Annotated in this window: 36 protein-coding genes; 26 read left to right on the top strand and 10 right to left on the bottom strand. The window is 63.4% G+C overall.

The window, feature by feature from the left end; all coding sequences use genetic code 11:
• Positions 1 to 438: 438 nt before the first annotated feature.
• The 3 genes from BRAS3843_RS22675 (at position 439) to BRAS3843_RS22665 (ending at position 4,855) form a co-directional block, all read left to right on the top strand.
• Entirely contained in the window at positions 439 to 1,980 is a 1,542-nt protein-coding gene (locus BRAS3843_RS22675) for a porin (RefSeq protein WP_008971396.1), read from the top strand.
• A gap of 530 nt (positions 1,981 to 2,510) precedes the next feature.
• Complete coding sequence (locus BRAS3843_RS41645) at positions 2,511 to 3,074, top strand: Crp/Fnr family transcriptional regulator (protein ID WP_175361149.1); 564 nt, start codon at positions 2,511 to 2,513, stop codon at positions 3,072 to 3,074.
• A 677-nt stretch (positions 3,075 to 3,751) separates the two neighbouring features.
• Positions 3,752 to 4,855, top strand: a complete 1,104-nt coding sequence (locus BRAS3843_RS22665; protein WP_008971394.1) for a hypothetical protein — start codon at positions 3,752 to 3,754, stop codon at positions 4,853 to 4,855.
• Positions 4,856 to 4,941: 86 nt separating this feature from the next.
• On the opposite strand, the gene BRAS3843_RS22660 is transcribed toward BRAS3843_RS22665, so the two are convergent.
• The gene (locus BRAS3843_RS22660) at positions 4,942 to 5,481 is read right to left on the bottom strand and encodes a MarR family transcriptional regulator (protein ID WP_008971393.1); all 540 of its coding nucleotides are present in this window, start codon (positions 5,479 to 5,481) and stop codon (positions 4,942 to 4,944) included.
• Between the two features lie 390 nt (positions 5,482 to 5,871).
• Here BRAS3843_RS22660 and BRAS3843_RS22655 point away from each other — a divergent pair, with 390 nt between their 5' ends.
• From BRAS3843_RS22655 to BRAS3843_RS22640, 3 genes are all read left to right on the top strand, one after another.
• Complete coding sequence (locus BRAS3843_RS22655) at positions 5,872 to 7,440, top strand: porin (protein WP_008971392.1); 1,569 nt, start codon at positions 5,872 to 5,874, stop codon at positions 7,438 to 7,440.
• Positions 7,441 to 8,489: 1,049 nt separating this feature from the next.
• Positions 8,490 to 10,058 carry a porin gene (locus tag BRAS3843_RS22645; RefSeq protein ID WP_008971389.1) on the top strand — a complete coding sequence of 523 codons (1,569 nt, stop codon included), beginning with the start codon at positions 8,490 to 8,492 and terminating at the stop codon, positions 10,056 to 10,058.
• 614 nt (positions 10,059 to 10,672) lie between these two features.
• Positions 10,673 to 12,217 carry a porin gene (locus tag BRAS3843_RS22640; RefSeq protein WP_035982488.1) on the top strand — a complete coding sequence of 515 codons (1,545 nt, stop codon included), beginning with the start codon at positions 10,673 to 10,675 and terminating at the stop codon, positions 12,215 to 12,217.
• A gap of 124 nt (positions 12,218 to 12,341) precedes the next feature.
• Here the strand turns inward: BRAS3843_RS22640 and BRAS3843_RS22635 are convergent, their stop codons facing one another.
• Positions 12,342 to 14,657 (bottom strand): lytic transglycosylase domain-containing protein, encoded by a 2,316-nt coding sequence (locus BRAS3843_RS22635; protein WP_008971386.1) that lies wholly within the window; start codon positions 14,655 to 14,657, stop codon positions 12,342 to 12,344.
• Positions 14,658 to 15,007: 350 nt separating this feature from the next.
• Between BRAS3843_RS22635 and dapA the strand changes: the two genes are divergently transcribed.
• Genes dapA through BRAS3843_RS22615 form a run of 4 tightly spaced genes read left to right on the top strand, consistent with a single transcriptional unit; the run spans position 15,008 to position 17,450 of the window.
• The gene (dapA, locus tag BRAS3843_RS22630; protein WP_008971385.1) at positions 15,008 to 15,898 is read left to right on the top strand and encodes a 4-hydroxy-tetrahydrodipicolinate synthase; all 891 of its coding nucleotides are present in this window, start codon (positions 15,008 to 15,010) and stop codon (positions 15,896 to 15,898) included.
• 48 nt (positions 15,899 to 15,946) lie between these two features.
• Positions 15,947 to 16,363: a large conductance mechanosensitive channel protein MscL gene (gene mscL / locus BRAS3843_RS22625; protein ID WP_008971384.1), complete on the top strand. Its 417-nt coding sequence runs from the start codon at positions 15,947 to 15,949 to the stop codon at positions 16,361 to 16,363.
• 1 nt (position 16,364) lies between these two features.
• A complete protein-coding gene (smpB, locus tag BRAS3843_RS22620; RefSeq protein ID WP_008971383.1) occupies positions 16,365 to 16,838 on the top strand; it encodes an SsrA-binding protein SmpB in 474 nt (157 codons plus the stop codon).
• Between the two features lie 21 nt (positions 16,839 to 16,859).
• Entirely contained in the window at positions 16,860 to 17,450 is a 591-nt protein-coding gene (locus BRAS3843_RS22615; RefSeq protein WP_008971382.1) for a peroxiredoxin, read from the top strand.
• Positions 17,451 to 17,583: 133 nt separating this feature from the next.
• Here BRAS3843_RS22615 and BRAS3843_RS22610 read toward each other — a convergent pair whose 3' ends face one another.
• Positions 17,584 to 18,279, bottom strand: a complete 696-nt coding sequence (locus BRAS3843_RS22610) for a uracil-DNA glycosylase (RefSeq protein ID WP_008971381.1) — start codon at positions 18,277 to 18,279, stop codon at positions 17,584 to 17,586.
• Positions 18,257 to 18,886 carry an NYN domain-containing protein gene (locus tag BRAS3843_RS22605; RefSeq protein ID WP_008971380.1) on the bottom strand — a complete coding sequence of 210 codons (630 nt, stop codon included), beginning with the start codon at positions 18,884 to 18,886 and terminating at the stop codon, positions 18,257 to 18,259. Before BRAS3843_RS22605 ends, BRAS3843_RS22610 begins: the two co-directional genes overlap by 23 nt.
• Positions 18,887 to 19,253: 367 nt before the next feature.
• Here BRAS3843_RS22605 and rpoZ point away from each other — a divergent pair, with 367 nt between their 5' ends.
• The 10 genes from rpoZ (at position 19,254) to BRAS3843_RS22555 (ending at position 28,732) form a co-directional block, all read left to right on the top strand.
• On the top strand, positions 19,254 to 19,646 hold the full coding sequence (gene rpoZ / locus BRAS3843_RS22600) for a DNA-directed RNA polymerase subunit omega (RefSeq protein ID WP_008971379.1): 393 nt from the start codon (positions 19,254 to 19,256) through the stop codon (positions 19,644 to 19,646).
• Positions 19,647 to 19,830: 184 nt separating this feature from the next.
• A complete protein-coding gene (locus BRAS3843_RS22595; protein WP_008971378.1) occupies positions 19,831 to 22,116 on the top strand; it encodes a bifunctional (p)ppGpp synthetase/guanosine-3',5'-bis(diphosphate) 3'-pyrophosphohydrolase in 2,286 nt (761 codons plus the stop codon).
• A 70-nt stretch (positions 22,117 to 22,186) separates the two neighbouring features.
• A complete protein-coding gene (locus BRAS3843_RS22590; protein WP_008971377.1) occupies positions 22,187 to 22,939 on the top strand; it encodes a pyridoxine 5'-phosphate synthase in 753 nt (250 codons plus the stop codon).
• 12 nt (positions 22,940 to 22,951) lie between these two features.
• Positions 22,952 to 23,371, top strand: coding sequence for a holo-ACP synthase (gene acpS, locus BRAS3843_RS22585; RefSeq protein ID WP_008971376.1), 420 nt, complete (start codon positions 22,952 to 22,954; stop codon positions 23,369 to 23,371).
• A 294-nt stretch (positions 23,372 to 23,665) separates the two neighbouring features.
• Complete coding sequence (lepB, locus tag BRAS3843_RS22580; RefSeq protein ID WP_008971375.1) at positions 23,666 to 24,424, top strand: signal peptidase I; 759 nt, start codon at positions 23,666 to 23,668, stop codon at positions 24,422 to 24,424.
• On the top strand, positions 24,421 to 25,275 hold the full coding sequence (gene rnc / locus BRAS3843_RS22575; RefSeq protein ID WP_008971374.1) for a ribonuclease III: 855 nt from the start codon (positions 24,421 to 24,423) through the stop codon (positions 25,273 to 25,275). Before lepB ends, rnc begins: the two co-directional genes overlap by 4 nt.
• Positions 25,265 to 26,197, top strand: a complete 933-nt coding sequence (era, locus tag BRAS3843_RS22570) for a GTPase Era (RefSeq protein WP_008971373.1) — start codon at positions 25,265 to 25,267, stop codon at positions 26,195 to 26,197. Before rnc ends, era begins: the two co-directional genes overlap by 11 nt.
• Positions 26,198 to 26,199: 2 nt before the next feature.
• Positions 26,200 to 26,580, top strand: a complete 381-nt coding sequence (locus BRAS3843_RS22565) for a hypothetical protein (RefSeq protein WP_008971372.1) — start codon at positions 26,200 to 26,202, stop codon at positions 26,578 to 26,580.
• Between the two features lie 210 nt (positions 26,581 to 26,790).
• Positions 26,791 to 27,558, top strand: a complete 768-nt coding sequence (gene recO, locus BRAS3843_RS22560; protein ID WP_008971371.1) for a DNA repair protein RecO — start codon at positions 26,791 to 26,793, stop codon at positions 27,556 to 27,558.
• A gap of 127 nt (positions 27,559 to 27,685) precedes the next feature.
• The gene (locus BRAS3843_RS22555; RefSeq protein ID WP_008971370.1) at positions 27,686 to 28,732 is read left to right on the top strand and encodes a DUF2278 family protein; all 1,047 of its coding nucleotides are present in this window, start codon (positions 27,686 to 27,688) and stop codon (positions 28,730 to 28,732) included.
• Positions 28,733 to 28,780: 48 nt separating this feature from the next.
• Here the strand turns inward: BRAS3843_RS22555 and BRAS3843_RS22550 are convergent, their stop codons facing one another.
• Positions 28,781 to 30,667, bottom strand: a complete 1,887-nt coding sequence (locus BRAS3843_RS22550) for a tetratricopeptide repeat-containing glycosyltransferase family protein (RefSeq protein WP_008971369.1) — start codon at positions 30,665 to 30,667, stop codon at positions 28,781 to 28,783.
• Positions 30,668 to 30,952: 285 nt separating this feature from the next.
• Here BRAS3843_RS22550 and BRAS3843_RS22545 point away from each other — a divergent pair, with 285 nt between their 5' ends.
• Both BRAS3843_RS22545 and BRAS3843_RS22540 read left to right on the top strand, forming a co-directional pair.
• Complete coding sequence (locus BRAS3843_RS22545) at positions 30,953 to 31,945, top strand: glutathione S-transferase family protein (RefSeq protein WP_008971368.1); 993 nt, start codon at positions 30,953 to 30,955, stop codon at positions 31,943 to 31,945.
• Positions 31,946 to 32,044: 99 nt separating this feature from the next.
• Complete coding sequence (locus tag BRAS3843_RS22540; RefSeq protein WP_008971367.1) at positions 32,045 to 32,668, top strand: glutathione S-transferase family protein; 624 nt, start codon at positions 32,045 to 32,047, stop codon at positions 32,666 to 32,668.
• Between the two features lie 48 nt (positions 32,669 to 32,716).
• Here the strand turns inward: BRAS3843_RS22540 and BRAS3843_RS22535 are convergent, their stop codons facing one another.
• From BRAS3843_RS22535 to BRAS3843_RS22520, 4 genes are all read right to left on the bottom strand, one after another.
• Positions 32,717 to 32,935 (bottom strand): hypothetical protein, encoded by a 219-nt coding sequence (locus BRAS3843_RS22535; protein ID WP_008971366.1) that lies wholly within the window; start codon positions 32,933 to 32,935, stop codon positions 32,717 to 32,719.
• 217 nt (positions 32,936 to 33,152) lie between these two features.
• Positions 33,153 to 34,229, bottom strand: coding sequence for a HAMP domain-containing sensor histidine kinase (locus BRAS3843_RS22530; protein ID WP_008971365.1), 1,077 nt, complete (start codon positions 34,227 to 34,229; stop codon positions 33,153 to 33,155).
• Positions 34,216 to 34,908 (bottom strand): response regulator transcription factor, encoded by a 693-nt coding sequence (locus BRAS3843_RS22525; protein WP_008971364.1) that lies wholly within the window; start codon positions 34,906 to 34,908, stop codon positions 34,216 to 34,218. The genes BRAS3843_RS22530 and BRAS3843_RS22525 overlap by 14 nt, the downstream gene beginning before the upstream one ends.
• A 241-nt stretch (positions 34,909 to 35,149) precedes the next feature.
• Positions 35,150 to 35,662 (bottom strand): hypothetical protein, encoded by a 513-nt coding sequence (locus BRAS3843_RS22520; RefSeq protein ID WP_008971363.1) that lies wholly within the window; start codon positions 35,660 to 35,662, stop codon positions 35,150 to 35,152.
• Between the two features lie 778 nt (positions 35,663 to 36,440).
• On the opposite strand from BRAS3843_RS22520, the gene BRAS3843_RS22515 reads away from it, so the two are divergent.
• Positions 36,441 to 38,582 carry an autotransporter outer membrane beta-barrel domain-containing protein gene (locus BRAS3843_RS22515; protein ID WP_008971361.1) on the top strand — a complete coding sequence of 714 codons (2,142 nt, stop codon included), beginning with the start codon at positions 36,441 to 36,443 and terminating at the stop codon, positions 38,580 to 38,582.
• A gap of 839 nt (positions 38,583 to 39,421) precedes the next feature.
• On the opposite strand, the gene BRAS3843_RS22510 is transcribed toward BRAS3843_RS22515, so the two are convergent.
• Positions 39,422 to 40,252, bottom strand: coding sequence for an alpha/beta hydrolase (locus BRAS3843_RS22510; protein WP_008971360.1), 831 nt, complete (start codon positions 40,250 to 40,252; stop codon positions 39,422 to 39,424).
• Between the two features lie 609 nt (positions 40,253 to 40,861).
• On the opposite strand from BRAS3843_RS22510, the gene parC reads away from it, so the two are divergent.
• The 3 genes from parC to BRAS3843_RS22495 all read left to right on the top strand — a co-directional run.
• Positions 40,862 to 43,114, top strand: a complete 2,253-nt coding sequence (gene parC, locus BRAS3843_RS22505; RefSeq protein ID WP_008971358.1) for a DNA topoisomerase IV subunit A — start codon at positions 40,862 to 40,864, stop codon at positions 43,112 to 43,114.
• A 173-nt stretch (positions 43,115 to 43,287) separates the two neighbouring features.
• Positions 43,288 to 44,082 carry an N-acyl homoserine lactonase family protein gene (locus BRAS3843_RS22500; protein WP_244425449.1) on the top strand — a complete coding sequence of 265 codons (795 nt, stop codon included), beginning with the start codon at positions 43,288 to 43,290 and terminating at the stop codon, positions 44,080 to 44,082.
• A 118-nt stretch (positions 44,083 to 44,200) separates the two neighbouring features.
• A partial coding sequence (locus BRAS3843_RS22495) for a cation diffusion facilitator family transporter (protein ID WP_035982486.1) occupies positions 44,201 to 45,078 on the top strand: 878 nt, incomplete at its 3' end.

Here is a 45,078-nt window from a genome sequence, read left to right as displayed (position 1 = left end):
GGGAGCGGCCGGAATAATCTCGATTGAGGGCTGAGGCGAACGGTGCCTTTGGTGCGTTCGGCGCGAGCGCGTTCCGGATGGATCGGCGCTGCAGGGTAAAATCAAGCGAAAACAATAGCTTGTGAAACGTTCCGACTGTGATGGGCGAGTGCTATTTATGCAACACCCCTCCAGAAACCGGCCGCTTTGCCTTCACTGTGGCGGTTCCTTTGTTGCGTGTGCAATGTGCTTCGGTAATTCTGACCTTGCGACGGAGGGGGGCATCCCTGCGTCGTCCCGTTTTAGTCGTTCGCTCAAGTGCTCGCGGTCACGCGGGTTTCCGAGTGCGCGATGCGGCTGAGCGACGGGTCGAAGGGGACCAGGGTACGAGATTCCAAGGGTGTTCACACCCAGCGGAGGCGGAACCTTCCCTGACTGAGCAACTTGGAGGTTTAACATATGAACGTGATGAAGAGCCTTGTCCTGGGCTCGGCAGCTGCTTTGCTTGCCGCAGCCACCGGGGCGCAGGCGGCCGACCTTCCGATCAAGGCCAAGGCGGTCGAGTATGTGAAGGTCTGCTCGCTCTACGGCGCTGGTTTCTACTACATTCCCGGCACCGACACCTGCATCAAGCTGGGCGGCTATCTGCGTGTGGACGCTCTCGCCCACACCAACGGCGACTACAACGCTGCCTATGCCGGTTCGCCCGGCGCCAACAACCGCCTGACCAACTACTATCAGGCCCGTTCGCGTGAAGACTTCAACGTCGACACGCGCACCGCGACCGAATACGGCGTGGTCCGTACCTACGCCGACGTGGTCTTCACCTGGACCTCGGGCACCTATGGTGGCTCGGGCAACGGTTCGACCTTCTACTCGACCGGTGCGGCCAACACGGCCAACCTGACCTCGGTCAACGGTCTGAGCAATGACGGCATCGCCGGCGGCTCGCTCGGTGTCTACTACGCCTTCATCCAGTTCGCCGGCTTCACGATGGGTAAGGCCGTGTCGCAGTTCGACGCGCCCTGGACCAACTATCCCGGCAACAACTTCGACCAGCTGGTCGGCGGCGGCGGCACTGTCACCGGCGTGAACCAGTTCACCTACACCGCTGATTTCGGCCAGGGCATCACGGCGGCGATCTCGGTGCAGGACCAGGCGCTGTACCAGACCACCAACCTCTGGAACACCTCGCTCTCGACGGCCGGCGGCGTGCTGACCGGCTCCTACGGCGGCAACGCCTTCGGTGGCACGGTGGCCCCGGACATCATCGGCATGGTCCGCGTCGACCAGGCCTGGGGTCTGTTCCAGGCGTCGTTCGCGGCGCATGACAACCACACCGCCTACTACGGTGTGAGCGAGACCTCCGGTCATCCGGGCGACAAGTGGGGTTGGGCTGGTCAGCTGGCTCTGTCGATCAAGAACATCCCGACCGGACCTGGCGACACCATTAACGTCCAGGGCGTCTACACCAACGGTGCTAGCCGCTACAACTTCCAGAGCTTGGCTCAGACCTCGTACGCGATGTACGGCAGCAGCGGCAATGCCTATCAGAGCCTCGGCATTGCGGGCGTGTCGGACGGCGTGTTCGGTGTCGGCACGGGCGTGGAGCTGACCACCACCTACGGTTTCCGCGGTGCGTTCACGCACAACTGGGATCCGTACTGGAACACGGCGCTGTACGGTGCCTGGGCGGCTGTTCGTTATGACAATACTGCCAAGGGTCTGATCTGCACGAGCCCGGGCTTTGTTGCTCTCGGCATCACCGGTGCGGGCTGCAACCCCGACTTCAACATCGGGCAGGTCGGTTTGATCACGCGCTGGACCCCGGTCAAGAACCTGACCTTCTCGGCGGACGTGACCTACAGCCATCTCGATCAGAAGTACTCGGGCGTGATCGCAGCTCCGGCGGTCAATGCGGTTGCCAAGCCGGCCGCTGCCTACGAGCTGAAGGACCAGGACACGGTGAGCTTGCTGCTGCGCGCTCAGCGTAACTTCTGATCCCGACCTTTCGATCCTCGCAATTCGGGAGCCCCCGGCAGGTGACTGCCGGGGGCTTTTTTGGTGCGGAATCGGGCGGGTTGGTGCGGAATCGGGCGGGACCGGGTCGGCATAAGGGCGTGCCAAGGGCATCAATGGCCCATTCGGTGCCGCAAGCTTGAGCATCGTCGCAGCCGACGCAAACGAGCGCCAAAGATCTTGAGCTGCGCCGAGCAATGTGTTGGCATGAAACGAGTTTTGGTCTTTATTTCATCCGCAATGCGCTGCAGGATGGAGAGCACGACAAAGCGTTGATGGGGGCGCTTGCAAGCAACGGATGTGGGAGGACGATGTTCGAGTTAGTTCCGGCGACGCCATCCCTTTCGGGATCGCAATCAGCGTACATCGTTCGGAATTTGATTCTCGCCACGCTTCCAGAGGCAGATTTCGCGCTGCTCCGTCCTCATCTGCGCCGCGTCTCCTTGCGGCGAAACGACATTCTGCATGATGCATTTCGCTGCCCGGACGCGGTTTATTTTGTCGAGAGTGGCTTGATCTCGCGCGTCGTCCGCAGCCCGAAGGACGGCGCGGTCGAAGTCGCGAATGTCGGCCGTTGCGGGTTCATCGGGGTCTCGGTCGTGCTCGGCACGATGATCGCAATTCAGCGCACGGTGGTGCTCGTTCCCGGGCAGGCGCTCGGGATCGAGGCGGAGACGCTGCGCGGGCTGATGGTGGAGCGTCCCTCCATCAAGGAGCATCTGCTCAAATACGTCCAGGTGCTGATGGCCCTCAAGGCGCAGATTGCGATGTGCAACGCCAAGCACGAGCTGTCGGAGCGGCTCGCGCGTTGGCTTCTGCTCGCCCATGACATGATTGAGAGCGATGTGCTGCCGGTCACGCATGGTCTGCTCGCCGACGCTTTGGGCGTCCGCCGGCCCGGTGTGTCCGTGGCGTTGGCTCAGCTCGAAGCGCAGGGCATTGTGGCGCGGACGCGCGGCGCGCTTCGCATCCTGGATCTGGATGGATTACGGCGCTCCGGCTGCGAGTGTCATCAGGTGGTCAGGGACCGTTTCCGGCCATTCAGCGGCATGCCGGATCACCAGCACTCTCTCTGACGGCGATCGCGATCGCGCAAAGCCTGATCGAAGAGCCCGGGCCGCGTCAATTGCCGGCCAGTGGGGCGGATCCACTTCATCATCCTGCCTGCCGGAATTGCGGAATCCGAACGGGAATCCGCAGCTTTGCGCGATGTGGTGTGGCCAAATTGTCTCAAAGAGCTTTCGGCTGTCGACAGGCCGCTCATTTCTCAAAATAGATATTGAAAATAGATGAGCTACTAAGCTAATTAATAAGCGTGTCGCCGCTCATCGAAGAGTGGCCTGCAAAGGAGACACACCCTTTTTAGTGTTAAACCTCCGAAACCTCCAGCGATGCCCCGCTGGAGGTTTCTCGGCTTTTGGAGCCGGAACACTTGTCGAGGGAAGCAGAGAGTCTTCCGAATCGGCCCGTTGGGCGAATCCCTGGAGATTGGGGACAGAAAAAGCGTGACGTCGCCGCGCGCTTGGTTGGATCGGCGACCCGTATCTTATGTTGTGTATCGTGTATTGCGGTCTCGCGCGCAGATTGTGTGAGGTATTCTGTTACGCGTGTAGGGCAGTCGGTCTGATAGCGTACCAAAAAAGCCCGGCCGGTCGTATCCGGTTCTCTTGACGACGATTTACCCGCTCAGCCACTCTATGGACAAATATAAGTTCATTGTGGGGAACCGCCTAACGTGAAAGTGATCTTGCCAATGCGGTCGGAAAACTTTCTGAACCAGACGTCAAGCCCTTGGCCGGGAAGGGAAGATCTTTCCGACGAGCTCAATCGGCTGTTGGGCAGCTTGCCGGACGGGGGTTCGGATATCGCCGAATGTCTGGCGACGGCGCGCCGGATCGACGTCGACGACGAGGATTCCTGGTGTCGGGAATGGACCAGGCTCGGCGATCATGCCCGCTTCGTGGCGGAAACATCGGCCAGCTGCGGCTTGGACTCCGCCCAGAATTACTGGCTGCGTGCGATCAATTACTATGAGGCCGCGCTCTTTCCGTTCACGAGCTCGGACAGCCGGCAACAGACGGTGCTCGCGCGCATGCGCGCCTGCAGCAGTGCCTTTCTGCGCTGCGCCGATCCGAAGGGCGCCGTGGTGACCATCCCCTGGCGCGCCGACTATCCGCTGCAGGGCTATTTCCTGCCGGCGCGCGGTGAGGCCGGCAAAGCAGCGACGGTGATCTGTTTTGTCGAACCGGGGCGGCGCAAGGAAGCCGCCTTGTTGAAGCTCGCCGGACACGCCATCGCGCGCGGTCTGTCGCTGCTGGTGGTCGATCTGCTCGGGGTTGAAACGGCAAGTCGGTTCGACGACATCGTCGGCAGCCGCGATCTCGAATCGGCGGTCGCGAGCGTGATGGACTACGTCTCTGAGCGCGAGGACGTCGACGAGACCCGAATCGCTATTCTCGCCGAGGACTGGGGATCCTCATTCGTGGCCCGCGGCATCGCCTTGGATCAGCGCTATGCGGCGGCGGTCTGCGATGCAGGCCTGTGGGATGTGCATGAGCGCGCCTTCCTGGCCCGCCGATCGGCGTCTGGTCATGGCGGCCTGGTGTCGACCATTGGGACGAGCAGGGTGGCCCGCCACATCATGTGCCCGGTCCTGATCGCGATGCACGAGCAAGGCTGGCTGTGTCCAAAGCAAGCCACCAAGCTGGTAGCGCAGATGAAGCGCGAGCACCCGGACATCACGTTGAAGATCTTGTCCGGTGAGCAAAGCTCGGCCGACGCGTCCGCGGCTGCCAACGAGTTCATCTTCGACTGGATCGCGATGCGCCTCGGCAGCAGCACCGGGCTGCGCAGCTGATCACCCGTCTGGCAACGCCGAGACACCGCAGAGGCCAACCTTGCGATGCAAGTGTTGGCTTCTGCCACTAGATCGGCCTCTGACCGCTAGATGCCGAGCGCGACCTTCATGCAGGCTTTCTCGATTCGGCCCTTCAGGGCCGCGAGCTTGTCGGTGAAGGCGACGAGCTCCTGCTCCTCGAATTCCTCGAAGATGAAGTCGTGGATGTCGTCCTGCTGCGCGGCAAGGGTGGCGAGCTGCTTGTAGGTCTTGTCGGTGAGCGACATCCGCACCACGCGCGCATCTTCCGGCGCCGGCTTGCGGCGCATGAAGCCCTTCTTCTCGAGAAGCTTCGATTGCGTCGTGACGAAAGAGGAGTCGACGTGCAGCATCTTGGCGACCGCATTGACGGGAATACCGTCGCCCTTGTCCAGGTCGGAGATCGCCATCAGGATCATCCATTGCGGTCCGCTGATACCGAGGGCCTTGGCCCAGAAGTACCTTAGCTCTTCCAGATGGACGCTGATGGATGCGATTTCCCAGGTGAGTCTGCGAACCGCATCCTGATTCTTGCGGGAAAATACCGGCCGTTGGGACGGCTCAGCCTGTTCTGACGGGTCGTCTTTGGATTTGCTGATGAGCGCCATAGCTCGCGATGTTCCGATTTCACCCGCTAGCCTAATTAAAAAAAATCCATAACGAAATCACTTATCTAGGAGCACGCCGTTGGTCAGCCATGCACCGCAGCATCGCACCGCCAATGTGGCTGTCGAGACACACTGTCGCCTCATTCAATTATCTGACCTAGTAAATGATTTTAATTCTGCGTCTGCGAAGGCATAGTCGTGGCGACGGTGGGGAGACTACTCGATCATCCCGTGACGGAGGCTTCGCTGAAGCCTCGTCGTGTGGCTGCGGCGGGTAGGGCGAAATGGCGCCAGCGGCTGAGCGCCGGGTTGATGGGGGATCAGGGTACGATTCCGAGGGACTCAACTCTCTGCGGAATCCCTGGCCGAAAATTGGTTGGAGATTGGACTATGGACGTGATGAAGAGCCTCGTGATGGGCTCGGCAGCCGCTTTGCTTGCCGCGACCGCCGGGGCGCAGGCCGCTGACCTTCCGATCAAGGCCAAGGCGGTCGAATATGTGAAAGTGTGCTCGCTCTACGGCGCCGGTTTCTACTACATCCCCGGCACCGATACCTGCATCAAGCTCGGCGGCTATCTGCGCGTTGAGACCTCGTTCAACAGCGGTGGCGAGTACAACAGCGCCGTGACCAGCGTCTCCGCCGCCAAGAATCGCCTCAGCAACTACTACTTCACCCGTTCCCGCGAAAAATTGAACGTCGATACGCGGACGGCGACCGAGTACGGCGTGGTCCGCACCTATTTCGAGGGGGTCTTCACCTGGACCACCGATAACTACACGGGCAATGCGAACGGCAACGGCTCGACGGTCTATTCCCAAATCGGTGGCGGCACCGGTGTGGCCGGCGCTTCCGCGCCGAACAATGCCAATGCGGGCGCAATCGCAGGCGGTACGCTCGGCGTGTACTATGCCTTCATCCAGTTCGCTGGCTTCACCATGGGCAAGGCCACCTCGCAGTTCGACGCGCCTTGGAGCAACTATCCGGGCAACAACTTCGATGGCCTGTGGGGCGGCAGCGGTTCGGACACCGGTGTGAACCAGTTCAGCTATACCGCCGATTTCGGCCAGGGCATCACGGCGTCATTCTCGGCGCAGGATCCGACCGCTTATTTCCAGACCAATATCTGGAACACGGCTTTGTCGTCCACCAGCGGTGTGCTCGGCGGCGCCTACGGCGGCGGTGCTTTCGGCGGCACCCGCTCGCCCGATCTCGTCGCAATGGTCCGTGTCGATCAGGCCTGGGGCCTGTTCCAGGCGTCGTTCGCGGCGCATGACAACCACGCTGCCTATTACGGTGCGAACGAGACCACCGGTCATCCCGGCGACAAATGGGGCTGGGCTGGTCAACTGGCTCTGTCGATCAAGAACATCCCGACCGGAGCTGGCGACACCATCAACGTTCAGGGCGTCTACACCAACGGTGCGACGCGCTACAACGATCAGAGCCTGGCTCCGACCTCGATGTTCCTCTACGGCGGCACCAGCAATCCGCTGGCCTATCAGAGCATCGCGTTCGCTGGTCCGTCTGATGCGGTCTACAGCAGTGCAGGGGGTGGCACCGGCCTTGAGCTGACCACCAGCTATGGCATGCGTGGCGCCTACACCCACAACTGGAATCCGTATTGGAACACGGCGATCTACGGTTCGTGGGCGGCGGTCCGCTACAGCAACACGGCCAAGGGCCTGATCTGCGCCAGCCCCGGCGTCACCGGGCTTGGCATTGCACTGGCCAACTGCAATCCGGACTTCAACATCTCGAGCTTGGGCCTGATCACGCGTTGGACCCCGGTCAAGAACCTGACCTTCTCGGGTGAAGTGACCTGGACCAATATCGACCAGAAGTTCTCTGGTCTGGCTGCGGCGCCAGCCATAGCGTCGACCCTCAAGCCGGCTGCCTTCTACGAGCTCAAGGACCAGAACACGGTCTCTCTGCTGCTGCGCGCTCAGCGCAACTTCTGATCCTGATTCTTGGATCCGATCCACCAACCCCCGGCAGGCGACTGCCGGGGGTTTTTTGATGCGCTTGCACTTGTGCCGAGGCGCTACCGCCCCGTGCAAAGAGCACCTGCAAATCCGGATTCTGGCGCGGCTTCGAATTTTCGACGTTGCGCTGAGGCGTGCACGGGCAGACGGCTCTCAACTTCAAGTTCGAGCCCGCACTCGGCTTGCCTTGGGGGCTGGGACCGCCAGGAGCGAAGCGATTCGGGGGACGCATCTTCTCGCGCCTTTTTGGCGGGCTGCCTCGCGCCGACATCCTACGCGAATGCAAATCAGGCATCGGCCGTCCGTGCGCGGCGAAAGAGCTGTCTCGGAGGATAATGTTACGTCGGATTCGGTCGGGGAGGGCCGCCGTCCCCTGGTCGAGGGCGGCGATCGCCATCAGAATCATCCATTTCGGTCCCATCCGCGGATATCGAAAGCCCGACGCCGAGAGCCTGATACCGGCAGCCTTGGCCCAGACCTTGGCCCAGACGCAGCGTAGCTCTGCCGGGTGCACGCTCATCGGCGCGATCTCCTACGTGAGTCTGCGAACTGCGCCCTGATTCTTCCGGGAAGATACTGGCCGGGAGGGCGGCTGAGACCGCTCGGACGGTGCGCCTCCGGACGTTGATGCGTGTGCGCTGGCGCGCGAGGTGTCGATTTCACGCGCTGACGTGGTCCGAGAAAAATCCCTCGCGAAATCAGCTATCTAGCGGAGCGTCATTGATCGGTCATGCGCCGCAGCATCACCCATTTCGGTGTTGCTGGCAGGACACATCGTTCGTTCATTCAATTGCCTGACCCAATAAACTATTTTGATTACCGAATGAGCGAAGGCATAGTTCCCCGTGACGGTGGGGGGTTACTCGATCGTCCCGTGACAGAGGTTTCGCTGAAGTCCCTCGCGTTGATGCGGGTGTGTCCGATGGCGCGAAGCGGCTGAAGCGGTTTTTCGGGATGGGAAAGACCGGGTCGTCCTGGGGGATCTTGGTCCAGGTCTTTCTCTAGAGAGCAACTTGGAGGTTAACATGAAGACGGTTAAGAGCCTTATCCTCGGCTCAGCGGCGGCCCTGGTCGCCATGGGTGGGGCTCAGGCAGCCGACCTTCCAATCAAGGCCAAAGCGGTCGAGTATGTGAAGGTTTGCTCCCTGTATGGTGCGGGCTTCTACTACATCCCCGGCACCGACACCTGCATCAAGCTCGGCGGCTATCTGCGCGTTGAAACGTCGCTGAACGCCACCGGTCTGTACAACAGCAACTTCGCCGGCACTCAGGGCGCGAACAACCGCCTGAGCAACTACTACTACACCCGCTCCCGCGAAGACCTCAACATCGACACGCGCACCGCGACCGAATACGGCGTGGTCCGCACGTTCTTCGATGCGACCTTCAGCTGGACCACCGACACCTACTCGGGCAACGCGAACGGCAACGGTTCGACGGTCTACTCGCAGATCGGCGGCGGCACGGGTGTTGGCGGTGCGTCTGCGCCGAACAACGCCAACGCGGGCGCGATCGCCGGCGGTACGCTCGGCGTGTACTACGCCTTCATCCAGTTCGCCGGCTTCACGATGGGTAAGGCCGTGTCGCAGTTCGACACGCCCTGGCAGAACTATCCGGGCAACAACTACGACGGTCTCGTCGGCGGCGGCGGCACGGTCACTGGTGTGAACCAGTTCACCTACACCGCTGACTTCGGCCAGGGCATCTCGGCCTCGATCTCGGCTGTTGACCCGACCGCTTACTACCAGAGCAACCTGTATAACGTGAGCGGCATTTCGGCCGCTGGCCTCGAAGGCGCTGGCTACGGCCTCAACTCCTTCGGCGGCACGCGCTCGCCGGACATCCAGGCGATGGTTCGTGTTGACCAGGCTTGGGGTCTGTTCCAGGCGTCGTTCGCGGCGCATGACAACCATGCCGCGTACTACACGGTGCCCGCGCCGAACGAGACGGCTGGCCATCCGGCTGACAAGTGGGGCTGGGCTGCTCAGTTGGCCTTGTCGATCAAGAACATCCCGACTGGCCCCGGCGACACCATCAACATCCAGGGTGTCTACACCGACGGTGCAACCCGGTATAACTTCCAGAGCCTGGCGGTGCAGAACTACGCCATGTTCGGCGGTACCGGTCTGCCCGGCGCTTACCAGAGCCTCGGCATCGGCGTTGCTTCCGACGGCGTGTTCGCCAACGGAACCAACATCTCCACGGTTCAGACCTGGGGCTTCCGCGGCGCCTACACCCACAACTGGGATGCCTACTGGAACACCGCGATTTACGGTGCTTACGGTCAGGTCAAGTACGGCAATGGCGGTGCGACTCTGGTCTGCGGCGCGATCGCTGCCCTGGGTGCGGCGACTGCCGGCATCACCAACTGCAACCCGGACTTCAACCTCGCCCAGGTTGGCATCATCACCCGCTGGACTCCGGTCAAGAACCTGACGTTCTCGGCGGATCTCACCTACGCCAACCTCGACCAGAAGTACTCGGGCACGGTGACGCTGCCTGCGTCCGCGACCCTGCTGAAGCCGGGCACGGTTTACGAGCTGAAGGACCAGAACACGGTCAGCTTGCTCCTCCGCGCTCAGCGCAACTTCTGATCCCGATCATCTGATCACGGATCGACAGACCCCCGGCGGGAAACCGCCGGGGGTTTTTGTTGCGCCGCACTCGCCTGAGTTTTTCCAGCCACACCGCAAGACAAAGCCGCGATCTCAACGCGCTTTCGCCACGTCGGTTTTTGCCGAACTTGGGGCGAGAAAAAGTCGCCCAGTCTGAAGGGAACTCCTTATCCGCTCAAAGCTGTTTCGAGGGACACGGTATCGAGCGCGCCGGAGGCGAGCAGCTCGTGTGTCGACAAAACCTGCCTCGCCATCGGGCCGTCGACGATTCGGGAACCTGATAGTCCCGCTCTGTTTTGAGCCCGTGAGACTGCGCGCCTGTGTTGGCCGCGCTTTGGTGCGGCAAGGACACCACGAATGTTCCGGCCATATCGGCGTCCATGCTCGGGCGAGATCTTGACCTTGCACGACACGATCGCTCCCGGCGCCATTTCGCGGTGTCACGATAATGGTCGGAGAAAACACCAAAATGGCCGCGCGATCGTTCCAACTGAAACCATAACTGCCTTCACTGTACGGCTCTGGACGACCGGTCGGGCATGGCCGGGCGGAGATACTCCGCATTCTGACTAAGAGCGACTTGGAGGTTAACAATGAAAAGGGTGAAGGGCCTAATCTTAGGCTCAGGGGCAGCTATGCTCGCAGTTAGCTTGGCTCAGGCAGCCGATCTGCCGATCAAGGCCAAGCCGGTCGAGTATGTGAAAGTCTGCTCGTTGTACGGTGCGGGGTTCTTCTACATTCCGGGAACCGACACTTGCATCAAGCTTGGTGGCTATTTGCGCGTCGAAACCGCATTCGCCACCAATGCGATGTTTCAGAACGCGACCAACGGCGTTGCCGGCGCGAATAATCGTCTCAGCAACTACTACACGAGCCGCGCCCGCACGGACCTGAATATCGACACCCGTACCGCGACCGAATATGGCGTGGTCCGTACCTACTTCGAAGGTGTCTTTCAATGGACCACCGGCACCTATGCCGGGGCGGGCAACGGCTCGACGTTCTACAACACCGGTGCGGCCAACACTGCCGGCCTGACCACAGTGAACGGTCTTTCCACCGACGGCATCGCCGGCGGCACGCTCGGCGTCTTCTACGCCTTCATCCAGTTCGCCGGCTTCACGATGGGTAAGGCCGTGTCGCAGTTCGACGCGCCCTGGACCAACTATCCCGGCAACAACTTCGACGGTCTGACCGGCGGCGGTGGCACGGTCACCGGTGTCAATCAGCTGACCTATACTGCGGACTTCGGCCAGGGCATCACGGCTTCGATCTCGGCGCAGGATCCGTCGCTCTACACTCAGTCGAACCTCTGGAACACGTCGCTGCAGACGCCCGCCGGCGTGATCACCGGCGCCTATGGCGGCAACGCCTTCGGCGGCACCACCGCTCCCGACATCGTCGGCATGGTTCGTTTGGACCAGGCCTGGGGCTTGGTGCAGGCCTCCGTGGCCGCGCATGACAACCACGCCGCCTATTACGGTGTGAACCAGACCACGGGCCATCCCGGCGACAAATGGGGCTTCGCCGGGCAACTCGCGCTGTCGATCAAGAACATTCCGACCGGCCCCGGCGATACCCTGAACGTCCAGGGCGTCTATACCAACGGTGCCAGCCGCTACAACTTCCAGAGCCTCGCGCCGATCAACTACGCGATGTACGGCAACAGCAATGTGGCTGGCACTTTCCAGAGCCTCGGCTTTGCCGGCGTGTCTGACGCCGTGTTCGCCAACGGAACCCAGCAGCAGCTGACGACGACCTACGGCTTCCGGGGCGCCTTCACCCACAATTGGGATCCGTTCTGGAACACCGCGGTCTACGGCTCCTGGAGTGCCGTGAGATACAACGCCACGGCCAAGGGGTTGATCTGCGCCGGTGCCGGGTTCGTCGAGCTTGGCATCACCCCGGCGAACTGCAATCCGGACTTCAACATCTCGACCCTTGGTTTGATCACGCGCTGGACGCCGGTCAAGAACCTGACCTTCTCGGCCGACGTGGCCTGGACCCGCTTGGATCAGAAATTCACGGGGAACGCGACCGCTCCGGCCGCTGCCGCCATCGCCAAGCCGGCGACGGTCTACCAGCTCAAGGACCAGGACTCGGTCTCGCTTCTGGTCCGGGCCCAGCGCAACTTCTAGCAGGCGATTAAGAGTAGCGAATAGCGAGCAGCGAGTGGCGAATAGGTTGACAGAAGACCGAGATCTTCTGTCTTCCTGTTCGCTGTTCGCTGTTCGCTGTTCGCTGTTCGCTGTTCGCTGTTCGCTATTCCACAACAGCGCCGCGATGCAGGTCGGCTTCGATCTGCAGCCGTGAGCCGCCGCCGAAGCGGGCGCGATAGACCTGCAGGTTCTCCATCACCCGCTGCACGTAGTTGCGGGTCTCCGAGAAGGGGATCAGTTCGACCCAGTCGACTGCGTCGACCTTGGGATCGCGTGGATCGCCGTACCGATCGACCCACTTCTTCAGGCTGCCGCGACCGGCATTGTAGGCCGCAAACGTCATGATGTAGGAGCCGCGATAATCCTCCAGCAGGCCGCCGAGCTCGGCCGCGCCCAGCTGAGCATTGTAGACCGAATCGGTCTTCATCCGGTTGAGGTCGAAGCCGACGCCGGCGCGTTTGCAGACGTAGCGCGCGGCGTCGGGGGTCACCTGCATCAAACCGTAGGCCTGTGCCGGGGACACCACGGCCGGATTGAACGCGCTCTCCTGGCGCGCGATCGAAAAGATCACGCTCTGCTCGACCTCGGGGCCGATCGCGCGGAACGCCGGGATGCCGTTGACGGGATAGGCATAGTGGTCGAACGGCAGGCCGCGGTTGAGCGCGGCCTTGCCGACCAGCAGCATGGCGCGGGCATCGCCTTGGCGCGCTGCGGTCTCGGCTAGGCCCACGAGCGCCTCGGGATCGCCATTGTCGCCCATGTCGGCAAAGATCGGCACCGCAAGCTCGCCTTCATCGACCTCATAGAGCAGCTGAACCGCGCGCACGATCTCGAGCCGCTCGACACCACGGCCGCGGCCGCTTGGGGCCGGATTGAGGGCAAGCTGCGGCAGTCCGAGCTTGGCCCGTGCCAGCTGTCCGTAATAGCTGGTCGATTGCTCGGCGGCAGCGGTGTAGGCGGTGCGGGCGTCCTGCATGTGGCCCATCGCTTCGGCCGCGCGGCCCTGCCAGTAACCGGCGCGGGCGAGTGTGGTCGGGTTGACGCTGCCGGCGCCGATGCGCGCGAAATGCTGGGCGGCAGTTGCGGGGTCGTTGAGGAAGCGCAGCGCGATCCAGCCGGCCGTGAACTCCTGCTCGGTCTTGTAGATGTCGCGGGTCGGCAGCGCCGCGTCGCGCGCGATCAGGTAGGCCTCGCGATATTGCCCGGCATCGATCATCTTGCGCGACAACAGCCGGCGCTCGATCCACCACTCGTCGAGATTGTAGAGCCGGCCGGGGTCCTTGGGGGCGCTCAGCATCAGCTGAGCGGCCTCGTCGAACTTCTCTTCGCGGCGCAGGAGCTGGATCTTGCTGAAGAGATAGCCGGTATCGCCGTGCAACTCGCGCGGCACTTCCTCGAGCAACGCGCGGCTGTTCGGCGCCTTGCGGTAGGACGCGATTCGCGCTTTCGCCAAGGCCACATAGCCCGGACCGAGCCGCTTGGCGGCGCGCAACGCCGCTTCGTGCTCGCTGCCGTAGAGCAGCGTGTCCATCCGCGCCTTGTGATCGCCGCCGGACAACAGCGCGCCGAACTGGTCGAGCACGTTGTTTTCGGTCTCCTCCGACATCGCGTCGTTGCGCCAGGCTTCGCGCACCAGCCGCTCGGCATTGGCGCGGTCGCCGCGGTTGAGCAGCACGCGCGCCAGCGCAAAACGCCCCTTCGCCGAGATCGGCGATTCGGTCTCGAACCAGGACCAGACCGCCGCGTCCTCGCGCTTGTCGTCCCAGAGCGCGGCCTCCAGCCGGCGCCGCAGGAACGTCTGCGACGGCCAGCTCGGATTGGCCGCAAGAAAGGCGCGGTAACGTTCGACGGTCGCGTTGTTGTTGTCGCTGCGCAGGATGACCCATTCGGCAAGCTTGCGCGCCACCGGATCGGAAATCGCGGCTTCGACCTGGGTGGCGTCATCAGGCTTGTGCTTGCGGACCAGCTCGATCACGTTCTCGAGCGCGTCCTTGTCGGACGGTGAGGTCGACGACGTTGCCGCGACGGCAGCCGGCGTCACCGGCTTGCGCGGTGGGGGCAGGGCGGCGTGCTGGCGCGTCGCCGGCGGGAGGCTTGCGGTCGCTGCAGGCGGCGCATCCTTTGCGGTTTTATGGCTGTTGGCCGCCGCCGCAGCTTTGGGCTCGGACTTGGCCAGCGCCTTGGCCTTGGTTCCTTCGGTTGCGGTTGTCTTGGCGCTTGTCTTGGCGGTGATGTTGGCAGTGGTGTTAGGACCTGCGCCGCGCGCGATCGGCCGTACCTTTGGCATCGGGACGTTGGACGGGGGAACCTTGTCGTTCGCCCCGGCGGCGCCGTCGAAAGCGGCCAGGCCGAACAGAAGGCTCAGGCTTGCCGCCAGGGCGGTCGATCGCAATGCGGCTGCGCGGGCAAAATAGGGCACGGCGTTCCTTTGCGGTGGATGACTTCGACCCCACTCCTGCCGTCTCGACCTGACGTTCTCAGGGCACCCCTCCGGGCGGCAGTGCCCGGGCCTTCTCCGCGGCTCGCGCACGGCCGCGACGTCAGATCGGCGGTACTGTCTTTGGTCTATCGAAAAGGTGAACAAACACTAAATGTACCGCTTACAATTGCACTCTGCGCCCGGAGCGCGGCGAAATCACGACCGTTAGGGGGCGGGATGCCCGTTCTCAGGGCAGGTGTCCGGTCAGTGGGACTTTCGTCGGGTGTTTGGACCCGGTATGAAGGGCGTTTTCGTGGGAAGGCCACAACTGGGATCGGGGAGGGAGTTTCATGGCAGCCAAGACGAATTTCCGGGGCTCTTTCACCGCGCTGGTGACGCCCTTCAAGAACGGCTCTGTGGATGAGGCCGCCTTCCGCAGCCTGGTGAGCTGGCAGATCGAGGAGGGCACCCACGGCCTGGTGCCGGTTGGAACCACCGGCGAGAGCCCCACGCTGAGCCATGACGAGCACAAGCAGGTGGTCGAATGGTGCATCGACGAGGCGAAGGGGCGGGTGCCGGTGATCGCCGGCGCGGGCTCCAACTCGACCAAGGAGGCGGTCGAACTCGCCCAGCATGCGGAACAGGCCGGTGCCGACGCGGTGCTGGTGGTGACGCCCTATTACAACAAGCCGACCCAGGAAGGCCTGTATCAGCACTTCAAGGCCATCAATGATGCGATCGGCATTCCGATCATCATCTACAACATCCCGCCGCGCTCGGTGATCGACATGTCGGTCGACACCATGAAGCGGCTCTACGAGCTGAAGAACATCGCCGGCGTCAAGGATGCCACCGCCAGCATGGTGCGGGTCTCGCAGCAGCGCGCGGCGATCGGCGAGGAGTTCAACCAGCTCTCGGGTGAGGACGCGACCATCATCGGCTACATGGCGCATGGCGGCCATGGCTGCATTTCCGTGACCTCTAATGTCGCGCCGCGGCTGTGCTCGGAATTCCATACCGCCTGGCAGAAGGGCGACGTCACCACGGCGCTGAAGATCCACGACAAGCTGATGCCGCTGCACACCAACCTCTTCATCGAATCCAATCCCGCGCCGATCAAATATGCGCTGTCGCTGCTCGGCAAGCTCGAGGAGAAGCTGCGACTGCCGATGGTGCCGGTGTCGGAGCCGACGCGGCGTGCGGTGCGCGAAGCGATGGTGCATGCCGGCCTGATCAACTGAGTGCAGTCCGGGCTGCGGGGCCCGGCGCGAGAGCGAGGGGGGATGAGCATGTTGAAGGAGTTTCGTGAGTTTGCGATGAAGGGCAATGTCGTCGACCTCGCGGTCGGCGTCATCATCGGCGCGGCCTTCGGCGCCATCGTCAATTCGCTGGTTGGCGACGTCATCATGCCGCTCATCGGCGCCGCCACCGGCGGGCTCGATTTCTCGAACTACTTCATTCCGCTGTCCGCAAAGGTCACCGCGACCAACCTGGCCGATGCGAAGAAGCAAGGCGCGGTGCTGGCCTATGGGCAATTCCTCACGCTCACCCTGAACTTCCTGATCATCGCCTTCGTGCTGTTCATTGTCATTCGCATCATGAACCAGTTGAAGCGGCTGCAGGAGACCGAGCCGGCGGCGGCCCCGAAGCCGTCGCGCGAGGTCGAGCTGCTGACCGAAATTCGCGACCTCCTGAAGAAGGCCTGACGTGGCTGAAAAGAAAGAACGCGACATCAAGGTCGTCGCCGAGAACCGCAAGGCGCGGTTCAACTACGCGATCGAGGATACGATCGAGGCGGGCCTTGCGCTGACCGGCACCGAGGTGAAGTCGATCCGCAGCGGCAAGTCGACGATCGCCGAATCCTATGCCGATAGCCGCGACGGCGAGATCTGGCTCATCAATGCCAACATCCCGGAGTATCTGCAGGCGAATCGCTTCAATCACGAGCCGAAGCGGCCGCGCAAGCTGTTGTTGCATCGCAAGCAGATCAACAAGCTGCTGGGCGCGGTCGACCGCGAGGGCATGACGCTGATCCCGCTGAAACTGTATTTCAACGAGCGCGGCCGCGCCAAGCTGCTGCTCGCTGTGGCCAAGGGCAAGAAGCTGCATGACAAGCGCGAGAGCGAGAAGAAGCGCGATTGGGGCCGTGAGAAGGGGCGCCTGTTGCGCGCCCGTGGATAAGTGGATGGCCGGAAGGATCCGATGAATCAGAAAAACCTGCTCGATGTCGACTGGAGCAAGATTCCGGCGCCGACGGATGACGGCGCCGCGGATCATCTGGTCGGCATGATCATCCCTCCGGTCAGGCTGCGCGCAACCGACGATACGTTGGTGACGATCTCGGAGCTCTCGGGGCGGACGGTGATTTTCGCCTATCCGCGCACCGGCGAACCCGGCAAGGTGGCGCTGGTCGAGGATTGGGACATGATTCCGGGGGCCCGCGGCTGCACGCCGCACACCTGCGCGTTCCGCGATCTGTTCGGCGAACTCAAAGCGGCCGGTGCCGCTTACGTGTTCGGGCTATCGACCCAGAGCAATGCCTATCAGACCGAGATGGCGTCCCGCCTGCATTTGCCGTTTCCGGTGTTGTCGGACGAGAAGCTCGAACTGACCGAGGCGCTGCACTTGCCGACCATGGAAATCGCGGGGCTGACCATGATCAAGCGGCTGGCGCTGATCGTCGACGATGCCCGGATCACCCACGTGTTCTATCCGGTGTTTCCGCCCGACCGAAATGCCGCCGAGGTCCTGGCGTGGCTGATTGAGAACCGCGCCGAAGGCGGATCAGCCTGATCGGCTGATCCTTGATCGCGCGACGTCGCCGACGCGTTCATGAGAGCGCGAGCTTCTCGCATCGTACGGAGTGGCCTGATTGTAGACCTCCATGCTGAGGTCCGGCCGGCCACCGCAAAGCAACCTTGGCTTGCTAGCCCAGATCAGCCTTCACCCGCGCGAACACGGCGTGAAACATCTCGGTCGTGAGCACGCCGGTGTTCGTGTTGTAACGCGAGCAGTGATAGCTGTCGTAGAGCTTGAGATGTCCTGCCTGGTGTACGGCACCGTGGGCAAAGGGGGCTGCCGCGCTGCGCAGGCCGAGTGTCTTCAAAAGCGTATCATGTGCAATACGACCGAGCGCCACGATGCCCCGCAGGTGCGGCATCGCGGCAATCGTCGCGTTAAGAAACGTTCGGCATTGATTGATCTCGGCCGGCAGCGGCTTGTTCTGCGGCGGCACGCAGCGCACCGCATTGCTTATCCGGCAGTCGACCAGCGTCAATCCGTCATCGGGCCGCGCCTCGTAGCGGCCCTTGGCGAAGCCGTATTTCAACAGCGTGCCGTACAATAGATCGCCGGCATAGTCGCCGGTGAACGGACGGCCAGTGCGGTTGGCTCCCTGCAGTCCCGGCGCGAGGCCCACGATCAGAAGCCGCGCGTCGGCCTCGCCGAACGACGGCACCGGCGCGTTGAACCAGGACGGCTCGCGCGCCCGCTGCGCATTGCGGAAATCCGCAAGGCGCGGGCAGAGCGGGCAGTCGCGGTCGGGAATGCTCGGAGGCAGGGTGGCTGGCGCGGCGTTGGCGCCGCCTGTAAGTGCGCTCTTAGTCGTCAAAATCGTCGTCATTGTTGCGCGGGGCCACGGTGGTCGTCCGCTGCAGGAATTGCGGGGAATGGTGGCGAGGTTCGCGCGGGGCCGGGCGCTCGGACGGATCGCGGCCGAGCTTGGACTGCAACTCGACGAGATCGGTGAAGACGTCAGCCTGGCGGCGCAGTTCGTCGGCAATCATCGGCGGCTGGCTGGAAATCGTGGAGATCACGGTGACGCGGACGCCACGGCGCTGCATGGCTTCAACCAGCGAGCGGAAATCGCCGTCGCCCGAGAACAGCACCATCTGGTCGATATGCTCGGCAAGCTCCATGGCGTCGACGGCAAGCTCGATGTCCATGTTGCCCTTGACCTTGCGCCGGCCGCTCGCGTCGATGAACTCCTTGGTCGCCTTGGTCACGACCGTGTACCCGTTGTAGTCGAGCCAATCGATCAGCGGACGGATCGACGAGTACTCCTGATCTTCAATGATCGCGGTGTAGTAGAAGGCGCGCAGCAACGTGCCGCGGCTTTGGAATTCCTTGAGCAGGCGCTTGTAGTCGATGTCGAAACCGAGCGTCTTGGCAGTTGCATATAGGTTGGCGCCGTCAATGAAGAGCGCAATCTTGTTGGTAGAAGATGACATTCAGTTTCTCGCGTTGAGTTAGACTTCTGTTTTTGGCGCAGCTCGCGCTGGCCGCGCATTTCCATTTTTTTCTGGCACTGCCAAGGTACCGCCAATGCTCGAGCGGACCCGTCTGGTATGACGCTCGCGCAAACAGGAGTAGTCAGGGCAACAAAGCTCGCACTTCTGACGAGGCAATGAAGCGTTTTCTTGGCCGAAGCCACATTCTGCGGATCCGGACACCTGGCTGGGAGGGTGCCGGAATCCGGTACTTCTAGCCCGTTACCGGGACTGGACGCCAGAACGGCCTTGCACGGAGCGGTCAGTCTCTATAACTAGCCATAGATAATCAGCCAATTAAGCACACAAAAGACCGGAGCGACAATCGATGGCGCGCGTCACCGTGGAAGATTGTATTGATAAAGTGGACAATCGATTCGACCTTGTCCTGCTGGCGGCGCATCGCGCCCGTATGATCTCGTCAGGATCACAACTCACGATTGATCGGGATAACGACAAGAATCCCGTCGTGGCACTCCGGGAGATTGCGGATTCGTCGATTTCTCCCGAGGATTTGAAGGAAGAGCTGGTGCACTCGCTGCAGAAGTTCGTCGAGGTCGACGAGCCGGAGCCGGACACCGTGCCGCTGATCGGCTCGGCCGGTGCCAGCGTCGATGCCGACGACACCGAGGTGGCGGTCGAGCGGATGACCGAAGAGGAGCTCCTGAAGGGCCTCGAAGGTCTGGCTCCGCCGGAGCAGCAGCCCGAAGAGGACGAGTGACGCCTGCTGCGGCGCCGTTCGGGCAAAGCCCTCCCAGTAACTTATGTGAATTGTGAAGGCCCGGACCCCGTCCGGGCCTTTGCATTTGATTGTGCTTTCGTGGTTACCATATGCCCTGCAAGGGCGCCGAAATGGTTCGCACGCCCCCAGCTCCCAACAGACGGCGTGGTTTAAGGCTTCTCCCATGGCGGTTTCGCGCCCGAGTCCTCCTCCGACGCAGGCTGCGGCCGATTCGGCCGCGCTGGCGACGCCGGTGGCCGTCCCGGCCAAGCCGCCGAAGCCTCGGTCCCGGATGATGCGACAATACGACCTGGTCGAGCGCGTCCGGTCGTATAACCCTGACACCAACGAGGATCTGCTCAACCGCGCCTATGTCTACGCGATGAAGGCGCACGGGTCGCAGACCCGCGCCTCGGGCGATCCCTATTTCACCCATCCGCTCGAAGTGGCGGCGATCCTGACCGACCTCAAGCTCGACGATGCGACGATCGTCGCGGCGCTGCTGCACGACACGATCGAGGACACCGAGGCGACGCGCGCCGAGATCGATCATTTGTTCGGCCCCGAAATCGGCGCCCTGGTGGAAGGGTTAACCAAGCTGAAGCGGCTGGAACTGGTCTCGCGCGAGGCCAAGCAGGCCGAGAACCTGCGCAAGCTGCTGCTGGCGATCGCCGACGATGTGCGTGTGCTTCTGGTCAAGCTCGCGGACAGATTGCATAACATGCGAACCCTCGAGTTCGTACCGGAGGCGTCGCGGCGGCGTATCGCCGAGGAAACGCTCGACATCTACGCGCCGCTCGCGGGACGGATGGGCATGCAGGAGATGCGCGAGGAACTGGAGGACCTGTCCTTCCGCACGCTCGATCCAGACGCCTACAGGGTCGTGATGCAGCGGCTCGACGCGCTGACCGATCGCAATCTCGACCTGATCGGGGAGATCGAGAGCCAGCTCGCCAAGAAATTCCGCGACAACGGATTGACGGCGCGCGTCAGCGGCCGGCGCAAGAAACCATTCTCCATCTGGACCAAGATGGAACGCAAATCGATCGGCTTCGAGCAGCTCTCCGACATCTTCGGCTTCCGCGTCATCATGCCCGACGTCGAATCCTGCTACCGCGCGCTCGGCATCGTCCATACGACCTGGCCGGTCGTGCCCGGCCGCTTCAAGGATTATATCTCGACGCCGAAGCAGAACGACTATCGCTCGATCCACACCACCGTGATCGGACCGGGCAAGCAGCGTGTCGAGCTGCAGATCCGAACCCAGGAGATGGATCAGATCGCCGAGCTCGGCATCGCCGCCCATGCCTTCTACAAGGACGACGTCGGCTCGCCCACGGAACTCCTGAAGCGCGAATCAAACGCGTTTGCGTGGTTGCGCCACACCATCGGCATCCTCTCGGAGAGCGCCAATCCGGAGGAGTTTCTCGAACACACCAAGCTCGAGCTGTTTCACGATCAGGTGTTCTGCTTCACGCCGAAGGGCAAGCTGATCGCGCTGCCGCGCCACGCCAATGTGATCGATTTCGCCTACGCCGTGCATACCGATGTCGGCAACAGCGCGGTCGGCTGCAAGATCAACGGCAAGTTCGCGCCCTTGTCGTCGGAGCTGCAGAACGGCGACGAGGTCGAGGTGCTGACGTCGGAGGCGCAGTCGGCGCCGCCCTCGGCCTGGGAATCGCTTGCAGCGACGGGCAAGGCGCGTGCGGCGATCCGCCGCGCGACCCGCACGGCGGTCCGCGATCAGTATGCCGGGCTTGGCCGGCGCATTGTCGAGCGCCTGTTCGAGCGCACCAAGCTCGACTATGCCGACGACAAGCTGAAGGGGGCGCTGCCGCGGCTTGCGCGCGCCTCGATCGAGGACGTGATGGCGGCGGTCGGACGCGGCGAGATCAAGGCCTCCGACGTCGCCCGTGCGATGTACCCCGACTACAAGGAAGAGCGCGTGGTGCGCTACGGCGCCAAGAAAGGGCAGGCCGCGGTCGCGAAGCCGGCCACCGAACCGCCGCGCCCCCCGTCGGCGATCCCGATCCGCGGCATCAATTCCGGCCTGCCGGTGAAGTTCGCGCCGAACGGCGGCGCAGTGCCGGGTGACCGCATCGTCGGCATCGTCACGCCCGGCGAGGGCATCACGATCTACCCGATCCAGTCGCCGGCGCTGAAGGATTTCGAGGAGGAGCCGGAGCGCTGGCTCGACGTGCGCTGGGATGTTGACGAGAGCACGCCGCAGCGCTTTCCGGCGCGAATCCGGGTCGAGAATGTCAACGAGCCCGGCAGCCTCGCCCAGGTCGCCACCGTCATCGCCGAGCATGACGGCAACATCGACAATATCAGCATGAGCCGCCGTTCGCCTGATTTCACCGAGCTGACGATCGATCTCGAGGTCTACGACCTCAAGCATCTGTCCGCCATCATCAACCAGCTGCGCGCCAAGACCATCGTGGCCAGGGTCGACCGGGTCAATGGCTGAGCTGTCGTCGTGCCGCGTGATCGGTTAGAGCTGTTCCGGCCGTTTCTCAGGAATGTCAGCGAGCCCCGCCATGTCCCAAGCCCAGAAGCTGCGCCTCGGCGTCAATGTCGATCATATCGCCACCCTGCGCAACGCCAGGGGCGGCCGTAATCCGGACCCGGTGCGCGCGGCGAAGCTTGCGATCGAGGCGGGCGCCGATGGCATCACGGCCCACCTGCGCGAGGACCGTCGGCACATCCGTGACGAGGACATGGCGCGGCTGAAGGCCGAGATCGACAAGCCGCTCAATTTCGAGATGGCGGCCACCGACGAGATGCTGCGGATCGCGCTTGCCACCAAGCCGCACGCCTGCTGCCTGGTGCCGGAGCGGCGCGAGGAACTCACCACCGAGGGCGGGCTGGACGTGGTCGGCCAGCACAATGCGCTGGCCCCGCGCATCGCCCGCTTGAACGATGCCGGCATCCGGGTCTCGCTGTTCATCGCGGCCGATCCGCAGCAGATCGAGATGGCGGCGAAGCTGCGCGCCCCGGTGATCGAGATTCATACCGGCGCCTGGTGCGATGCGGTCATGGACGGCCACAAGGAGAAGGCGGAAGCCGAGTGGCAGCGCATCATCAAGGGTGCCGCGCTGGCCTATTCGGCTGGTCTCGAGGTCCACGCCGGTCACGGCCTGGATTACGACACGGCGGAGCGGATCGCCGCGTTGCCGGAGATCGTCGAGCTGAACATCGGCTACTTCATGATCGGCGAGGCACTGTTCGTGGGCCTGGGCGACACCGTGCGGGCGATGCGGGCGGCGATGGATCGCGGCCGCGGCGCTTGAGGACATCCGCCCATGATCATCGGCATCGGTTCCGACCTGATCGATATCCGCCGCGTCGCCAAGGTGATCGAGCGCCATGGCGAGCGGTTCCTGGATCGCGTCTTCACGGCAGCTGAGCGCGGCAAGGCCGAGCGGCGCGCCAAGAATGAGAAGATGGTGGTCGCCACCTATGCCAAGCGGTTCGCGGCCAAGGAGGCCTGTTCCAAGGCGCTCGGCACCGGGATCCGGAACGGGGTCTGGTGGCGCGACATGGGCGTCGTCAACCTGCCCGGGGGCCGGCCGACCATGCTGCTCACCGGAGGGGCACTGGCGCGGCTGAAGGCACTGACCCCGCAGGGACATGAGGCGAGGATCGACCTGTCGATCACCGACGATTGGCCGCTTGCCCAGGCGTTCGTCATAATTTCGGCCGACCGCACCGACACATCCTGAGGTTTTCGGTCGCGATCCCCCGTAAAACAAAAAACACCATATCTGTCAGTGCCTTATAAGGTTTTGATGCGGCGATTGATTGCGCCCGGGATCACAAACGTCTAAAACCAGCACGGATCGATTTGAGGCTTAGCCAAGGGCGAATTCAGGTTCACGCCGGAGTTGGCCTAAATCATCAGAATCAGGACAGAATTCCCTCAAGCTGCGAGCCGATCAAGCTGTTCGCGGGAGGGCGTTCTGCCGCGGCGCGGGCGAATCACGAAATGGATTCGTCAAAGGGACAGTGAAAGAGCGATGAGCGTGACATCCGGCACCAAGACTGAGAGCGGCCTCGGCGAAACTGTTCGCGTCGTTGTTCATGCGCTCCTGATTGCGCTCGTGATCCGTACCTTCCTGTTTCAGCCGTTCAACATCCCGTCGGGATCGATGAAGGCGACGCTCCTCGTGGGCGACTACCTGTTCGTCTCGAAATATTCCTATGGCTACAGCCACTACTCGATTCCGATGTCGCCGCCCTTGTTCACCGGACGCATCTTCGGCTCCGAGCCGAATCGCGGCGACGTTGTCGTGTTTCGCCTGCCCAAGGACGACACCACCGACTACATCAAGCGCGTGATCGGCCTGCCCGGCGACCACATCCAGATGCGGGACGGGCTGCTCTACATCAACGACAAGCCCGTCCAGCGCGAACGGCTTAGCGACTTCATCGGCGAGGATCCTTGCGGCTCCGACGCGACCGCACGGGTGAAGCGCTGGAAGGAGACACTGCCGAACGGCGTCAGCTATGAGACGCTGGATTGCGTCGACAATGGTTTTTACGACAATACCGCGGTCTATACCGTGCCGCCCGGACATTTCTTCATGATGGGCGACAACCGCGACAATTCGACTGACAGCCGTGTGCTCTCGGCGGTGGGCTACGTGCCCTTCGAGAATATCGTCGGCCGCGCCCAGATGATCTTTTTCTCCATTGCTGAAGGCGACCATGCCTGGGCGTTCTGGCGCTGGCCGGTGGCGGTGCGCTGGAATCGCCTGTTCAAAATCGTGCGATGATCGACGACAAACCCGACATCCAGACCACGCAGGCGGCCGCAGCCCCCAGCCCCGAGCCTGATCCCGGCAGTTCCGGCTTGACGCCTGTTGCGGCGCCGAAGGCAAAGCGCAGCCGCACCGGCACCAAGGGGGCAGCCAAGGCGGCTGAGAAGGCGACCACCGCGGCGATCGAGGCGCGCATCGGTCATCAGTTCAAGGATTCCTCGCTGCTGACCACGGCCTTTACCCACGTTTCCGCGCTGAAATCCTCCAAGAAGCGCGGCGACAGCTATCAGCGGCTGGAATTCCTCGGCGATCACGTGCTCGGGTTGATCGTGTCCGACATGCTCTATCGCTCCTTTCCGAATGCGGACGAGGGCGAACTGTCGAAACGGCTCGCCGATCTCGTGCGCAAGGAGAGCTGCGCTGACGTGGCCAAGTCGCTCGGCCTGCTCGACGACATCAAGCTTGGCGCGGTTGGCGCTGGCGCCGGTGCGCGGTTGCGCAAATCCGTGCTCGGCGACGTCTGCGAGGCTGTGATCGGCGCCATCTTTCTCGATGGCGGCTACGCGGCGGCGGCCGGCTTCGTCGAGCGCAACTGGACCGAGCGCATGAACAAGCCCCGGCGGCCGTTGCGCGATCCCAAGACCGTTTTGCAGGAATGGGCGCAGGGCAAGGGGCTGCCGACGCCGGTCTATCGCGAGGTCGAGCGTACCGGCCCGCATCATGATCCGCAGTTCCGCGTCGCGGTCGACCTGCCAGGCCTGGAGTCGGCGGAAGGGGTGGGGGGCTCGAAGCGGGCGGCGGAGAAGGTTGCGGCCTCCGTGATGATCGCGCGCGAAGGTGTCAGCGGCGGCAGCAATGACGGATGATCCGAAGGCGGACAGCGCGCCGCCGGCCGAGACCCGCTGCGGCTTCGTCGCGCTGATCGGCGCGCCCAATGTCGGCAAATCGACCCTGGTGAACGCCTTGGTCGGCTCCAAGGTCACGATCGTCTCGCGCAAGGTGCAGACCACGCGCGCGCTGATCCGCGGCATCGTGATCGAGGGCCATTCGCAGATCATCCTGGTCGATACCCCCGGCATCTTTGCGCCGAAGCGGCGGCTCGACCGGGCCATGGTGACGACGGCCTGGAGCGGCGCCCATGACGCCGACCTCGTCTGCGTGCTGTTGGATGCCAAGAAGGGCCTCGACGACGAGGCCGAGGCAATCCTGACCAGGGCGGCCTCCGTCGCGCATGAGAAGATCCTGGTCGTCAACAAGGTCGACTTGGTGCCGCGCGAGAAGCTGTTGGCGCTGGTCGCCGCCGCCAATGAGCGCCTGCCGTTTGCGCGCACTTATCTGATCTCGGCGCTGTCGGGCGACGGCGTCGACGATCTGCGCCGGGCTTTGGCCGCGATGGTCCCGCCCGGACCGTTCCATTATCCCGAAGACCAGATGTCGGATGCGCCGATGCGCCAGCTCGCGTCCGAGATCACCCGGGAGAAGATCTATCAACAGCTGCACCAGGAGCTGCCCTATCAGTCCACCGTCGAGACCGACAGCTGGACCGAGCGCAAGGACGGCTCGATCCGGATCGAGCAGACGATCTTTGTCGAGCGGGAAAGCCAGCGCAAGATCGTGCTGGGCAAGGGCGGCGCCACCATCAAGTCGATCGGGGCGGAGGCGCGCAAGGAGCTCGCCGACATCACCGGCGCGCCGGTGCATCTGTTCCTGTTCGTCAAGGTGCGTGAGAACTGGGGCGACGATCCCGACCGCTACCGCGAGATGGGGCTCGAATTCCCCAAGGAATAATGATGAACCTGCCTCGCAACGTGCTCTGGTTTGAAGTTCTGCTCTACATCTCGCTGATGCTGGATGCGTTGTCGGTCGCGGTGCAGGATCGGACACCGACGGCCGAGATCACCGATGCGATGATCATGGTGCAGACCATTCTCAACGCCGCGCTCATCCTGCTCATGGTCTACTTCGTTTATCTTGCAGCGCAGCGGCGCAAGAACTGGCCGCGCTGGGTGCTGCTCGCCGCGCTCCTGTTGTCGGCCTACTCGCTGGTCCTCGTGATCGGGGACAAGGGGATGACGCTGGACGCCGGCATCGAGGTCATTTCCTGTGCGCTGACCACGATTGGGCTGTATTATTCGTTCACCGGCGATGCGAAGGGCTGGTTTATCGCGTGAGGCGCGGTGTCCGGTGTCGCAGTTTGGCTGCGCTGATGACGACGATCTCGGGTGAGGGGGGACAGGTCTCACGACCGGCAGCGAGCAAGCGTCTGCCCCTTACCCCAGCCCTCTCAGCGCGAGCGAAGCTCGTCGCGGTCCCGTAAGAACGGGGGAGAGGGAGCGTGCCGTGTTCTGCGCGGCAGCGCGTCCTGGATAGGTTGGACGGCGATGGAATGGACCGATGATGGCATCGTGCTGGGCGTGCGACGGCACGGCGAATCCGCCGCCGTCGTCGAGCTCCTGACGCGCGAGCACGGTCGCCATCTCGGTCTGGTGCGTGGGGCGAGCGGCGCACGCATGCGTCCCGTACTGCAGCCCGGCAACACCGTACGGGCGGTGTGGCGGGCGCGGCTCGACGAGCATCTCGGCATGTATGCGATCGAGGGGTTGTGCCTGCGCGCTGCGGCGCTGATCGCGGCGTCACACGGCGTCTACGGCATCACCCATCTGGCGGCGCTGGCGCGGCTGTTGCCGGAGCGCGATCCGCATGAAGACATCTACGAGCGGCTCGTGCTTGCGCTGGACGATTTCACCGACGCCAGAGGTGCGGCGGCACACATCGTTCGGTTCGAGCTTGCCATCCTGGCCGAGCTCGGCTTCGGGCTCGATCTCGACTCCTGCGCCGCGACCGGCGAAACCACTGACCTGATCTATGTGTCGCCGAAATCGGGCGGTGCGGTGTCGCGTGCGGCCGGCGAGCCCTGGCGCGATCGCTTGCTGCCGTTGCCTGCTTTCCTGCGCGATGAGGAGGCGATGTCGCACGGCTGGACCGACCAGGACCTCCTGGACGGCTTTCGGCTGACCGGGCTGTTCCTGCTGCGCCACGTGCTGGAGCCGCGTGGCCAGGTCCATTCCGACGCGCGCGCCGGCTTCATCAACGCGCTGACGCGAATGAGCCGCCCGCTGGCTCCGGCGGCCGCGAACAAGCCGGATTGAGCCCCGCGTCTCAGCGCGCATGCTGCTGGTGATCTGGATCACAGGCCCTTCATCGATCGCGGTGTAACCTTCGGCGCGGCGCATCGGCCTTCGGTGCGGCTGCGATGCGTGAGGGGAGGGACCGACGATGCCGCTGAAGAATTATGCGCTGCTGAAGGGACGCCCGATCAACAACCGTCTCGCAACAGGCGCCAGTCCGCACTACCAGGTCCTGGTCTCGGCCGACGGCACCCAGTACCGGATCGCCATCAATGTTCGCTCGCAGGACGGCAGCGAGGTCGAATTTTTGGTTCGCTCGCACTTCGAACATCCGATCGTCGACGGTTTGAAGCAGTTTAGCGAAGGCCTGCATGAGCTCCAGAGCAAGCCGGGCGGCGTCGCGCTCGACTTCATCCGCGCCAATTTGATGCAGCCCTGGGAGCTGAAGCCGCTGCCGATGTCGGCCGCGGGTCCCGACAACGATCTCAACGAAAAGATCGACTCCTATGTCCAGCGCGCGATGTCGGACGAAGAGGCCTTGATCTATGCCTTCGGCGACACCTGGGGGCCGGAGGAGAAGGCCGACCGGTTCTTCGGCTTCAGGCCTGGCCGCGGCATTCACGACATCCATTTCAACCAGGGCAATCCGCCCGGCTCGCATGACCAGGATAACGGTCCTTGGCAGGACGGCGGACTGATCTTCGAGTTTCCCGCCCAGCAGCAATGGGTCGCGATCTTCCTCAAATTCCAGAGCCAGGCCTGGCACTCGGATGATGACAGCGGCGGAGTGATCCTGCCGCGGGACAGCGATCATCCGAACGCTCCGCATACGCCGCCGTCGCGCGACCAGATTCCGCCGTTCGACGTGCCGGACGGGCTGGTGCGGATCATCGCGGCCTATGTCAACGATGTCCGGACGCCCGAGCGCGAGACCGTGACCCTGCTCAACACCGCCGATGTCGACGTCGATCTCGATGGTTGGCAGATCAAGGACAAGCACAAGAACGCCATGACGCTCTCGGGCAAGATCGCCGCCGGCGCGACCATGGTGGTGCCGATCGCGGCACCCGTCGCGCTGTCGAACAAGGGCGGGATCATCACCCTGTTGAACGCCTCAGGGGTGAAGGTCCACGGCGTGTTCTACACGCGCGAGCAGGCGGCGCAGCCGGGCCGGACCATTCCGTTCCAGTTCTGAGCTGGTCGGGCGCCAAGGCTCAGGCTGAAAGGAAGCCGCCGAGCAGGATCAATGCGCCGGTTGATCCTGCGCCCGGCCGTCGCCATCGGTGGTTAGCGATCGTCGAGCTCGGAATGCGGCCGCCTCGATTGTCAGCGCATTGCGGATTTGATCGATCACCCAGCCATAGTCGCGTCGGTCGTCCTGTCTGAACAGACGCGCTGTTGGGTACCAGGGTGAATCTGCGCGGCCGAGCAGCCAGCGATAGTCCGGGCGATACGGCAAGAGAATCCACACCGGGCGTCCAAGGCCGCCGGCGAGGTGGGCCACGCTCGTGTCCACGGTCACCACAATGTCCAGACATGACATCAGCGCAGCGGTGTCGTCGAAGTCTGACAGGCGCTCCGTCATGTCGACGATATCCAGCCCGGCAAGGACCTCCTTGTCGGCCGCGCGCGGATCTTTCTGCAGGCTGACGAACTGCACATCGATGTCCAGGAGCTTTGCCAGCAATCGCAGCGGCACGGACCTGTTGCGATCGTTGCCGTGCCCCGGATTGCCGGACCAGACCAGCCCGACACGAAGCCTGCCGTGAGCACCCAGCCGGCTCTCCCACTGCGCTTTAAGGGCGTCGAGTGGAGCCGGTAGATAGGGAATAGCGGCCGGAATCGTGTCGAGGGTGGTCTTGAATGCCAGCGGCAGGCTGGACATCGCGCAATGCACATCGAAGCTCGGCAAAACCGCGGTGGATTTCGGAACGCACTCGGCAACACCGGAGAGTCTGGATAGTAACGCGCAGGTGGGCTCCTGGACTGCGAGGATGACTTTCGCTCCGAGCTCAGCGACGAGGGGCACATAGCGGGCGAATTGGAAGGCGTCTCCGATCCCCTCATCGGCGAAAATGAGGATCGTCTTGCCCTGAAGCGGCCCGGTGCCCAGCCACTGCGGCTGCGCGAAATTCGGAGCGGCCATGCCGAGCCCGGTTTTCCACCTGATCTCGCGACCGGCCCAGCCCGCGGCAAAATTCCCGGTCAGCATATCGAGCAGCGCCACGTTCCAGATCGTGATCGGATCATCAGGCGCGATTGCTTTGGCCTGATCGTAGAAGGCCATCGCCTCGTCGAGCCGCAGGTCATCGGCCAGCAGATCCGCCTTGTTCAGCAGCGCCACAAGGTAATCCGGGCGGAGCGAGAGAGCCCGCTCAAAGCACGTCAGCGCCTCATCGTACCGGCCGAGCCGGTGCAGCACCCAGCCGAGATTGTTGTGCGTATCGACGTTAGTCGGATCGAGCAGCTGCGACCGCAAGCCGTCGGCCGCTGCGTCGTCCAGCCGCCCGAGATTTTGCAGGACCAGCGCGCGCATGTGAAGCGCGTCGGCCTGCTCGGCGTTTGCCTCCAAGGAGGCGTTGAAAAACCCCAGAGCCTCGGCAAAGCGGCTCTGCCGGTAGAGGAGCAGCCCGGCCATATTGGCTGCATCGACGCATTGCGCGGACAAGCTCAACGCCTGCTGCAGGCTCAAGAGCGCTTCGTCCGGACGATCCATCTCCGCGAGAACCGCGCCGAGATTCTTCCAATGCAGCGCGTTCTCAGGTTCAAGCGATGCGGCCTTGTCGAAGGCCTTCAGCGCGTCCTCAAGCCGTCCTGCCCCGAGCAGCGCCAGTCCCAGACTCGAGACATAGCTGGCTCTGGGAGCTGATGAGATGGCGCGTGCAATCCAGGCGATGGCGTGATCATGCTGTCCGAGCTGCAGCGACAGCAGCCCCATCAGGTGCATGCTGTCTGCGTGATTGGGGTCGATGGCCAGAGCCTGCTCGCAGCACTGCTGGGCTTCAAGGAGGCGTGCCGCCTGCAGATGGGCCAAGCCGGCCGCATGAAGGGCAGCCGGCGTTGAGGCGCCGGATTCTTGGGACGTCTTCTTCGATCCGCGGGCGGCGGCCCGACGTTCACGACGGCTCATCGGCGCATTGTTCCTGATCCTCAACGCCTAGCTGATTCTCCGACGCGGCAGCAAACGTGACGGATTGCGGCAATCGGAACCATCTTTCGCATCAGACCGACCTCCCGCACTTGCTTCGGTGACCCCCGGCAGCCGCCGGACAGCTCCTGATCGGAACTCAAGATGCGCCGCACTGGCGCGGTACATGGCCGACGTGTACTCATCCCGAAGGCCGGTCGGCAGGGCGCCGAGAGCCCAGGGCAGCCGCGCTGCGGCCGGTCGGCCGTGATGTGAAGGAGTGTGGCCATGGGATTGCTCGTCGACGGCCAATGGCACGACGTCTGGTACGACACCGGGGCGACCGGCGGCCGCTTCGTGCGCAAGGATTCGGCCTATCGCAATTTCATCACCGCTGACGGCAGCGCCGGCCCGACCGGCAGCGGCGGCTTCAAGGCGGAAGCCGGGCGCTATCACCTCTATGTCAGCCTGGCCTGTCCCTGGGCGCACCGCACCTTGATCATGCGGGTCCTGAAGGGGCTTAACGAGATGGTCTCAGTCTCGGTGGTCAACTGGCTGATGGCCGAGCAGGGCTGGACCTTCGCCGACGGTCCCGGCGTCGTCGCCGATGACGTCAACCATGCGCAGTTCCTCTACCAGGTCTACACCGCGGCCGATCCGCGCTATTCCGGCCGGGTCACTGTTCCCGTGCTGTGGGACAAGGAGCGGCGCACCATCGTCAACAACGAGTCCGCCGAGATCATCCGGATGCTGAACTCGGCCTTCGACGGCATCGGTGCCACGCCCGGAGACTACTACCCGGAACCGCTGCGCGGCGAGATCGACGCGATCAATGCGCGGGTCTATGACACGCTCAACAATGGCGTCTACAAATGCGGCTTCGCAACTACGCAAGGCGCTTATGAGGAGGCGGTCGCACCGCTGTTCGCCACGCTCGACTGGCTGGAGGAGAGGCTGTCGACCCGTCGGTTCCTGCTCGGCGAGCGCCTAACGGAATCGGATATCAGGCTGTTCACCACGCTGATCCGCTTCGATGCGGTCTATGTCGGCCACTTCAAGTGCAACATCCGCCGCATCGCCGACTATCCGCATCTTTCGGCCTATACACGCGATCTCTACCAGTGGCCCAGCATCGCCGGGACGGTGAATTTCGAGCACATCAAGCATCACTATTACGAGAGCCACCGCACCATCAATCCGACCGGCATCGTCCCGGTCGGGCCGCTGCAGGATTTCACCTTGCCGTCTGGGCGAGAGCGGCTGTCGATCCGGAAAGCTTGAGCGCCATCACTCTCCGGTTACCTCCCAAAAACTTTTGCGGGTCATGTCGATCTGGCCCACCCCCGTTCGTCTTTGAGACATCACGGATGGAGAACCGGCATGAAGATCTACTGGATCAAGGCTCAGGCGCCGCGCCGCGTGCTGGCGCTGGTCAAGCATCTCGGTGCGCAGGCGGAGTTCATCGAGACCAGCCGCGCGTTGAAAACACCGGAGTTTGCCGCGCTCAACCCCAACATGAAGGCGCCGGTGCTGGTCGATGGCGACCTCGTGCTATGGGAGTCGAACGCGATCATGGCCCATCTCTGCATCCGCGAAAGCTGCGACATGTGGCCGGCCCGCGATCCGCAGGAGCAGGTCGAGGTGATCCGCTGGCTGTCCTGGAACGACTGTCATTGGGCGCCCGCAGTCGGGCCGTTCTATTTCGAGCACATCGTCAAGCGAACGTTCGGCTTCGGCACGCCTGACCGCGCGGCGCTGGTCGGGAAGGTGCCGAACCTGAAGACGTTCGCGGCCGTGCTCGACGGTCATTTGCGGTCGCGTACCTATGTCGCCTGCGACCGCCTCACCATTGCGGATTTCGCGCTGGCCTCGATGGCGACCGACTGGCGCGATGCGGAGATGCCGCTCGAGACATTTCCGAACATCGTCCGCTGGCTCGATACCCTGATGCGGTTGCCGGCCTGGGCCGATCCCTGGCCGCAGGCGCAATCGGCCGCGGCGTGAGACGAGCGACGACCTCTCTCGCAAAAGCGAAGCTCGCCGAGAGCCGGTCTACACCCGCGGCATGATCTGCAGCTCGAGCAGCGCCAGCCGCTGCATGTTGGCCACGTTGCGCTCGCCGGCCTTGGCGGCGCGCAGCACCGCCTCGGCGAGCAGCGTGACATGGGTTGAACTGACCGGCTCCGGCAATGCGGCTACCGCCGCACCGAGCGCCTCCGTCATCAGCGCGATTACCTCAGGAGAGAAAGCAGCGTCGGAAAAGTTCTTCATCGTACGAAGTCCGCATTCCAGCATGGACCGCGACCGGACCCTGCTGGCGCGAACCTGGCTCGCGCGACAAACAGCAATGGCCGTCGTCAGCCCGTCAACGGCGATAACGCAATACGACCTGCAGGAGTGAGAACCCGCGAGCGCGATGCAGGTTCCCCCCGTGGATTTACGGTCGGCACGCTGCGCGCGGCAGCTCAAGGGCAGGGGCTGTCTTGGTTCACTGCGCGGACGGCGGTGGAAATCGGAGCTCGACCAGGAGTCCGGGAGCATTGTCGCGCAGCGAGATCTCGGCGCCATGCAGATGCGCCACTGCGGCGGCGAGGCTCAAGCCCAGCCCATTGCCCGGCGTGTAACGGCTCCGCTCGAGCCGGTAGAAGCGCTTGAACACTTGGTCGTGCTGGTCCGCAGGGATGCCGGGGCCATTGTCGGCGATCGCAATCACTGCTGCACCATCGCTGGTCGTGCAGGTCACCGTCACCTGGCCGTGCGCGCGGCCGTGCTTGACGGCGTTGTCGACGAGATTGGCAATGGCATCGAACAGGAGGTCGCGGTCGCCGGTGACCTTCACCTCGCGGTCACCCGCAAGGCCGAGCCGCGTCGCGACCTGTTCGGCCGCGGCGTCGTAGAGCTCGACGACTTCGCCTGCGATGTCGACCAGGTTCAGTTCGCGGAACGCCCCCTTGCGCGCCCTGGTCTCGATCTCCGAGATCCGCGTGATGGAGGTGAACATGCCGAGCACCGCGTCGAGATCGGCGATGGTGTCGCCGATCAGCGTCGCATCGGTCTCGTTGTTGCGGGGGGCATGATAGGCCTTCTCGAGCCGTCCGCGCATGCGCGTGAGCGGCGTGCGCAAATCGTGCGCGACGTTGTCGCCGACCTGCTTGACCTCGCTCATCAATGTCTCGATGCGGTCCAGCATCTGATTGAGATTCTCCGCCACCCGATCCCATTCGTCGTGGCTGCCGCGCAGCGGAATTCGCTGGTCGAGGCCGGAGAGCATGATGGCGCGGCTGGTGGCGTTGATCTGTTCGATCCGCCCGACCGTCCGCCGCGTCACCAGCACGGCGGCGACGGCAGCCAGCACCAGCAGCAGCCCCGTCGCCGCGATCATCGCGAGCGCGATCGTCCTTGTGAAGCTGTCGTGATCGCCGACATCGCCGACCCGGCTGTGCACATAGGCCAGCGTCCCGAAATAGACATAGGCGATCATCGCTCCGACGATTACGCCGAAAATCCCGATCGCGATCAGCGCCAGGCGGAACGTCGATGATCTGAGTGTCTTAGCCAGGAGCACGGAGGCAATACCCGACGCCGCGGATGGTGTGGATCAACGGATAGGCCTGGCTGTCGTCGACCTTGCGTCTGACACGACCGACATAGACGTCGATGATGTTGGTGGAGGGATCGAAATGCAGGTCCCAGACGTGCTGCAGCAGCATCGCGCGGGAGACGACGCGGCCCTCGTTGCGGACGAGATATTCGAGCAGTTGGAATTCGCGCGGCAACAGCGGGATCTTCTTGCCGTGCCGGCTGGCGCTGCGCAGGATCAGGTCGATGGCGAGATCGCCGACGCGCAGGATCGTCTCTTTGGCGATGGTTTCGCTGCGGCGGCCGAGCGCCTCCAGTCGCGCGAGCAATTCGACGAATGAGAATGGCTTGACCAGATAGTCGTCGCCGCCGGCGCGCAAGCCCCGCACGCGGTCGTCGACCTCGCCGAGCGCGGAGATGATCAGGAACGGCGCCGCAACGCCATCGTCGCGCAGCTCACGCATCACCGCGAGGCCGTCGACATCAGGCAGCATGCGGTCGATGGTGATGACGGCATAGTCGCGTTCGCTGCCGCGGCTGAGCGCCTCGCGACCGTTCGCGGCAAGATCGACCTCGTAGCCGGAGGCCGTGAGCTCTTCGACGAGCTGCCCGGCGGTCTCCTGATCGTCCTCGACGACGAGAATGCGGCGGTGACCTCCAGTCATGGTTCAACTCCGCGCGGCGGCCGCAGCTGGAGCATGATCCGGAAAAGTGCCATGCGGATTTCCCTCGCGACAAACGCGGAACGCGTTTGCGCGGAGATCATGCTCAATCAAAAATCTGGAGCGCGACGGCAATTCGACCGATCCATCGCGCTCTGGTGTCCCGGCTCTGACGTTCATGTCACTTGTCGCAAACAGGTATGCGAACGTCAGAACCGAAGGATACCAATATAGTCGCGCTGCGCTAGTACCAGGTGTCTCCGCACGCATTGATCCATTGCCAGCCCCAGGGCGTCCAGCTGCGCTGCCAGCAGCCGTCATAATAGCCATAGCCGGCGTACAGGAATGGCGCGCCGAAGAAGGCAAAACGGCGGTGGTGGTGGAAGAAGAAGGCGTGACGACCGATAAAGTGCCCGCCATGCCAGCCCGCGCCGCCGAAGCGGGGTGCGAAGGCCGCATGCGCTCCCATCGGCCCGCCGGCAAAGCGAGCGCCCCCGAAACGTGCGCCACCGAAAGCCGGTCCGCCAAAATGCGCGCCGCCCATGCCGCCCACGTGCATGCCGCCGCCGCCGAAATGTCCACCGCCAAAGCCGCCGCCGCCGAAATGGCCACCGCCGAAGCCGCCGCCAAAACCGCCGCCGTGGCCGCCACCGCCACCAAAGCCGCCGCCGCCACCGCGGGCGAGAACGGGCGAGGCGATCGCGAGCGAAGCGGCGAACGCCGCCGCAACGATACCGGTGAGAAGCCTGTTGGTCATCGGAACATCCTCCATACCATGCGGCGATAGTCGCGCCGCGCGAGGAGGACCAGATGAGGCGCCGGCAGGCTCTGCTTCAACTTACAAATGTGCCAGTTTCTGACAGGGAAGTCAGAATGCGGAGCCTGACTGCCTCGCGCGCTCGTTCGGACACGGGATCGAATTAGCAAATTCGATCTGAACTGCCGCGGCCCGTCGAGCCGCTCGCATCGATCCCAGTCTTGGAAGCCGTCAGCTGTCTGCAGATGATCGATGGTCCGACACGGGGCGAAGCTCGCGTCGGCTCCGGAGCGATGACGGCCGGTCAGGTCCGATGAGCGAACAACTTGAGTGTCGGCCGAAGCGTCTTCCATGGGATGAAAGCCGGAGTAGCTGGCGTTGAGTCCAGGCGGAAACAATCAATTCCCGGGATGCCGGGAGCTGAGGCCGCTGTGAAACATTGGAACTTGGTTCAGCATGCCAGGCTGCGTGACAGAGCCGCAACACTTGTTCAAAAATGCAAACCCTTTGGTTGTTCCCGACACATATCGCAACCTCGATAGGATAGCATGCGGACTCAATCTAAGATTGAGGTGCCTGTTTGACGCAAGATGCGCAAAATGAACGCAGCACGTCGTCCAGAGCGCGCTGGTAGCGCTGACAAGGGCATTCGTGCGTCCAAGGCAGGCGGCCACCTCATCTCTCGTTCGGGATTGGGATCGGAGGCTGGCGAATGTGCGCAAACTCTGTGTCCGAGTACGTCGCTTTCGCAACTACAGCTTCTTTCGGGCGACGCGGTTTGTCGCTGCTCGGTTGCGCGCTGTCGAAATGGCGCCAGCTGTCGTGGCTTGTCTTGCCAGCGAGCGTTGCGCTTGTCCTCGCCGCGCCCGCGTCGGGCCAGACGCCGTTAAGCACGACCAACGAGCCGGCGGCGTGGATCGGCGGCACGGGGACAGATCAGTGGAACAATCAAAACAACTGGCAAACCCAGGCAGGCAGCCATGCAGTGCCGCTTCTCATTGCTAACTTCACGGGCCTCACGACCAACATGACGGTCCGCGACCAAAATAGTCAATCGATCGGCACCCTCAATTTCACCGCACCGGGCTATCTCCTGAGCTTGGAGAACAACACTGCTTTCACCGTTAACGGCGCAGGCTTCGTGATCAGCAATCCGGCCAATAGGCCAATCGTCGACATTGGTGTCGTCAACGGCGGGACCATCAAGTTCGTCAATTTTTCTACCGGAGACGTAGCGAAGTTTGTGATCGCGGACAACGGTACTTTCGATACATCGGGGCGCACGACCACAATCGGGATGACCGCGGGTGCGATCGATAACGCCGGCAGGATCATCATCGCTAATGGCAACGTCGACAGCGTTGGTAATGAGCTCACCGTCTTCGGATCCTACAATGGTCTTGGGGGCTCCATTTACCTGAGAACGAATCTGGGGACCGACAACTCGTTGTCGGACAAGCTCGTCATCGGTGGCAGCACGCCGATCAATTCTGCCGACGGACCGGCCCAGGCCATCGGCAACACCTTTCTGCACATCATCCTGGGTCCGAACAGTCCGGGCGCCTATACGACCGCAAACGGCATTCTTGTGGTGCAGTCGGTTAGTAGCAGCCCAACGACGGGCGCCTTCACGCTCGCCGGCGAGGTGCGCGCCGGCGCCTTCGACTATCGCCTGTTCCAAGGCAGCCTCAACGGCAATGATCCCACGGTCGCGAATGATTGGTTCTTGCGCTCGGACTTTCTCGGAGGGAATGGCGGGAACGGAGGCAACGGTGGCGGAGGCTCGATCTCGCCACCGGATGAACTGCCCCCTGATCCTGCCCCCGACAGCGGATTGCCGCCGCCGCCCGGCATCTGGCCGATTATCGGGCCGGAGCTTGCCACCTACGGCGTCGTGCAGCCGATCGCCCGGCAGATGGGGTTGACCACGCTCGGCACCTTCCATGAGCGCGTCGGTGATGCCGCAGCGGACGCCGCCTGTTTGAATGCCACACCCGACGACGCCCTCATCATCAAAGCATCGCCGATCACCAAAGCGCCACACATCGCGTACGGAAACTGCCAACAGGTCGTTTGGGGCCGCCTGTTCGGCCAGCAGATCGATAATCACTACCAGGCCTTCGCCGACCCGCGCGCCACCGGTCAGGTGGCAGGCCTCCAGACCGGGATCGACGTCTGGCGCGGCAGTTTGATCCCTGGCCACAGCGACACCGCCGGCCTCTACTTCGGCTATGGCAACGGCAGTGTGAGCGTGGATGGCCTCGTCACCAACGCGGCCGCAACCGCCTACATCCTGCAACACACCGGTTCGCTCAATCTCAATGCCTACTCGGTGGGAGCCTATTGGACCCACTTAGGCCCGACAGGCTGGTACGTCGACGCCGTGCTGCAAGGTTCGTTCTACACCGGCAATGCGACCACTCAGTTTGCCAAACTGCCGACCAATGGGACGGGCTTTGCCTCGTCGCTGGAAGCGGGCTATCCGATTTCGCTACCCTGGTTCGGGCCGCGCTTCGTGCTGGAGCCGGAGGGCCAGATCATCTGGCAGCGCGTCTCCTTCGATCATGCCAATGACGGCCTGGGCCAGGTCGGGCTCGGTACCACGTCCGGCGCCAGTGGGCGGCTGGGCTTGCGGGGCAAGTGGACCATCAACGACCCTGCCGGGCGCGTATGGCAGCCCTATGCGCTCGCTAATGTCTGGCGTGACTGGGGCGCGAACGCGACCACAATGTTCGGCGCCGACGCAGTGCCCTTGCTCCAGCAGGCGACGCGGCTGGAGTTCGCCGGAGGCCTCAGCGCGAAGATTCTTCCCGGCCTCAGCCTCTATGCCCAAGCCGGCTACCAGGTCGCAGTAAACAGTACTGACGGCGGCAGGCGCGACGGCGTCAAGGGCGACTTCGGCGTGCACTACGCGTGGTAAGTCTTGTCGAGCAAATCGGCGGATCGTCTCAAATCAAATAGAGGCCGAGATGGATCGGAAGCTAAGCCCCTAGGACGGAAGGGTGCCGAAGTTGGCAATGAAGGAAGGACGTCCGCTGGTGCGTTGTGCGCCTATCACCGGTGAAGGTCGATAGCGTGCCGCGTGGAGAAGTGGATTTTCCAAGTCCCTTCAAGGCGCAAGAGCGTTCGAGATATCGTCTGAAGATTTGTGTTTCGTTTTTTCAGAAATTGTGCTAGCTTTGCTCCATCCTGCTCCGACATGAGGGGCGTACGCGCGATCGTCACGATACGCGGGGCGGGGAGCGGTGGGCGTATTTATTCGCAGCGTGATCTGATCATGCGGACGAACGATGCGATACGCACGGTCAAGTCGTGTGGTCCTGGCGTCCCGGTGCTGGCGCTAAATGGGCGACGATGCTTCGCATCGCGTCGATGACGGGGACAAAAAAGCCGGTCCCCGGGGAGAGCACGAAGCAGCCGTTAAAACCGTCGCGCAGGGAAGGCCGGTTGATCCGGTTGAACCTGTGGTAACTGCCGCCTGCTTTTTTTCTGCAGGCGGGCCGCGGGTGTCAGCCGACATCCGGTCTTCCCTGCGCCCTCTACTTGTTTGGAGGGAGATCGAAGTTGATAGCTCGGATGCGAATGGCGTCGCGAGAACGGGGAAGCATGCCGATCAAGGCCGTCCCGCTGACACACATTCGACCCTCGTGGCCTGCGGAGGCGTGCGATCGAGTACGCCTCCGCCTCTCAGTACGACATCACGGCCTCTGGAATACTGGGTCCCCCGGCCGAGCCGGGGGACGACGTCGTGTGTGTAGTTTACCCCTTGATGAACGCCAAGAGATCGGCGTTGATCACGTCGGCATGGGTGGTGGCCATGCCGTGCGGGAAGCCGGGATAGGTCTTCAAGGTGCCATGCTTCAAGAGCTTGATGCCGATCTTGGCGGAATCGTCGATCGGCACGATCTGGTCGTCCTCGCCATGCATCAAGAACACCGGCACGTCGATCGCCTTGAGGTCCTCGGTGAAGTCGGTCTCGGAGAAGGCCTTGATGCAGTCGTAGTGCGCCTTGGTGCCGCCCATCATGGCCTGCCGCCACCAGTTGCGGATCACGCCTTCCGACACTTTCGCGCCAGCCCGGTTGAAGCCGTAGAACGGTCCGGCCGGGATATCCAGGAAGAACTGGGCGCGGTTGGCGGCGAGCGCCGCGCGAAAGCCGTCGAACACCTCCAGCGGGAGGCCGCCGGGGTTCTTGTCGGACTTCACCATGATCGGCGGCACCGCGCCGAGCAAAGCGGCCTTGGCGACGCGGCCCTTGCCGTGGCGCGCGACATAGTGGGCGACCTCGCCACCACCGGTGGAGTGACCGACATGAATGGCATCTTTCAGGTCGAGCTTTTGGACCAGTGCGGCGACGTCGGCCGCGTAGGTGTCCATCTCGTTGCCGTGCTCGGTCTGGCTGGAGCGGCCATGGCCGCGGCGATCATGGGCGATGACCCGAAAGCCCTGGTGCAGGAAGAACAGCATCTGGGTGTCCCAGTCGTCGGCCGAGAGCGGCCAGCCATGATGAAACACGATGGGCTGGCCGGTGCCCCAATCCTTGTAGAAAATCTGCGTGCCGTCGGATGTCGTTACGAATCCTGAGCTCATGGGGACTTGCCTTTCTTCCTTGTTTAAGTGCCGCTTTAAAGGAGCGGGGTATCACGCTTGCGCTCGCCTCAGCATTTAACAATGGCAAGGACGACGCGGCTGCCAACCTAGCTGACATCGGTGACATTCTCAGCAACAGAGACGCGATTGAGGCGTCATGCCGCGATCAGGAAATAGTTACGAGCGATTCAAATTATGACCGTCATGCATTCGTGGTCGCATTGATCAGGCGGTGCCTGACGAGTCCGGACTTGCACGTTCCGAATGCAGGACTGTCGGGCCACGTGCAAATATTGAGCAATGGGCAGAGCGATTGCGGCCTTGCTGAACTCGGCACGGCATTTGCGCCGGCTCACCTCGCCAGTCGGGCGCGCGCCAGGCCGGGGGGCGCGAGGGTAGACTCCGGCCGGCGATGTCAGCAATTTGGGCGCAGGCTGATTCGGGACTTCGAGGCCGCGCGTGGCCGGAGGCGGCGCCTGTCGGCCGCTTTTCCAGGTCCGAAACAGCGGCGCGCGACATTGCACCGTGCCGTCCGATCGCCTAAAGCGTGGTCCAAAGTTGATCAAGAATGCTCATTCGATGAGCTAACCCACTGAAAGCGTAGAGCTAATGGGCAAGACCCTGATTCCGCCGGAACCGGCCGAGATCCACGAAGTGGCGCTGCGCGAGGCGCTCGAGGAGCGCTATCTCAACTACGCGCTCTCCACCATCATGCACCGGGCGCTGCCTGACGCGCGCGACGGCCTCAAGCCTGTGCACCGGCGCATCCTCTATGGCATGCGGCTGTTGCGGCTGGATCCCGGCACCGCCTTCAAGAAATCCGCGAAGATCGTCGGCGACGTGATGGGTTCGTTCCATCCGCACGGCGACCAGGCGATCTACGACGCGATGGTGCGGCTCGCGCAGGATTTCTCCTCGCGTTATCCGCTGGTCGACGGCCAGGGCAATTTCGGCAATATCGACGGCGATAACGCGGCTGCCTACCGCTACACCGAAGCCCGTATGACGGATGTCGCGCGGCTCCTGCTCGACGGCATCGACGAGGACGGCGTCGAGTTCCGCCCGAACTATGACGGCCAATCCAAGGAACCGGTGGTCTTGCCCGGCGGCTTCCCGAACCTGCTCGCCAACGGCGCGCAGGGCATCGCGGTCGGCATGGCCACCTCGATCCCGCCGCACAACGCCGCCGAGCTTTGCGATGCGGCCCTGCATCTGATCGAGAAGCCGGAAGCCAAGTCGCGCGCGCTGCTCCGCTGGGTCAAGGGTCCGGACTTCCCGACCGGCGGCATCGTCATCGATTCCAAGGAAGCGATCACCGAGGCCTACACCACCGGCCGTGGCTCGTTCCGCGTTCGCGCCAGATGGAAGCAGGAAGAGGGCTCCCGCGGCACCTGGGTCGTGGTGGTCACCGAGATTCCCTATCTGGTGCAGAAGTCGCGGCTGATCGAGAAGATCGCCGACCTTCTGAACGAGAAGAAGCTGCCGCTGGTCGGCGACATCAGGGACGAGTCGGCCGAGGACGTCCGTCTCGTCATCGAGCCGAAATCGAAGAACGTCGATCCCGAACTGATGATGGAATCGCTGTTCCGGCTCACCGAGCTTGAGAACAAGATCCCGCTCAATCTCAACGTTCTGGTGAAGGGCAAGATCCCCAAGGTGCTGGGGCTCGCCGAATGCCTGCGCGAATGGCTCGACCATCTGCGCGACGTGCTGCTGCGGCGGTCGAACTATCGCAAGAAGCAGATCGAGAACCGGCTGGAGATCCTCGGCGGCTACCTGATCGCTTATCTCAACATCGACGAGGTGATCCGGATCATCCGCACCGAGGACGAGCCGAAGCCGGTGTTGATGAAGCGGTTCAAGCTCACCGAGGTGCAGGCGGACGCCATCCTCAACATGCGCCTGCGCTCCTTGCGCAAGCTCGAGGAGATGGAGATCCGCACCGAGGACAAGGATCTCCGCAAGGAGCTGAAGGGCATCAATTCGCTGCTGGCCTCCGAGGCCGAGCAGTGGGCCAAGGTCGGCGAGCAGGTCAAGACCGTGCGCGAGATGTTCGGGCCGAAGACCCCGCTCGGCAAGCGCCGCACCAATTTCGCTGACGCGCCCGAGCATGACCTTGCCGCGATCGAGGAGGCGTTCGTCGAGCGCGAGCCGGTCACGGTGGTGGTTTCGGAAAAGGGCTGGGTGCGCACGCTCAAGGGCCATGTGGAGGATCTCTCCAACCTGGCGTTCAAGACCGACGACCAGCTCGGCCAGGCCTTCTTTGCCGAGACCACCTCCAAGGTGCTGCTGTTCGCCAGCAACGGCAAGTTCTACTCGCTCGACGTCGGCAAGCTGCCGGGCGGCCGCGGCCATGGCGAACCGATCCGCATGTTCATCGATCTCGATCAGGACGCCTCGATCGTCTCGATGTTCGTCAACAAGGGCGGCCGCAAATTCCTGGTGGCGAGCTCCGATGGCCAGGGCTTCGTCGTCACCGAGGATGACTGCGTCGGCACCACCCGCAAGGGCAAGCAGGTGCTGAACGTGTCGGCGCCGGCGGAAGCGCGCGCGATCACCACCGTGGCCGGCGACCAGGTCGCCGTGATCGGCACCAACCACAAGATGGTGATCTTCCCGCTCGACCAGGTGCCGGAGATGGCGCGCGGCCGCGGCGTGCGACTGCAGAAATATACCAGCGCCCAGCTGTCGGACGTCGCGACCTTCGATCAGAAGGAGGGGCTTGGCTGGAAGGATTCGTCCGGCCGCGATCAGGGCCTCTCCTGGAAGGAGCTCGCCGATTATCGCGGCAACCGCGCCGATGCCGGGCGGATCGCGCAAGGCCTCCCGAAGTCGAACAAGTTCAACCGGCCGATCGAGTAGGACGGGAGACCGCGGGAGCCAGTCTGAGCGCTCGTCAGGTGTCCGGATAAGACCGCGGTCGAGCACGGCTCTGCCGGTTGGGCGGCGCGGAGGTTTCGTCAATCGGGTGCCGAGAGGGCCGCAAAGAAGGGAGGAACCAGGTGAGGCGGATCGTGGAAACCATCACGGCGGCAGTGATCGTAGCCGCATCGTGGACTGCGGCGAGCCACGCCCAGTCCGGCAGAGTCGAGCGCCTCTACATCCTCAACTGCGGCGAGGGCCAGGCCGGCGACATTTCCCGCTGGTCGCCCGGCGTCAACGAGGGGCAGCCGATGGACTTCGTCGACAACTGCTACCTGATCAAACATGCGCAGGGCTGGATGCTGTGGGACACGGGCATCCCCGATGCTGTGGCATCGATGCCGGACGGCCTGCCGCCGGCCGATCCAAAGGCCGTGACTTGGCGCCGTCCCAAGACGCTGATCGCGCAGCTTGAGCAGGTCGGCGTCAAGCCGTCCGACATCAAGGTGCTCGCCGTGTCGCACACCCATCCCGATCACATCGGCAATGTCGAACTGTTTCCGGATGCAATGCTCTATGTTCAGCGCGCCGAATATGACTGGCCGGGTGCTGACGGCCGGCCCCGCTTCAAGAAGGAGCATCCCGTCACATTGCTGGACGGGGATCGCGACCTGTTCGGCGACGGCAGCGTGACCATCCTGGCGACGCCCGGCCACACCCCGGGTCATCAATCGCTGCTGGTCAGGCTGCCGAAGACCGGCGAGATCGTGCTGTCTGGCGATGCCGTCCACTTCAGAAGCAATTGGGACAACCGCCGCGTGCCGGCTATGAATGTCAGCAAGGAGCAGACGCAAGCCTCGATGGAGAAGATCGCTACCGTACTGGCCAAGGATAAGGCGCAGCTCTGGATCAACCACGACAAGGCGCAGCGTGACGGCCTCAAGCTCGCACCGGGGTTCTACGATTGACTCTGCGGCGGATCGGCCGAGCCGGCGCGCAAGGCGCGACGTAATAGTATCCGTCTGCCGCCGCTCTATATAAGGCAGCGGCGATCGGCAGGTGCGCGATCGCCGGAGACAATTTCAGATGGCGCACTCGCATTCTCATCATCACGGCCATGATCATTCGCATGGCCATGCCGGGCACAGTCACGCGCCGGCCAGCTTCGGTGCGGCATTCGCCATCGGGGTCGCGCTCAACACCGGCTTCGTGATCGTCGAGTTCATCTTCGGCTATGCCGCGCATTCGCTGGCGCTGATCTCGGACGCCGTCCACAACCTGTCCGACGTGATGTCGCTGCTGCTGGCCTGGGGCGCGATGTGGCTGTCCGGCAAGCAGCCGACCGAGCGGCACACCTATGGTTATCGGCGCGCTTCGATCCTGGCCGCGCTCGTCAATGCGGGGCTGCTACTCGCGGTGGTCGGAGGCATCGCGGTCGAGGCGGTCGACCGGCTGCAGACGCCGGCGCCGGTCGCCGGCGCCACCGTGCTCTGGGTCGCCGCCGTCGGCATCATCGTCAACGGGGCCACCGCGCTCTTGTTCATGCGCGGCCGCCATAGCGACCTCAACATCCGCGGCGCCTATCTGCACATGGCCGCGGATGCCGGCGTGTCCCTGGGCGTCGTGCTGGCGGGTCTCGTCACCATGCTGACCGGCTGGCTCTGGATCGATCCGATCGTGAGCCTCGGCATCGCCCTCGTGATCCTCGTCAGCAGCTGGGAGCTGGCGCGCGACAGCGTCAACCTGGCGTTGGACGCGGTGCCGCGCGACATCGTGCTTGGCGCGGTGCGCGACTATCTGGCAGGGCTCGATGGCGTGAGCGAGGTCCACGACCTGCACATATGGGCGATGAGCACCAGTGAGACCGCACTGACGGCCCATCTGGTCCGGCCCGGTGGCACCGACGATGCCTTCCTGCACCGGGTCTGTGCGGAACTGACACACCGCTTCAACATCCAGCATCC

This window comes from Bradyrhizobium sp. STM 3843 (genome assembly GCF_000239815.1).
GTDB lineage: Bacteria > Pseudomonadota > Alphaproteobacteria > Rhizobiales > Xanthobacteraceae > Bradyrhizobium.
Note: the sequence above shows the minus strand (reverse complement) of the source record. Positions and strands in the feature narration are given on the sequence as shown.

Coding starts and splice junctions, on each gene's coding strand:
- BRAS3843_RS22675 (WP_008971396.1), top strand. CDS start 439: ATGAACGTGATGAAGAGCCTTGTCCTGGGCTCGGCAGCTGCTTTGCTT.
- BRAS3843_RS22665 (WP_008971394.1), top strand. CDS start 3,752: ATGCGGTCGGAAAACTTTCTGAACCAGACGTCAAGCCCTTGGCCGGGA.
- BRAS3843_RS22660 (WP_008971393.1), bottom strand. CDS start 5,481: ATGGCGCTCATCAGCAAATCCAAAGACGACCCGTCAGAACAGGCTGAG.
- BRAS3843_RS22655 (WP_008971392.1), top strand. CDS start 5,872: ATGGACGTGATGAAGAGCCTCGTGATGGGCTCGGCAGCCGCTTTGCTT.
- BRAS3843_RS22645 (WP_008971389.1), top strand. CDS start 8,490: ATGAAGACGGTTAAGAGCCTTATCCTCGGCTCAGCGGCGGCCCTGGTC.
- BRAS3843_RS22640 (WP_035982488.1), top strand. CDS start 10,673: ATGAAAAGGGTGAAGGGCCTAATCTTAGGCTCAGGGGCAGCTATGCTC.
- dapA (WP_008971385.1), top strand. CDS start 15,008: ATGGCAGCCAAGACGAATTTCCGGGGCTCTTTCACCGCGCTGGTGACG.
- mscL (WP_008971384.1), top strand. CDS start 15,947: ATGTTGAAGGAGTTTCGTGAGTTTGCGATGAAGGGCAATGTCGTCGAC.
- BRAS3843_RS22615 (WP_008971382.1), top strand. CDS start 16,860: ATGAATCAGAAAAACCTGCTCGATGTCGACTGGAGCAAGATTCCGGCG.
- BRAS3843_RS22610 (WP_008971381.1), bottom strand. CDS start 18,279: ATGACGACGATTTTGACGACTAAGAGCGCACTTACAGGCGGCGCCAAC.
- BRAS3843_RS22605 (WP_008971380.1), bottom strand. CDS start 18,886: ATGTCATCTTCTACCAACAAGATTGCGCTCTTCATTGACGGCGCCAAC.
- rpoZ (WP_008971379.1), top strand. CDS start 19,254: ATGGCGCGCGTCACCGTGGAAGATTGTATTGATAAAGTGGACAATCGA.
- BRAS3843_RS22595 (WP_008971378.1), top strand. CDS start 19,831: ATGGCGGTTTCGCGCCCGAGTCCTCCTCCGACGCAGGCTGCGGCCGAT.
- BRAS3843_RS22590 (WP_008971377.1), top strand. CDS start 22,187: ATGTCCCAAGCCCAGAAGCTGCGCCTCGGCGTCAATGTCGATCATATC.
- acpS (WP_008971376.1), top strand. CDS start 22,952: ATGATCATCGGCATCGGTTCCGACCTGATCGATATCCGCCGCGTCGCC.
- lepB (WP_008971375.1), top strand. CDS start 23,666: ATGAGCGTGACATCCGGCACCAAGACTGAGAGCGGCCTCGGCGAAACT.
- rnc (WP_008971374.1), top strand. CDS start 24,421: ATGATCGACGACAAACCCGACATCCAGACCACGCAGGCGGCCGCAGCC.
- era (WP_008971373.1), top strand. CDS start 25,265: ATGACGGATGATCCGAAGGCGGACAGCGCGCCGCCGGCCGAGACCCGC.
- BRAS3843_RS22565 (WP_008971372.1), top strand. CDS start 26,200: ATGAACCTGCCTCGCAACGTGCTCTGGTTTGAAGTTCTGCTCTACATC.
- recO (WP_008971371.1), top strand. CDS start 26,791: ATGGAATGGACCGATGATGGCATCGTGCTGGGCGTGCGACGGCACGGC.
- BRAS3843_RS22555 (WP_008971370.1), top strand. CDS start 27,686: ATGCCGCTGAAGAATTATGCGCTGCTGAAGGGACGCCCGATCAACAAC.
- BRAS3843_RS22550 (WP_008971369.1), bottom strand. CDS start 30,667: ATGAGCCGTCGTGAACGTCGGGCCGCCGCCCGCGGATCGAAGAAGACG.
- BRAS3843_RS22545 (WP_008971368.1), top strand. CDS start 30,953: ATGGGATTGCTCGTCGACGGCCAATGGCACGACGTCTGGTACGACACC.
- BRAS3843_RS22540 (WP_008971367.1), top strand. CDS start 32,045: ATGAAGATCTACTGGATCAAGGCTCAGGCGCCGCGCCGCGTGCTGGCG.
- BRAS3843_RS22535 (WP_008971366.1), bottom strand. CDS start 32,935: ATGAAGAACTTTTCCGACGCTGCTTTCTCTCCTGAGGTAATCGCGCTG.
- BRAS3843_RS22525 (WP_008971364.1), bottom strand. CDS start 34,908: ATGACTGGAGGTCACCGCCGCATTCTCGTCGTCGAGGACGATCAGGAG.
- BRAS3843_RS22520 (WP_008971363.1), bottom strand. CDS start 35,662: ATGACCAACAGGCTTCTCACCGGTATCGTTGCGGCGGCGTTCGCCGCT.
- BRAS3843_RS22510 (WP_008971360.1), bottom strand. CDS start 40,252: ATGAGCTCAGGATTCGTAACGACATCCGACGGCACGCAGATTTTCTAC.
- parC (WP_008971358.1), top strand. CDS start 40,862: ATGGGCAAGACCCTGATTCCGCCGGAACCGGCCGAGATCCACGAAGTG.